At 51.9% G+C, this 57,671-nt stretch carries 40 protein-coding genes (2 of these 40 running past the window's edge); 15 read left to right on the top strand and 25 right to left on the bottom strand.

The genetic code is table 11. The features are described 5' to 3' along the window. A protein-coding gene (locus tag P2W70_RS10765; RefSeq protein WP_276481459.1) for a sugar porter family MFS transporter crosses the window boundary here: on the bottom strand, positions 1-850 show its 5' portion. It extends 494 nt beyond the left edge of the window; 850 of the gene's 1,344 nt are visible here — the first part of the coding sequence; it begins with the start codon at positions 848-850; its stop codon lies beyond the left edge, outside the window. Between the two features lie 101 nt (positions 851-951). Here P2W70_RS10765 and P2W70_RS10760 point away from each other — a divergent pair, with 101 nt between their 5' ends. Then, a complete protein-coding gene (locus tag P2W70_RS10760; RefSeq protein WP_276481458.1) occupies positions 952-1,869 on the top strand; it encodes an AraC family transcriptional regulator in 918 nt (305 codons plus the stop codon). A 76-nt stretch (positions 1,870-1,945) separates the two neighbouring features. Here the strand turns inward: P2W70_RS10760 and P2W70_RS10755 are convergent, their stop codons facing one another. Together P2W70_RS10755 and P2W70_RS10750 are read right to left on the bottom strand one after the other, a co-directional pair. Further along, positions 1,946-3,613, bottom strand: coding sequence for a RagB/SusD family nutrient uptake outer membrane protein (locus P2W70_RS10755; RefSeq protein ID WP_276481457.1), 1,668 nt, complete (start codon positions 3,611-3,613; stop codon positions 1,946-1,948). Positions 3,614-3,631: 18 nt separating this feature from the next. Then, entirely contained in the window at positions 3,632-6,775 is a 3,144-nt protein-coding gene (locus tag P2W70_RS10750; protein ID WP_276481456.1) for a SusC/RagA family TonB-linked outer membrane protein, read from the bottom strand. A gap of 194 nt (positions 6,776-6,969) precedes the next feature. On the opposite strand from P2W70_RS10750, the gene P2W70_RS10745 reads away from it, so the two are divergent. Beyond that, a complete protein-coding gene (locus tag P2W70_RS10745; protein ID WP_276481455.1) occupies positions 6,970-9,171 on the top strand; it encodes an alpha-galactosidase in 2,202 nt (733 codons plus the stop codon). 148 nt (positions 9,172-9,319) lie between these two features. Here P2W70_RS10745 and P2W70_RS10740 read toward each other — a convergent pair whose 3' ends face one another. From P2W70_RS10740 to P2W70_RS10690, 11 genes are all read right to left on the bottom strand, one after another. Beyond that, positions 9,320-9,871 (bottom strand): DUF5018-related domain-containing protein, encoded by a 552-nt coding sequence (locus P2W70_RS10740; RefSeq protein WP_276481454.1) that lies wholly within the window; start codon positions 9,869-9,871, stop codon positions 9,320-9,322. Between the two features lie 43 nt (positions 9,872-9,914). Then, positions 9,915-11,786 (bottom strand): RagB/SusD family nutrient uptake outer membrane protein, encoded by a 1,872-nt coding sequence (locus P2W70_RS10735; protein WP_276481453.1) that lies wholly within the window; start codon positions 11,784-11,786, stop codon positions 9,915-9,917. A gap of 47 nt (positions 11,787-11,833) precedes the next feature. Next, positions 11,834-14,887 (bottom strand): SusC/RagA family TonB-linked outer membrane protein, encoded by a 3,054-nt coding sequence (locus P2W70_RS10730; RefSeq protein WP_276481452.1) that lies wholly within the window; start codon positions 14,885-14,887, stop codon positions 11,834-11,836. A gap of 198 nt (positions 14,888-15,085) precedes the next feature. Next, positions 15,086-15,262 (bottom strand): hypothetical protein, encoded by a 177-nt coding sequence (locus tag P2W70_RS10725; protein ID WP_276481451.1) that lies wholly within the window; start codon positions 15,260-15,262, stop codon positions 15,086-15,088. 9 nt (positions 15,263-15,271) lie between these two features. Continuing rightward, a complete protein-coding gene (locus tag P2W70_RS10720) occupies positions 15,272-16,924 on the bottom strand; it encodes a sodium:solute symporter family protein (RefSeq protein WP_276481450.1) in 1,653 nt (550 codons plus the stop codon). Between the two features lie 11 nt (positions 16,925-16,935). Continuing rightward, complete coding sequence (locus P2W70_RS10715) at positions 16,936-17,832, bottom strand: SMP-30/gluconolactonase/LRE family protein (RefSeq protein ID WP_276481449.1); 897 nt, start codon at positions 17,830-17,832, stop codon at positions 16,936-16,938. A 44-nt stretch (positions 17,833-17,876) separates the two neighbouring features. Beyond that, entirely contained in the window at positions 17,877-18,653 is a 777-nt protein-coding gene (locus P2W70_RS10710; RefSeq protein ID WP_276481448.1) for an SDR family NAD(P)-dependent oxidoreductase, read from the bottom strand. 15 nt (positions 18,654-18,668) lie between these two features. Further along, positions 18,669-19,835, bottom strand: a complete 1,167-nt coding sequence (locus tag P2W70_RS10705) for a mandelate racemase/muconate lactonizing enzyme family protein (RefSeq protein ID WP_276481447.1) — start codon at positions 19,833-19,835, stop codon at positions 18,669-18,671. A 27-nt stretch (positions 19,836-19,862) separates the two neighbouring features. Further along, positions 19,863-22,796: a glycoside hydrolase family 2 TIM barrel-domain containing protein gene (locus tag P2W70_RS10700; RefSeq protein WP_276481446.1), complete on the bottom strand. Its 2,934-nt coding sequence runs from the start codon at positions 22,794-22,796 to the stop codon at positions 19,863-19,865. Next, complete coding sequence (locus tag P2W70_RS10695) at positions 22,793-25,690, bottom strand: glycoside hydrolase family 2 TIM barrel-domain containing protein (RefSeq protein ID WP_276481445.1); 2,898 nt, start codon at positions 25,688-25,690, stop codon at positions 22,793-22,795. The genes P2W70_RS10700 and P2W70_RS10695 overlap by 4 nt, the downstream gene beginning before the upstream one ends. A 10-nt stretch (positions 25,691-25,700) precedes the next feature. Continuing rightward, positions 25,701-26,423 carry an RraA family protein gene (locus tag P2W70_RS10690; RefSeq protein WP_276481444.1) on the bottom strand — a complete coding sequence of 241 codons (723 nt, stop codon included), beginning with the start codon at positions 26,421-26,423 and terminating at the stop codon, positions 25,701-25,703. Positions 26,424-26,718: 295 nt separating this feature from the next. Here P2W70_RS10690 and P2W70_RS10685 point away from each other — a divergent pair, with 295 nt between their 5' ends. Beyond that, positions 26,719-27,582, top strand: a complete 864-nt coding sequence (locus P2W70_RS10685; protein ID WP_276481443.1) for an AraC family transcriptional regulator — start codon at positions 26,719-26,721, stop codon at positions 27,580-27,582. Positions 27,583-27,617: 35 nt separating this feature from the next. Here the strand turns inward: P2W70_RS10685 and P2W70_RS10680 are convergent, their stop codons facing one another. Both P2W70_RS10680 and P2W70_RS10675 read right to left on the bottom strand, forming a co-directional pair. After that, positions 27,618-28,658: an alkaline phosphatase family protein gene (locus P2W70_RS10680; RefSeq protein ID WP_276481442.1), complete on the bottom strand. Its 1,041-nt coding sequence runs from the start codon at positions 28,656-28,658 to the stop codon at positions 27,618-27,620. Between the two features lie 134 nt (positions 28,659-28,792). Continuing rightward, entirely contained in the window at positions 28,793-29,959 is a 1,167-nt protein-coding gene (locus tag P2W70_RS10675) for a TIGR03364 family FAD-dependent oxidoreductase (RefSeq protein WP_276481441.1), read from the bottom strand. A 190-nt stretch (positions 29,960-30,149) separates the two neighbouring features. On the opposite strand from P2W70_RS10675, the gene P2W70_RS10670 reads away from it, so the two are divergent. Next, positions 30,150-31,049, top strand: a complete 900-nt coding sequence (locus tag P2W70_RS10670) for a hypothetical protein (protein WP_276481440.1) — start codon at positions 30,150-30,152, stop codon at positions 31,047-31,049. Positions 31,050-31,104: 55 nt separating this feature from the next. Here the strand turns inward: P2W70_RS10670 and P2W70_RS10665 are convergent, their stop codons facing one another. Next, positions 31,105-34,557, bottom strand: a complete 3,453-nt coding sequence (locus tag P2W70_RS10665) for a CheR family methyltransferase (protein ID WP_276481439.1) — start codon at positions 34,555-34,557, stop codon at positions 31,105-31,107. 15 nt (positions 34,558-34,572) lie between these two features. Continuing rightward, entirely contained in the window at positions 34,573-34,977 is a 405-nt protein-coding gene (locus tag P2W70_RS10660; RefSeq protein ID WP_276481438.1) for a response regulator, read from the bottom strand. A 413-nt stretch (positions 34,978-35,390) separates the two neighbouring features. On the opposite strand from P2W70_RS10660, the gene P2W70_RS10655 reads away from it, so the two are divergent. The 5 genes from P2W70_RS10655 (at position 35,391) to P2W70_RS10635 (ending at position 40,952) form a co-directional block, all read left to right on the top strand. Then, positions 35,391-36,053, top strand: coding sequence for a hypothetical protein (locus P2W70_RS10655; protein ID WP_276481437.1), 663 nt, complete (start codon positions 35,391-35,393; stop codon positions 36,051-36,053). Between the two features lie 113 nt (positions 36,054-36,166). Then, on the top strand, positions 36,167-36,580 hold the full coding sequence (locus tag P2W70_RS10650; protein ID WP_276481436.1) for a DUF2846 domain-containing protein: 414 nt from the start codon (positions 36,167-36,169) through the stop codon (positions 36,578-36,580). Between the two features lie 5 nt (positions 36,581-36,585). Then, entirely contained in the window at positions 36,586-37,272 is a 687-nt protein-coding gene (locus P2W70_RS10645; protein WP_276481435.1) for a hypothetical protein, read from the top strand. Positions 37,273-37,567: 295 nt separating this feature from the next. Then, a complete protein-coding gene (locus P2W70_RS10640) occupies positions 37,568-39,097 on the top strand; it encodes a DUF1254 domain-containing protein (RefSeq protein ID WP_276481434.1) in 1,530 nt (509 codons plus the stop codon). Positions 39,098-39,281: 184 nt separating this feature from the next. Then, complete coding sequence (locus tag P2W70_RS10635; protein ID WP_276481433.1) at positions 39,282-40,952, top strand: molybdopterin-dependent oxidoreductase; 1,671 nt, start codon at positions 39,282-39,284, stop codon at positions 40,950-40,952. 136 nt (positions 40,953-41,088) lie between these two features. Here the strand turns inward: P2W70_RS10635 and P2W70_RS10630 are convergent, their stop codons facing one another. The 3 genes from P2W70_RS10630 to P2W70_RS10620 form a co-directional block, all read right to left on the bottom strand. Next, positions 41,089-41,562 (bottom strand): VOC family protein, encoded by a 474-nt coding sequence (locus P2W70_RS10630; protein WP_276481432.1) that lies wholly within the window; start codon positions 41,560-41,562, stop codon positions 41,089-41,091. Positions 41,563-41,695: 133 nt separating this feature from the next. Further along, positions 41,696-44,071, bottom strand: a complete 2,376-nt coding sequence (locus P2W70_RS10625) for an ABC transporter permease (RefSeq protein WP_276481431.1) — start codon at positions 44,069-44,071, stop codon at positions 41,696-41,698. A 234-nt stretch (positions 44,072-44,305) separates the two neighbouring features. Then, positions 44,306-45,100 (bottom strand): endonuclease/exonuclease/phosphatase family protein, encoded by a 795-nt coding sequence (locus tag P2W70_RS10620; RefSeq protein ID WP_276481430.1) that lies wholly within the window; start codon positions 45,098-45,100, stop codon positions 44,306-44,308. A 102-nt stretch (positions 45,101-45,202) separates the two neighbouring features. On the opposite strand from P2W70_RS10620, the gene P2W70_RS10615 reads away from it, so the two are divergent. Together P2W70_RS10615 and P2W70_RS10610 are read left to right on the top strand one after the other, a co-directional pair. Beyond that, positions 45,203-46,555 carry a S41 family peptidase gene (locus P2W70_RS10615; protein WP_276481429.1) on the top strand — a complete coding sequence of 451 codons (1,353 nt, stop codon included), beginning with the start codon at positions 45,203-45,205 and terminating at the stop codon, positions 46,553-46,555. Positions 46,556-46,621: 66 nt separating this feature from the next. Continuing rightward, positions 46,622-47,992, top strand: a complete 1,371-nt coding sequence (locus P2W70_RS10610) for an alginate export family protein (protein WP_276481428.1) — start codon at positions 46,622-46,624, stop codon at positions 47,990-47,992. Positions 47,993-48,091: 99 nt separating this feature from the next. Here the strand turns inward: P2W70_RS10610 and P2W70_RS10605 are convergent, their stop codons facing one another. From P2W70_RS10605 to P2W70_RS10595, 3 genes are all read right to left on the bottom strand, one after another. Further along, entirely contained in the window at positions 48,092-49,510 is a 1,419-nt protein-coding gene (locus P2W70_RS10605) for a T9SS type A sorting domain-containing protein (RefSeq protein ID WP_276481427.1), read from the bottom strand. A 153-nt stretch (positions 49,511-49,663) separates the two neighbouring features. Beyond that, entirely contained in the window at positions 49,664-51,256 is a 1,593-nt protein-coding gene (locus P2W70_RS10600) for a glycosyl hydrolase family 18 protein (protein ID WP_276481426.1), read from the bottom strand. A gap of 86 nt (positions 51,257-51,342) precedes the next feature. Continuing rightward, the gene (locus tag P2W70_RS10595) at positions 51,343-52,782 is read right to left on the bottom strand and encodes a carbohydrate-binding protein (protein ID WP_276481425.1); all 1,440 of its coding nucleotides are present in this window, start codon (positions 52,780-52,782) and stop codon (positions 51,343-51,345) included. A gap of 224 nt (positions 52,783-53,006) precedes the next feature. Between P2W70_RS10595 and P2W70_RS10590 the strand changes: the two genes are divergently transcribed. Continuing rightward, on the top strand, positions 53,007-53,603 hold the full coding sequence (locus tag P2W70_RS10590) for a pentapeptide repeat-containing protein (RefSeq protein WP_276481424.1): 597 nt from the start codon (positions 53,007-53,009) through the stop codon (positions 53,601-53,603). Between the two features lie 146 nt (positions 53,604-53,749). Here P2W70_RS10590 and P2W70_RS10585 read toward each other — a convergent pair whose 3' ends face one another. Further along, positions 53,750-55,399 carry an arylsulfatase gene (locus P2W70_RS10585; RefSeq protein WP_276481423.1) on the bottom strand — a complete coding sequence of 550 codons (1,650 nt, stop codon included), beginning with the start codon at positions 55,397-55,399 and terminating at the stop codon, positions 53,750-53,752. 207 nt (positions 55,400-55,606) lie between these two features. Between P2W70_RS10585 and P2W70_RS10580 the strand changes: the two genes are divergently transcribed. The 3 genes in view from P2W70_RS10580 to P2W70_RS10570 are tightly spaced (at most 24 nt apart) and all read left to right on the top strand, a layout consistent with a single transcriptional unit that may run on beyond the window. Then, positions 55,607-55,993 (top strand): rhodanese-like domain-containing protein, encoded by a 387-nt coding sequence (locus P2W70_RS10580; protein WP_276481422.1) that lies wholly within the window; start codon positions 55,607-55,609, stop codon positions 55,991-55,993. A gap of 7 nt (positions 55,994-56,000) precedes the next feature. Beyond that, positions 56,001-56,621 (top strand): LysE family translocator, encoded by a 621-nt coding sequence (locus tag P2W70_RS10575; protein WP_276481421.1) that lies wholly within the window; start codon positions 56,001-56,003, stop codon positions 56,619-56,621. 24 nt (positions 56,622-56,645) lie between these two features. Beyond that, positions 56,646-57,671, top strand: the 5' portion of a protein-coding gene (locus P2W70_RS10570) for a phytoene desaturase family protein (RefSeq protein WP_276481420.1). 408 nt of this gene lie beyond the right edge of the window; the window shows 1,026 of its 1,434 coding nt (coding positions 1-1,026); the start codon lies at positions 56,646-56,648; the stop codon falls past the right edge of the window.

The following is a 57,671-nucleotide window of genomic DNA, read 5'->3' as shown; positions in this document are numbered from 1 at the left end:
CGCCCATACTTTTAAAGATCAGCGGCGTATAATTGAACACGGTATTGATGCCGCAAAATTGCTGAAATACCGCCAGGGCAATGCCGGTCAGTACCGCCGGCAGATACAATCGGTTCAACAGTTCCCGGTAGCGTACCTTTTTATCCGACCTGCCTGGTTGCCCGACATCGGTGATCGTAGACTGCGCATACGCCGCGCCCCCGATCTTGCTTAAGATAGCTTTTGCAGCGTCGGTCCTGCCTTTTTTGATCAACCAACGGGGACTTTCCGGCAGCCAGAGCAATCCGCCAAAGAAAAGCGCAGCGGGCGCTACGCCCAGGCCAAACATCCAGCGCCAGGCATCATCCCCCTGGTTGCGAAGACTATAGTTGATAAGGTTCGTAAAAAAAATACCCAGTACGATCGTGAGTTGGTTGATGGCGATCAACCTGCCCCGGTACACCGGAGGCGCCAGTTCGGCAATGTAGAGCGGCGACAACATAGAAGCCATGCCCACTGCCACACCCGCCAGGCCCCTGGCTGCGATGAAAACATCCCGCCCCGGCGCCAATGCCATGGCCAGCGACGAGAGGCCAAACAGGCATGCGGCAGTCAGCAGAGCGGGCTTGCGACCGAAGCGGTTGGAAAGATCCCCGGCGACCAGGCAGCCGAGGATGGCGCCCAATGCCAACACCCCTGTCACAAAGCCTTCCCAATATGCATCGAGTCCAAACTGCTTTTGCAAAAAGGGCAGACCACCGGCGATCACCGCAAAGTCGAATCCAAACAAGTAACCGCCCAGCGCCGCGATAAAGCAGATGCCGGTAATATAGGTCGCATTGAAAGCCGTTCTGGTAGTCCCTGTATGCATGAAAAATTTATTGATGGCTGTGTCAGGCAAATTTCCCGTTAAGGGTTTGTTACTGCAATGTAAATTACCCGGAAAAAGATGGATTTTTATACTTTTGGGCCATGCGCTTCCATATGAACGAAAAGGTCACGAAAAAGAGAGATGGCTTCGACGGGCAGAAGGCCATTGGCATTCCGCGTAATGTATTACAACAAACCTGCTCCAACCACCCCTTCCTGTCGGGCCTCCACATTACCGACATCGGCTATTACCCGAAAGCTAAATTCCATTACCGCAAAAGAGCGCATGGCGCCGATGAGCACATCCTCATCTATTGCGTGCGGGGATCAGGAATGGCGACGGTCAACAAGGTGCCCTGCAAGATCAGCGCCGGTGGCTTTTTCGTGGTGCCGAAGTCAACAGATCATACCTACCAGGCCGACGAGAACGATCCGTGGACTATCTATTGGGTGCATTTCAACGGCTCCAATGCCCCCTCACTGGTCAACTACTTACAGCAGCGACTGAATGGTTATACCGACGTACTGCATTACTCCGAAAAGCGCATCGACCTGTTCGATTCCATTTACCATTGCCTGGAAAGAGGCTACAGTGCCAAGAACATGGTATACGCCAATATGTGCTTCTCCCATTTCCTGGTATCCTTCATGCACCCGGAAAATATCGACCACCAGAATACCCGGTACGAAGAAGATGTGGTCGACAAAGCGATCACCATCATGACCGAAAGCATCCGTTCGGTTTGCAACCTCAGCGATATTGCAGCCCGGCTGAATGTTTCTTCTTCCCACCTCTCCTTTCTCTTCCGCCAAAAGACAGGTTATCCACCCATGGAGTACATGAATCACCTGAAAGTGCAGAAAGCCTGCCAGTACTTGTTACTGACCACCAAACGCATTCACGAGATCGCCGAGGAAATAGGCATAGAAGACGCCTATTATTTCTCGAGGTTCTTCAAACGGCAAATGGGCATGTCGCCCAGGGCCTATCGCGATAAAAAGCGATTGAAGGTGGAATAGCATAACCCGCTTGCTAACGGGCCATACCATAAAAAAAGCTCCCCGGCCGGGCCGGGGAGCATACACAGTATAACGATCAATAACCAGGATTCTGTTTTCCTTTGAGCTGTTTGTTCTGATCGATCACTCCCTGCGGTATCGCAAACAGGTAGTGCTTCGACTTATCGAACTTCCGGTTGCCGCCAGTTGCAGCCACCACTTCATACACCAGTGAGCCATCGTTCTTTTTGGTGATCTTCATGCCGTGCAGCGGCTGGTTGAGGTTGACCTCGGCGGTCTTCCACCGGATAAGGTCCCAGTAACGTTTATCTTCCAGCGCCAGCTCTACCCTTCTTTCGCGACGGATAGCAGTGCGCATCTGGTCTTTCGACAGGCCGGCGGGCAGGTCGTCGATATTACCCCGCTTCCGGATCCGGTTGATCGCCTGGTATACGGAGGCATCGGGCCCGGCCGCTTCGTTCTGCGCTTCTGCATAATTGAGCAGCACTTCAGCAAACCGGAAGAGCGAGTAATTCTGGTAGCTGGTGTAGCCATCCCAGTTGGCAGCACCCAACACGAGCGATTTGTCGTCGAGCCGCTTGCGCATGTAATAACCGGTCTGCGTAGCATCGTCCTTATCGGTAAGGTCGATGTAGTTCGGGCTACCCGTGCGCATATACATCGTATCGTTATAGAACCAGGAAGCGTCGTACACAATGGATTCGTAGAACCTTTGCTCCCTGTTCTTGTAAGGCTGCTGCGGATCGTAACCGGAGGTAGGATCGGTGATCGGTTTTCCATTGTCCATCGCATAGTCATCTACCAGCTCCTGGGTGGGGTTCACACCTCCCCAACTGGTTTCAGCACCGTTCTTGGTAAACGTGGGCCCCACGGTACCGTCGAGCGCCGAACCTTTACCGTAACCCGGTGGTGCATACTCCACATAGAGAATAGATTCTTTACTGCTATTGCCTTTTGCCAGGAAGAAGCCGGCATAGGAAGGATGCAGGTCATATACACTGCCCAGCTCATCGATGATCTTTTTGTTACTGGCGGCTGCATCGGCATATTTTCCGCCAAACAATTCGCACCAGCCTTTGAGCGCCATAGCAGCGCCTTTACCGATCCGGCCCGAAGAAGGCGTTTGCAGCAGGTCTGCATAGATAGCGGCACATTCGTCGGAGATGAACTTAAGGGTCTCCTCCGAGCTGTTGCGCGGCTTGAAAATATCCTCTCCCTGTGTTTGCCGGTCGAGGGGCTCCGTAATAAGGGGCACACCGCCATAATACATCCAGATGAGGTGATAGTAATAAGCACGGAGAAAACGGGCTTCCGCCACGCGGGGTTTCTTATACGTATCGGGCAGATCGGATGCAGCAACCTTGCTGATGAAGATATTGCACTTCCTGATCAGGGCATAGTTCGTGCTCCAATCGAAGGTGCCGATATCACCCAGGGGCGATACGGCCGGCGCCTGCAGGCCCTGCTGGATCACCGTTCTCGAGCTGGGCCAGGCAAAACCGCAAATGGAATTGTCGGACCAGTTCTCCAGTGGATCGTACCAATTGTTGCCATCGGGCAGTGCGCGGTAAATATCGTTCAGGAACAGGTCCGATGCGCCGGGATCGGTCCATACGTTGGCATCTGAAAACAGGTCGCGCGGCTGCACATCCAGCGCCTCGTCTTTCTGGCAGGAAGTCACCGACAGCAGCACCAGCAACGCTGTACAGATCTTAAGGAGTCTTCTATTGTTATTCGCTGACATAGCAATATGAAAGTTGAATTATAAAGTAATATTGAGACCAACCGTGATCACCGATTGTTGCGGGTAATAGTTGCCGTTGGCGGAACTGATCTCCGGATCGAAATCCTTGATATCCTTGCTCCAGGTGGCAATGTTCTGACCGGAGAGGTAGATCCTCGCCTGTTGGATATGCACCACCGACATCCACGACTGGGGCAGGGAGTAACCGATCTCGGCCGATTTGAGGCGGAGGTAATTGCCACTCCTGATCCACCAGGAAGAGGTTTGTGTATTGTTGCTTGTAGGCACCGGCATTACACGGGGATAGCGGGCATTGGGGTTCTCCGGCGTCCAGTAGTCGAGCGTTGCGGCCAGGGCCGAACCTGAATTGAAGAAAGGCCAGGCAGCCTGCCCGTTGATGTAGAAGTTCCGCTTCGCGGCACCCTGGAACAGCAGGTTGAGGTCAAAGCCTTTATAAGATACCGTGGGCGAAAACCCGTAAATGATGATGGGCGTTGCCGGATTACCGATAGGCTTCAGGTCATCGGGCGTGATCTTATTGTCACCGTTCACGTCTTCGTATTTGATATCACCGGGACGAAGCGTACCAAACTGTGCAACGGGATATTCGCTGGCATTGATGGTACCATCGCCATTCTTATCGTCCGTTACCTGGAAAAGCCCCAGGGCATGGTAGCCAAACTGCGTTCCGAGCGCACGGCCCGTGATCCGCCGGTTGGGATTGTTGAGCGTAGCCGCGCCTTCAAATACCTGTTCCAGTTTGTTCTTCGCATAGGTGAAGTTAAAAGAGAGCCCTACATGAAGGTCTTTGTTGACATTGTATTTTGAACCGGCATTGAACTCAAATCCACGATTGCTCATTTTCGCTGCGTTCTCCTGGGCGATGCCGATACCATATTCGGCCGGCACGAGCACCTGGGGAGATACGAGCATGTTGTTGCGCTTCTCGGTGAAATAGTCGGCTTCGATGAAGAACAATCCTTTGAGCACGGACAGCTCAAAACCGATATTCGTTTTCTTAGCTGTTTCCCAGGTGATGTTGACATTGGGCTCCACCGATTCTCTCAGTCCCTGGTTCTGCACGCCACCTAAAATAGCGCTGGCGCCATACAGCGCATAGGCACTAAGGTATTGGAATGCGCCGCCCGAAGGCAAGGCACCGCTTTCGCCATAAGATCCCCTGATCTTCAGGTTATCGATCCACGAGGCGTTGTTCTTGATAAACGATTCTTCCGACAGGCGCCAGCCGGCTGACACGGCGGGGAAGAAATGATAACGTTTGCCGGGCGCAAAAGCATAATGCCCGTCGTACCGGCCGGATGCTTCCAGGAGGTATTTACCATCATATGCATACGTGATACGGCCGATCAGGCCTCTTTGTTTCGCTTCGCTGGAGAAACCTGAGTTTGAAATGTCGGCGGCGTTGGAACTACCGTTGCTCAACTCAGGAATGCTCACCCCGAAGTTTGTACGCGCAGCTCCCATAGAGGTGGCTTTGGAATTGCGTGCTTCGAAGACCAGCGTACCGCCGATATCGCTTTTACCAAACCGGTTGTTGTAGGTAAGGTAACCCTGGTACGTAAAGGCCTGTCTTTGCAGAAAGGACACCGAATAGGTCGGCTTAGCCGGGCCATCTTTTCCCGCTTCGGGGTAAGTATAAGGCGTTGTGCTGGTATTGACCGTATAATAAGGAATGGGGGTAGCCCAGGTCTTGGTGGTACCGCCATCGCCATCGTTGTAGTCATAGCTGAACACGACTTTGGCCGTCAGTCCTTTTACAGGAAGCTCCTGCTCCAGTGACAACTGCGTAAGCAGTACCTGGCCCAATGTGTTGGTGTAACCGCTCTTGAAGATATTACCATAGGCAGAACGGCCGATGTAAGAACCCCACAAGCCGTTGGAGAAAGTGAGCGGCGCAGTAGGGGGCGTGCGGTACAACTGGTCGAAGATGGAACCGGCACTTACCGCAGGGTAGCGCTTGTCTTCTACGCGACCGTTGAGGCTCATCGCAAATTTCGTACTGTTGGTCACCCGGGCCTCGAGGTTGGTGGTCAGGTTATAACGCTTGAAGCTGGTTGTACCCCACATGCCTTGCTGGCTGAGGTAGCCCAGTGCGCCGAAGTATTTGATCTTGTCTGATCCGCCGGAAACCGACAGGTTGTGCCCCGTCATGGAGGCGTCTTTATTGATCAGTTCGTTCAGCACGTCGTGGTTGGGGTACGCATCCGGGTCAGAACCATCGCGGTACTTTTGAATTTGCGCATCGGTGTACACGGGGTTTTGCCCGGCATTCTTATTGGCGGCATTACGCAAGGTCACATATTCATAGGCGTCTACCATATCGGGCAGCCGCGTAGGGTTCTGCAGACCGTAATAGCCACTATAGGTCAATACGGGTTTGCCCGCATTACCTTTTTTCGTGGTCACCAGGATCACTCCATTGGCGCCTGCCACGCCGTAAGGCGCCACGGCAGCCGCATCTTTGAGGATAGAGATGTTGGCAATGCTGGAAGGGTCCAGCTGGCTGAAGCTGCGGGGTACACCATCTACGATCACCAGCGGAGCAGCACTACCTGTAGTACCGATACCCCTGATCAGCAGCGAAGCACCATCAAAGCCCGGCTCACCGCTGTTCTGCCGGAAGATGACACCGGGTACACGGCCGCCAATGGCATTGGTCAGGTTGGCCACCGGGACCGAAGCGATCTGCGAACCCGCGATCGTAGATACAGATGCCGTTACGGAGGTCTTCTTTTGCGTGCCATAGGCCACGACCACCACTTCACCCAGGTCCTGCTGTTTCAGCGTCAGTTGAACCGCAATATTGACGGTAGACGCAGTGAAAGCAAATTCCTTCGGTGCATAATTGGCATGGGTAATGACGAGGATACCAGCTTTAGACGGTACCTCGATGGTAAAGTCGCCGGTTTCGGAGGTAAGGGCGACAACAGTAGAACCCTTGAGAGCGACGGTGGCTGCGGGCAGCCCGTTGCCCTTTTCATCGAGCACTTTTCCGCTCAGGGATGCATTGTTTTGTGAAAAAGCAGATTGCAGTAATAGCAGGAATAAGCAGGAAAGTAACTGCATCTTTCCCCCTCTTCGAAAATGCCGGCAGCCTTCGTTCATCAGGCTACGGTTCGCTACAGTCAGGAGCTTCAACATGGCAGGTGTTTTGATTTACGATTAAGAATCATCCTAAAGGTAGCAGGCCGGTAAGGCGCAGTGAATGGACAGAATCCGTAATAAAATGGACTTTTATATGATTGTATCTTATCCCGGGAGGCGCGCAAAGGCCGGTTGAGCTGCGCAAACCATTGCGCAAATGCACTACCTTTCTATTACTTACTTTTCAGCTCATGAAATATGTAGTAACCCTGTTGCCGGCTTTGATGGCTGCAATGATCACCACCACCTGTGTGTGTCAATTGCCGCCACGCACAATTGTACAGGATGCCACCCAACGTACAGACTGGCTGGTTTCGCCAGTTAAGCAGCAGGCCAACATTCAACCATCAACCGACGGTAAAGAAATATACCTGAACAACGGACTCGTGAAGCGCAGCTTCCGCATCAGTCCCACTGTAGCCTGCTTCGACTACACCAACCTGCGCAACGGGCAACAATTGCTGCGGGCCCTGCAACCCGAGGCCAAACTGATCATCGACGGAATAGAATATAGTATCGGAGGACTCCAGGGCCAGCGGGAGAAAGCTTACCTCACCATGACGGCCATCGATAGCCTGGCGCCGGCCTCCAGTAATTTTGTCTATGAGCGCTACGAGATCAGCAGCCTCGCGCCCCTGCTCGATTGGCACTACCAGGGCTGGATGCGCAACAAGCGACAAGCGAGCGGCAAAACAATTGGCTTCCGTTACCGGGCAGCAGCCGCCGCACTGACCGGCCTCGTCGTCATGGTGTATTATGATCTATACGATGGATTGCCACTGATCAGCAAGCGACTTTCGCTGCATTATGAAGGCAGCCGCCCGCTTAAGCTCGATCGCGTGGTGCATGAAGTGCTGGGCCTGGTTGAAGAAGAAAGCGCCGTGGTGGGCAGCCCACAACAAATGAAGACACCGCAGGGCATCTACCTCGAGACCAATTTCGCGTACAATAACTCGATGCGCTATACACTCAGTGATCAAACGACCCATTGGAAACCCGATAGCAGCTATACCAGCCAGGTCAACTATAATTACCAGACTCCCTGCCTGCTCGAGATCTACCCCGAACGTTCGCCCGGCATCGTATTGCAAAAAGGCGACAGCTTCCAGTCAGTGCGCACCTTCGAACTGCTGCAGGATAGCTACGACCGCCAGCGACGCGGTATGGCCATCCAGCGCCTATACAGCACCATTGCTCCCTGGACGACCGCCAACCCCATCTTCATGCACCTCGTGAGCCGCAACGATGAGCAGGTACGCACCGCCATCGACCAATGCGTAGCCACAGGGTATGAAGCCGTGATCCTGAGCTTTGGCAGCCACATCAACATGGAGGATACCTCCGCCAGTAATATCCGGCATTGGAAAGCATTGTCGGAGTATGCGCACCAGCGCGGCATCAAGATAGGCGGCTACTCGCTGTTCAGTTCAAGACGCATCAGCGATGCCGACGATGTGATCGACCCGAAGACCGGTAAACCGGGCGGCGCCTTCTTTGGCAATGCCCCTTGCTTTGGCAGTCCCCGGGGATTGGCCTACAGCAGCAAGATCAAATACTTCTTTGCGCAAACGGGGTTCGACATCTGGGAGAACGATGGCCCCTACCCCGGCGACGTATGCGCTTCGACCACCCATCCCGGCCACCAGGGCCTGGACGATAGCCAGTGGCGGCAAATGGCCATTCAAAAAGACCTTTACCATTGGCTCAATGCGCGGGGGGTGTACATCAATGCACCCGACTGGTACCTGCTCGACGGCACGCACAAGATCAGCATCGGTTACCGCGAGGTCAACTTTTCGTTGCCACGGGATAACCAGAAAATACTGAACCGGCAAAACATTTATGATGGCACCTGGGATATGAGTCCCTCCATGGGCTGGGGTTTTGTGCCCCTCACCCGCTACCAGGGCGGTGGGCCTGAAGCTATCCTGGAACCGCTGTCGGAACATTTGAAAGACTATGAACAATTGATGATGCAATATTATGGAGCTGGCGTGCAGGCCTGTTATCGTGGCCCGAGGCTGTATGATACGGAGGCCACCCGTGCGGTGGTCGCCCGCGTGATCAGCTGGTACAAACAATACCGGGATATCCTGAACGCTCCGCTCGTGCACCTGCGCCGGGCCGATGGCCGTGATTGGGATGGCTGGCTACACGTAGATCCGTTGCTGAAAACAAATGGCCTGCTGATGCTTTTCAACCCCACCAGCGAACCCATTACCCGCACGATCGAAGTACCCCTGTATTATGCCGGCGCAACAGACCGGGTCGTGGTACGCGAAAAGGGATCGAAAGCGCAGACGCTGGCCGTAAACAGGAACTATAGCATGAAGATGACGGTCACGCTGCCGGCCAATGGCTGGTCATGGTGGACGTTGGAAAAAGTACGATAACCAGAATTCCCCTGCCAACATTATCTTCGCGGCTGGGCCAATAAAAAGAGCCTGTATCCAACGGTCGATACAGGCTCTTGCTTTTACACAGATAACGGTCTAATGAAATAATGGTCGGGTCGGAGGTACGGTCGGTTAAAAAGTTTGGTTAGAATCCCTTCACCGTGCGCAGCACATAATCCTGGTAAGTACCATCCGCAGCGGTTACCCGGTACACCTGGTCCTGGGTAAAGTCTCCGGGTTTACCCAGTTGAGGGGCTTTGCCCTGCGGTGTTAGCTTAGCTACATCCGAGATGGTGACATACACCCATAAATTACTGAGCTGTTCGGTCTGGATCCTTTTTACAAATTCATTGTACAATTGCTGCGTGGTGACCGAACCAGTCGGGCCGGCCTTCATCACCGAGCTTAGGCTGTGTTTGATGGTGGTAGAAAACCCCTTCATCCCATTGACTTCGATGGCAGTGGTGGTCTTCGAGAACACCACTTCGCAGACACGGTCCAGCTGGATCTCCTGTTGGGGTGTCCCTTTCTGGATGGTATCGTTGTACAAAAAGCGATAGGTATAGTTGACCGCTGTCAGCGCTTTGTCGGACGAGTTTTTCAACCCTTCGTAGCCGTTCTTTAGGCAGCCGGTCAGCGACAGGGCAGCAAGGGCCAGCAACAGCTTACCCATATTTCGTTTTATCAGTGTTTTCATTGCTTCAATTGTTTAAACGTATAATATCAAATTCAACCGGTTGTTAATCCCAGCCCGGGTTTTGCGCTACACCGGAACTCAGCCTGAATGCTTCATTGACCGGCAGCAGGTAACGTTTGGGGGTAAAGCGGGCTTCGCCCACTGCATTATTGTCTTCAAAGAACGAGTAAGACTTTCCATCTCTCGATATGCGTATACCACGGAGCGTGCCTTGCAACTCTGGGATCACGTAGCCGGTATTCGCATATTCACCATTGCGCAGGCCACCGGAACTTCTCATACCCCAGCGGAGCAAAGACCAGTAATAGTCGTTGTTCTCGTACACCATCTCCACGTTGCGTTCTCTCTTATAGGCTTTGAACAGCGACGACTCCCAGGTATTGCCGCTCAGTGGTGCAAGGTAATTGCTGACAGCCGCAGCCGTAAAGCCGCCATGTTTGATCATGGTGGGCGTCATATACATTTTGGCATTGGCAAAGTCTCCTTTCATCAGGTAGGCTTCCGACATATTCAAATAGGCTTCCCCCAGCCGTAGTACCGAGAATACGAAATCAAGTTTCTGGTCGGAGGGTGAAGGAAGGCTCACGACGTTATCATAGAAATACTTCACCATCGAATAGCCGGTAGAGGAATTGTAATTCTCGGTGTTGCCGGCCTGGTAGCCGTATTCCTGCACCGAACCTTCATTGATCTTGCTATTGGCGTTACTGACATTACCATCCCTTCTGAAGAAGGCACGGGCCTGGTTGTTGAAGTACAGGCTGCTGTCGTACAAAATAGTAGTATAGAAACGAAGGTCACGTTTCTTCGTATCGCTGAAATACATCTTTTGGTCAACGTTGGCGCCGGTTTGCACATAAGAGGCATCACCCCAGAACTTAATGGCCCCGTCTGCATCCGCGACCAGGTAATCATCTACCAGGTCCTGGGTAGGCCAGCCACCGCCGTCCATGCCCCAGAAATTCATCGTTACGCTGATGGGGAAATTGGCTTTGGCATAAGTAGAAAATTTGCCGGTCGACCAAAGGCCCTGGTATTGCATGGGCACATCGTATAGCGAGGTATTGGTCTTGTTGCGCTCCCGAGTCAGGATGAACTCTGTGCTGGCAATAGCCGTCTCATAACGCCTGAACATATTGTAATAGGGACTCAGTTTGGATCCACCGGCGTCGAGTCCGAGTGCATTACCGGCTGTGATCACTTTATCGTAATAAGCGCTGTTGGGCGTGCCGCCATCGATATAAGCAGCAGCCTGCAACGCCACGCGCATCAACAGGGCCAAAGCCGCTTTATTCGATGCCCTACCCCTTTCTGCCGTCGCAGGCAGGTTGGCTGCTGCGCGGTCAAGGTCGGTAATGATGAAGTCGTAGGTTTCTTTGGCCGAAGCACGGGGTATCTGCAGGTTGTCGTCGAGCGTCAGTTCGCGATCGATGATCTGCAGGCCACCATACATCTTGGTGAATACGAAGTAGTGCGATGCGCGCAGGAAATACAGTTCGTTCATGGAACGCTTCTTGAAATCGGCAGAGAAGGTCTTGCTGTCTTCAATGTTCTTCAGGGCTGTATTGATCCGCCACAACAGCGAATAGCTTAACCATCCGTAATTGCTGTTCTTGGTCATCAGTTCTGCGCGATCATTGGACCAATATGTACTGTTGAGTGTTCCGACCATTACATTCTTCGTCGTTCCTTCGGAGCGGACGGAATAATTATCTGCATAACTGGCCATCCAGTTGCTGCTATTGAATACGTCGGCATATACCTGGTAGATATAGGCTGTTGTGAGGTTTTCGCTGCTCCAGGTCTGGCTGCCTGTGATCTTATCATAAGGTTCCGTATCGAGAATCCTGGTGCAAGACACCGAGCCCAGGATCAGCAGGCCCGACAACATCGCTGCTATTGTATGCTTTTTCATGCGTGTAATGACTGTTTAGTTTGTTCGACGTTATGTACTGTTGGTTATCAGAATCCGATGAGGAACCCGGTTGAAAAGGTGCGCATCATTGGATAGGAATATCCATCGAAATTATTGGCTTCCGGATCGCTGTATTTCACGGTGGGTCCTACGGCAAACAAGTTCAGACCAGAAGCAAAGAAGGTCAGGTTGTTGAGCCAGGGCTGGCTGCGCAGCGGACCTTGCTTCAGGTCGTAGGAAAGCGTGAGCGACTTCAGACGCACATAATAAGAATCACGGGCCCAGAAATCGGCCGAAGCATAGTTGTTGTTGTTGTTGAGGCTCGCATTGCCGGCGCGGGGCATGGAAGCATTGGGGTTCGACGGACTCCAGTTGTCGTTCTGGAATTTGAAGTCCAGGCGACGCTCGCCTTCCGAGCCCATAGCGACATTGGAAAAGTAGGTCTGTCTTTTACCGGTACCCTGTATAGTAGCATTGACGCTTAAACCCTTGTAGCTGGCACCCAGATCGACACCATACACAAATGTTGGGTTCACATTGTGTCCATAACGGCCCTGGTCCTGACCGTCGATCTTACCATCACCATTCACATCTTCGAACCAGAGATCACCGGGACGCAGGTCTCTTGACGTTTCCCGCTTGGGGTTGTTCAAAATCTGCTTAGGGTCGGTATAGAGCTGTGAGCCAATATAGCCGGTACCAACATATCCATAATAGTTACCCTGCTGGCGCAAACGCGGGTTAGCCAGTGTTACGCTGTCTTCATTGGTCTTGAAGGCAAAGGTTTTGTAGTAAGTGAAATTGAAGCCTGCGTTGAAACTTACCCGACCGATATTGGTTTTGTAAGTAAGACTTCCATCAAATCCCTGCAACCTGTCTTCTGCCTCGGTCACCACCTGGGGCAGTGAATAACCCAACGGAGCGGTGTAGCGGTATGAATTGGCTGCACCAAGGTATCCCTTGGTTTTCTCGAAGAACCAATCGACGGCGCCTTCCAGTTTATTACCGAAGAGGCTGAAATCGATACCTACATCATACTTGGTGCGGGTGTACCAGGTCATGTTGATGCTGGGTTGTGCACCGGGTGTTACGGTATTGACCAGGCGGCCGTCCACTACATAGGCATTGGTATTGTAGTTGTACGTGGGCAGGTATGCATAAGCCCAGTGGTCGACGTTGTTGAGGCCCAGCTCGCCGTAAGATGCCCTGATCTTCAGGTAGCTGAGGATACTGTTGTTGTTGATCTTCTGGAAGAACGATTCTTCTGATACGGCCCAGCCGGCCGATACCGAGGGGAAGAAACCCCAGCGTTTTCCTTCTGCAAAGTTGTCGGACCCGTCATAGCGACCCGCAACATCCAGGATATAGCGCTGATCGTAATCGTAGTGCAGGCGGCCAACATAGCCAACCCATCCCTGCTTGCCTTCGCCATTGCTGGCGGTGATCAACTGGGCATCGCCTTTCTGGATTTGTTTAATGGCTGTGGTATAGAAACCACGGGAACCAGCCGACATATTGTTGCCATAATACTGACGGGCATTCTGCACGACAGTAGCTTCGAAGTTGTGCATACTGCCAAACCGGTGCTTATAGTCTACCCGCAGGTTTACGTCAAAATTCTGGTTCATGTAAGAATACCTTCTTACACTGATATTGGTCGGTTGCTCCACGGTGGGGTTACCCAGGTCGTCGTAGTAAGTAGCCGTTTCCACCCAGTCTACCGCATCCTGTGTTTCCATATTGAAGTTGCCGTTGAAGCCAACACTCAGGCCCTTGACCCAGGGTATGTCCCACTTGATCACACCGCCCAATTGGTTGTAGATGGTCTTCAGTTTGATGTAGCCGGGACTCATCAGCGCCAGGGCTGGGTTATCGAACTGGTTAGAGATCTGGCCGCTGTCATTGAAAGGACGCTCGAACGGCGTTCTGTCGCGCAAGCGGGAATAGATGGTGTAGGCGCTGGCGGGCGGGTATTTTTCATTGCGCATGAAACCGTTGACATTGAAATCGACTGTAAGTCCGATCTTATCAAAAGTACTGCTCACATTGGTGCGGTAGGTGTAGCGGTTGTAGGTCAGGGCATCTGACTTGTAAATACCATTTTGGGTCAGCGCATTGAGGCTACCGAAAAAGCGCAGCTTATCTGTGCCGCCCGAGAGGGATAAGGTATGCTCCGACTGGGGCGTATACTTCCTGGTCAATGCATCCTCCCAATTGGAGTACTTGCCGGGATTGTTTCTGATATCGGCCAGTTCTTCTGCCGTTTTAAAAGAATAGACACCCTTACCCAAGGCCTGGTTGAGGTTATTGATCGCGACCGCATAATCGTAGGCATCCATCCGGTCGGGTTGGTAAGAAGGCGTATTGAAAGCAAAGTTGCTCTGGTAGTCGAGGTTGAAGCGGCCAGCCGTACCTTGTTTGGTCACGATCAGGATAACACCATTGGCTGCGTTCATCCCGTACACGGCAGTAGAGGCTGCATCCTTCAGAATGGTCATCGACTTGATGTCGGCCTTGTTCAGGTTCATGAACTGCTGGCTGGTAGAGATGAATCCGTCGATCACGTAAAGCGGTGCGCCATTACCACGAATGGAGATGTTGGCGGCATTTTGTCCGGGCTCTGCCGATCCCTGCTGCACGATCACCCCGGGTATACGTCCCTGCAACGCCGATCCCATGTCCGTAAACGGAAGGTTCTTCACCGCCTGTGCGTTGAAAGAAGTCACCGCGGAGGAATTCTTTTTAACACTGGTGGTACCATAGCCGATCACCACCACATCGTCGAGGCTACTGGTCGTTTTTTGAAGACTTACTGTAATTGGTGCGGCAGCATCTGCCTGCAATTCTTTCCTTTCATAACCCACATAGGAAAAAACCAATACAACAGCTTTGCTGGCGGGAGCAGTGGAAATAGTGAAGGCTCCGCCATCGTCTGTGGTCGTATTGGTCTTTGAGTCTTTCAGGGTAACGGTAACCCCTGCAAGCGGCAAGCCTGTTTTGTCATCTGTCACCTTACCCGATATTGTTTTAGTCTGGGCGACCACTCCCAAACTCCAACAAGCCAGGCAAAGCAGCAGGCATAAGCGAATCAATTTTGGCATAAGTAAAAATTTGTCTACCAAAGGACGTTTAGTAGTCAAATCTTTCCTCACAGTATTTTAACCGGTATTAAAACTTTTCTATCAAGCCCGCTCGTGACGGGGCTTTCGTGCCCACCTGTAATTAGCTGAAAACAACAAGGCGCAAACGGTTGCACTAATTGCTGCAACACGATTGCGCCTTGTTGGTACGTTGATCCTTTACCCGCGTTTACGGCGCGACAGGCCGATCATGAACAGTGCGAACACAATGAAGAGCATGCCACATCCATAATTGACCGGCTGCCGGGAAACCGTGAGCCCATAGCCAAGGAGCAGCAATCCGATCACCAGGAAGAACAAACCGATCACAAAGCCAAGGTCAAACAACTTGTTCATATAATTAGCTTAAAAGAAAAACAGGTTTAAAAAGATGGTTACCGCCAATACCGCCAGCCCTATCCACAACGGATTCTTATACCAACGCCTGGCAGGATCTTTCACTTTGGGCGTAAGACTGTAAACGAGCCCGCGCAGCGCATCCTCTGGTTGCGGTTTCGTACACAGGCTAACGAGCACCGTCACCAGCAAGCAAACCATGAAAGCGATCCAGGCAATCGTAAAAGCCTGGCTGGTACCGGAATAGAAGGTATGCCAATCTGCGATCCATCCGCCTTTCCCTTCCGCCGTGGTAACGCCATGCGTAAACGCAGCCGCCAGGGTGCCGGCCAGCAGCCCCCAGAATGCCCCATGACCGGTCGTACGTTTCCAGAACATGCCCAGGAAGAAAGTGGCGAACAAGGGGGCATTCACAAAACTGAACACCAGCTGCAACAGGTCCATGATGCTGTTGAATCCTTTGGCGACATAAGCCGTGGCGATAGAAGCCAATATACCCACTATCGTCGTGGCCTTACCAACATAGAGATAATGTTTTTCCGGCGCATGCTTCCGGATATGCGCCTGGTAGATATCGAAGGTCCACACCGTATTGAAAGCAGTTACATTACCGGCCATGCCGCTCATGAACGACGCGATGAGCGCGGTGATACCTACACCTAGTATACCATTGGGATAGAGTTTTTGCAACAATACCGGTAGTACCATATTGTAATTGGGACTGCCATCCGCAGCCGCCGGCAGCGCAAACCCATCGTACTGCTGCTGCAGTGCCAGGATCACCAAACCGGGGAGTATCACCACCACCGGCATCATGATCTTTGGTATGGCCGCGATGATCGGTGTACGTTGCGCTTCATTGAGGTTGCGCGAGATCATCGCACGTTGTACCACCAGGAAATCTGTACACCAGTACCCGAATGCCAGTACGAAGCCAAGTCCAAACACCATACTGAAAGCATCTACCCCCATCGGGTTGTTGGCCGGATGATCGAGGCCCTTCCACACGTGCAACTTCGCATCTTCTACATGCCGCACAATTCCCTCCCAGCCCCCGGCCTTGTCCAGACCGATGAAGACCAGCGGTGCCATGCCCAGCACAATAAGAAAGAACTGCAATACCTCGTTATAGACAGCACTGGTCAACCCGCCCAGGAAGGTATAGGCTAATACCACCCCCGCCGCCATCCAGATCGACAGATCGAAATCCCACCCCAGAATGGTCTGCATCAACATCGCCAGCGCATAGAGCGATACCCCCGACGAAAAGACCGTCATGGCCGCAAAGGTCAGCGCATTGAACGTACGCGTCTTTTCATCAAAGCGCAGCCGCAGGTATTCCGGTACACTGCGGGCTTTGCTGCCGTAATAAAAAGGCATCATATAGATGCCGAGAAAGATCATGGCCAAGGCTGCACCCAGCCAATAAAAATGCGTGGTATACAAGCCGTATTTGGCGCCGTTGGCCGCCATTCCCAATACCTCCTGTGCACCCAAGTTGGCACTGATGAACGCCAGCGAAGTGATCCACAGCGGGATATTTCGGTGGCTCATCAGGAAGTCGATACTGGTCTTGATCTTCCGCTTCAGCAACACACCGATACCAATGACAAAAAGAAAATAAATAGCAATGATGAGATAATCGATCCATTCAAGTTTCATCGCAACCGTTATTAAGTAGTAGGATTATTCGGGCAAACAAAAGGATGCATCGGTGCACCACGTGTGCCTACCCAGGCACGAAAGATGGAGCCGCTCAACGGATATTTACGCAGGGCCGCGGCACTAAGTCCCTGACGGGCGGTCGTGATGAACAACTGGTCACCCTCCTCGCCACCGAATGCACAGGCGGTAACATGCGGCGCATCGACCAGCACTTTGCCCAGTAACCCGCCATTGGCGGGATCATAACAATGCACTGCACCAGCGCCCCATACCGCAACCCACAACCGGCCAGCTTCATCGATACACATGCCATCGGGTGTCTCCATCTCCCTGCGAAACGTCACGACGGTACGCCCGTTGGTGATATGCCCCGAAGCCAGGTCAAAATCGTAGGCTTTCACATCATAATCGAAAGAATCGATGTAGTACATCGTGCGGTTGTCCAACGACCAGCAGATACCATTCGATACATGGCGCTTGTCAAGCTTTTTCCACAACGCGACATCAAAGGCATAAAGGGCTCCCTGTTCTCTTTTGGCCGCTTGGTGCATCGTGCCCACCCAGAACCGGCCTGCCGCATCACACTTACCATCATTGCAGCGGTTCTGCGGCCGCGTAGTTTCCAGTAATGTTAATACTGACCGGGCTCCTGTATCGAAATTCAACAGCTCGATGCTGCCTTGCAGGCCTACCACCAACTGGTCGCTGCCGGCCACCGGCACCACGGTGCCTACGCGTTTGCCGACAGGCACTGTCTCCACCCTGCCGCGGGCAGGATCGAGCCGCCCTACCAGCCCGCCTTCGATGTCCACAAACAACAACCGGTTCCAGCCCGGATGCCAGTGCGGCCCCTCCCCCAGTACCAGCTCTGCTCTATACACGAGTTCGCTTGTCCATTCCTGCATACCCGTATCGTTGTTTAAATAAGTTCAGCAAACCCATTTAACGCTCAGGCATCCTGCAGCAGCGCGCTGCGGCCACCATCGATCAGGTAGGTGGTACCTGACGCAAAAGCAGCGTAGCCGCTCGCCAGGAACACGCACCATCCACCAATCTCTTCGGTGGTACCCAGCCTACGCACGGGATGCCGGTCGATCGTTTTCTGCCGTTCGGCTTGTGGATCGGCAAAGCCATCGAACCAGCGCTGGTTGCCGGGGGTATCGATGAATCCCGGTGCCATACCGACCGTTCGGATGGCTGGCCCCCATTCGATCGCCAGGCTGCTTACCAGCCCCGTCAGGGCGGTTTTGGCAACGTTGTAGGGGAAACAACCCGGAATGGTACTGAACGCCTGGTTGGAGCTCATGAGGATGATCACGCCGTTGCTTTTTTCAAGCCAGGGTCGGCACTTCTGGGCCAGCTGCCAGTGCGATGTAAGGTTGAGGTCCATGTTCCCTTGCCAGTCGGCAGCGGTGCTGCTGGTGGCGCCGGTAAACACATTGCGCCCTGCATTCGACACGAGGATATCGATGCCATCGAACACGGCCACCGCGTGCTGCACCAGCCTGTAGAGCTCATCTTCCCGGGTCACATCTGCCTGCAGGTACAATACCTGGCCACCCAACGCTTCCACGCCCTGCAATAATGCAGGCGCTTCGGGATCCATGCCACAGGCAGCGATGCGTGCGCCGGCTTTGGCCAGCTGCAACGCAATGCCCAGGCCAATACCGGAAGAGGCGCCGGTAACCAGCGCCGTCTTCCCACTCAGATCGATCGTAAATGCCATATTGCTCGCATTAGTTTATACATAGAACCCTGCCCTTGGCTGCAAAATACCGGGATGCTTTTCCATCTCCGCTTCAACGAGATCTACGCCGAGCCCCGGGCGGTCACTCAGGTGCAGGTGTCCGTTGTGCACCATCTCTTTGATCGGGTGTGTGATCACCGTATCCCGCCAGGGCACATCGTTGAACATGAATTCCTGCCGGAAGAAATTGGGTACCGAAGCACAAACGTGCGCCGAAGCCAGCGTCGACAAGGGCCCATTCGGATTGTGCGGCGCCAGCAATACATTGTACGCTTCCATCATGGTGGCCATCCGTTTCATTTCCGAAGGCCCGCCGCAACGCGTGATGTCCGGCATGAGGATATCGCAAATATTCTTCTCCAGCAACGGGCGAATATTGTGCCGGGTATAATGCCGCTCACCCACGCAGATGGACACGTTGGAAGGGATACGCTCGCGCATCGCCCGTAAAGTATCTGCACTCTCCGGACCCGCAGGCTCTTCATACCAGGTGATATCAAGGGTCGATAGTCGTTGCGCCATCTTCACCGCCACCCGGTAATTGAGCATGGCATGCGTTTCGATCATGATATCGAAATCGGGGCCCACGGCTTCCCGCACCGCCTTGCTCACGTCGAAAGCCAGGTCCTGTTGCGCAGCGGTCAACGTCAGGTTCGAGGAAAGGTCTTCTCCGTATAGATAATTCGTATGCGCGAAGGGATCGAATTTCAACCCGGTGAAGCCAGCTTCTTTCACCTTCCGGGCCTGTGCCGCGTAGTCGGCAGCATTGTGTCCGCCACCCGTGAACCAATAGTTCGCATAGAGCAGGATATCCTTCCGGAAAGCGCCACCCAGCAGCTCATAACAGGGCGCGCCATATACTTTACCTTTCAGGTCGAGCAGGGCCATATCGATGCCGCTAATCGCACACATACTGGCACCAAAGGGGCCGAGCCAGTTCAGGTCACGGTACAGCTTTGTCCAGATAAAATCCGTCTTCAGCGGATCGAGGCCAATGATGCGCTCGCCCACATGTTTGGCCGCATGGTACACGATGGGGCTGCCGGGCCAGTTCGTTGCTTCCCCCACCCCCGTGTGTCCCGTATCTGTATAGATCTTCAATAAGGTCCAGTTGTATTTCACACCTTCAACCAGCCATACCTTCACATCGGTGATCTTCATCAGTTATACTTTTATACAGTGAAATAATTATTCAAGGATCAATTGTACGGTTCCCTGCATGGTACGTGAACGATTCCTTTTGCCCTGGTAATTCCCCCAGGCCAGGCTCCAGTAATCCCACTTGTCACTCACCAGCAGACTTTGCTGACCGTCCACACCTACGTTCATCCCGGCAGCCTGGCTGCCGTCCGACACCACCCGCAGGCCGCCTTTTTTTCCCAACGCCGTCAGTGTATAGGATAAGATGTTTTCTTTCTTAGCACGGTACCGCTCCGACGCTGGCAATGCCGCTTTCGCCGGATCGATCGCATGCTGCAGGTAATAGTCGCTCATCGATTGCGCCACGGCGTATGCGGGCTTTACACGATATGCTTCTTTCACCATACTGTTGCGCAGCGCCTTACCCTGCAAGGCAGATAAATGATCGGTGGGGTACGTGGTCCAGTAACCGTTGCGCTGCCACGAGACCTGGTTCAGCGAGTTGGCTACGGGAACCTGGATACCGATATCCCAGGTATAGGGCGGGATACTGTCGGCTTCATAGTGTACCGTGATCTTACCGGAAGGGGCCAGCTCATACCGCATACTAACGGGGTATTTGTCCACCAACCCTTTCAAACGGATACGCACCAGCTGTACATTCGAAACATCCACCTGCGCCTCCTGTGGTACATAGGCACCCGAGAATACGCCTTTGGTATCTTTGAAGGCATTGGCCTGTGCCGGATAGTTCACGGCAAGGACCGGTGAACCCGTCAGCAGGGTACTGTTGCCAACGGCAGCCGATGCTATCAAACCAGTTGTCTTATTGACCACGATATCGAACTTACCGCTGCGGAGGCGCAGTTGTCCATCGGCTTCGGTAATCGTCCAGGCTCCTACCGCTGTGGTCGTAACCTGCTTTGCCGCCGGCGCCCAGGTGATTCGCTCTTCATCTACCAGGGCACCCCGTGCATCGTAAAACTGCAGCAGGGCCCACTGCCGCGGATAGTTGCTGGCAGCCAGCGTAATGCTCCCCTCCTGGTGCGGCAGTACCGCAGGCAGGGACAGTCGAATGGTTTTGCCGTTACCACTTACCTTACAGGTAATGTCCGACAACGACAGGTGATCGAAGCGGTTCTTCACAGGGATCTTCAATACACCACCTGCTGCGCCATCGAAACGGGTTTGCAACACCCGGATGGGTGAATAGGCTTTCTTTGTATTCCAGAATTCAGCTTTCTTCCGGCGCCATACATCGATAAAACCCCAGGGGCCATAACCGGTGGCCGTATCGGGCAGGTGAAAGGTTTCATCGATCATACCCCAGATCGCGCCGCCGATATAACCGGGCACATCGAAACGGTACGACCAGACAGAGTCGAGGCTTTTGCCCCAGGCGTCCTTTACGTTGGGATCATAATTGAGCAAGCCCGTATTATAACAAGCCACATGCGCCCATTCATCGCCGATGATGGGATAATCGGCTTTCATGTGTTTTTCATATTTACCCAAGTCGCTTGATCTGCCGTCGTAATTTGGATAATGCGACACGAGGATATCGAAACAGCGCTGCCCTTTGTCGAGTGCGGTGGCCGGGAATGACCAGGATACTGGACGGGAGCTATCGACCGACTTCACGAAATCATATTCTTTCCTGAAATTGCTGCCATAGTAACTTTCATTGCCCACCGACCACATGATGACCGCGGCATGATCGCGGTCACGGTCGATCATTTCGCTGAGCTGACCAAGGTACCGGCCCGTATAGGCAGGATTGTCCTGCGTTTGGGCATCTTTAGCGTAGACTCCTTCGCGCCAGTCGAGCACAAAACAGATCGCTGTTTCTTCCTGCACATAGATACCATACCGGTCGCAGAATTCGAGGAAGTCCTGCGACGGCGGATAGTGAGAAGTACGGATAAAGTTGAGGTTGGCTTCTTTGGCCAGCACCACATCCAGGCTGTCTTGCCGGCGATTGGTGCTGCGGCCCAGCAGCGGGTGCATATCATGGCGGCAGGCGCCACGCAGTTTTACCGGCCGGCCATTGACGAGCAATTGTTGTTGCGCATCGATGGTCACTTTGCGGAAACCGATCATTTTACGGATCACTTCCTGCACCTTTCCTTGCTGCAATAATTTTACTTCCAGGGTATACAGTTGCGGGTCTTCAGCCGTCCAGGGTTGCACCCCATCGATGGTCAGCGCTTCGTGCCACGTACCATCACCGGAAGGCAACAGCGTTTTGCCCGCCACTTTTTTTCCACCGGGCGCCATGAGCGCGTAGACCAAGGAGGCGCCCGCTGCGTGTTCGTTCAATGCCATATTAAGCGCGAGGGTACCGTTGCGCAGATCATCGGTCAGCGAAGCCTGGGCATACACCCGTTGCAAATGGACACGAGGTACTACCAACAATTGCACGTTCCGCAATATGCCCCCAATGGGATGATGGGCATATCCCGATGCATAGGAAATATCATCGGCACGGTCCGTCACCTCCACATGCAGCACGGCGCTTTTACCTGGCTGCACATAGGGCGTGATATCGCAATCCCAGGCGGTGAAACCACCGAAGTGTTCACGTACATACCGGCCATTGACCCATACACGGGCATAACTGTACACGCCATTGAAACGGAGCAACAGTGTTTTGTTGGCGGCACCGTCAGGCACCGCGATGGTATGCCGGTACACAAAAGGTTTATCATTGGTAATGGGATATCCTTGCATGGCGGCTTCGCCTGGTACCTGTATCTGCTGCCAGTTACTGCCTTTCTCCTGGTCGAGCCAGAAGGAGGCACCAGGTTGCCGGTTGATCTCCCAGGTACCGTTCAGGTTGATCATTGCCTGTGCCATACCAACGGTTAGTTGCGGCAAGGGCGCCAGGGGCGTACGGCCATCGGCGAGGAATTGTTGGGCCTGCCCTCGCAGTCCCAGCAGCAATACCAAACCCGCCAACGCCTTTCTCCGGTAGAACATCATTGTATAGTTAAGATTATTTTGCCTTTTAAGGGTTGATTTTTTTTCACCGTGATCCGTCCATCGGTATGCGGACTTCCATAGAAAGGTTCGGAACCATTGTTGGAATAATCGGCGATCAGCCATTGTATCCGCTGATCCTGCAGCCAGGTGCGGGAAGCCTGCTGCCCATTCGACGATACGCGTACTGTATTGCCTTGTTGATCTTGCAGCGAAGCGGTAAGGATCGACCGTTTGGTAGCGCGGAAATCATTGCTGCCAAGTTCATTGGCATCGTCTTTCCAATCGCCTGCCGGCACAATACCCGGTTCTTCGACGCCTGTGGTTGGTCGGGCATTCAGGGTGGCCACGCCTTCGTTGCGCGCAATATCAGTGGCGGGATACAGGCTGAATTCGCCCGCACGCTTCCAGCTCAGCCGGTCAAAGGCACGTGGCAATTGCAACAGCAGTCCGTATTGATAAGGCTGTACATCCTTGCCATCCAGCCACACTTCATACTCAACTTCCAGTTGACCGGCCGTTGTGAAATAATACGTTTGTTTGCCTTTGCCGGTGGTATAGGTCGTTTGCACCTCCAGCCGCAGTCCTTCAGTCGTTTGCCCGATGGCTGTGCTGGTCGCAAACAAGATATAGAGCGGGAAGTTTTGCAACGGGTAGATCTTGTTCTGGTAGGTTTCGCCTGCTACGTTTGGCTTGCCGCCATCTTCGCTGTTCATTGGTACCATACAGAACACGGGTCCCTGCTGCAGTACGACCGTTTCTCCTTTACGCACCTGCGTGATGACACCGGTAGCTTTGCTCACCTGGTATTCGATAGCGCCTTGCTGTATGTGATAGCTGGCGGGCGTTTCTGTATAAGCAACCCGTACTTGTGCAGGCGCAGGTACAGGAGCCGCCTTTGTGCGTTCGTATCGTTCTTCTTCGGCCACAAAGCCGCGCGGATCGGTGAACCGGATCTGCAACGACTGTGCATCCGCACGGGCCGGTATACGCAGGGTTCCTTTTGTACGGGCAGCGATGGCGGCCGTGACGGGACTTTGCACGCCATTCACAGCAGCCATGATGGCCACTTGCTTCATCGACGTGAAGTCGTACCGGTTCTCTACCGTCAGTTCAATATAGCCATCCTTCACAGTGCTCCAGTTGATGCCGAGCACACGTACCGGAGAATAAGCTTTCTTCATTCCCCAGTATTCGGGCTTGGGACGGCGCCAGGCATCGAGTGGCCCCCAGGGGCCATAACCCACGATGCGACCATCGGGAAGATGGAATACATCGTCGATGCCACTCCAGATCGCGCCACCCAGGTTGCCCGGGTGAGCATAGATGGAGTCATAAAATTTTACCAGGGGCGCACCATAAGCACTTCTTACACCGGGGTCCGTGAGCAACTCACGACGATTGTACGTAGTAAGGTGCGCATATTCGCCAAACAGCACCGGCCGTTTCATGGTATCAGTGGCAGCCGGCCCGTTGAGGCCGGGATAATGATAATTGGCGATGTCTGCTTCACTGCCGGCATTGTTGAAACCACCCCAGCATTGATCGTGGAAACTGGTGGGGCGCGTGGGATCGACCGCTTTCACAAGTTGATTCACCTGTGCCCACAAGGGGCTCCAGCGGCTTTCATTACCCAGCGACCACAGGATGACGGATGGATGCTTTTTGCCCGCCAATACGTTGTCTACATTGGCGCGTTGCATAAATGCCAGGAAACGATTGTCGGTATAATTCATTTTGCGCCAGATGGGAGAAGCGCCATGTTGTATCCAGCAAAGCGACGCTTCGCTTTCCACAAACAGGCCCAGCTCATCACAGGCATCGAGGAATTCTTCCGTGGGAGGATAGTGCGAGGTACGTATATAGTTGCAATTGGCGGCGCGGAACAATTCCGCATCCTTCCGGTCAAGCGCAGCATCGATGCTACGGCCGGTGAGCGGATAGATGGAATGGCGGTTGACGCCATGCAACTTCACAGGCTGGTCATTGACGAGCAACTGGTTACCGCGAATGGCCACCTGCCGGAACCCGACACGTTGCTGTAGCTGCTGCACCTGCTGTCCATTGATCAGGAGCGACACCTGCAACCTGTACAGAACAGGCGACTCCGGGTTCCAGGGCTTGACCTGTTTAACAGTCATATCAACCGGGGCTGTCGCATCGCGTATGTTGACCGTACGCGCGGTAGCCGTTTTGCCCGCGGCGTCGATCAATTGGTATCGAACAGCCAGCTTTTGTCCGGCGGCAGCAACACCATCGATGGTGGCCTGCACCGACAGCTTCCCGTTTTTATATCCGGCATCGAAACTGGTTTGTACGGTGAGGTCGGACAGGTTGACTTCCGGCAATACAAACAAACGCACCTTACGCAAGAGACCGCCCACGGTGTGCACGGCATATTGTGAGGTACAAGCGAGCGTATCGCTGATAGTCAGGGATTGCACTTCTACTTCCAGCAGGTTATCTGCCTCGCGAAGCGCGGGGCTAAGGTTTACTTCAAAGGGCACAAAACTCCCTTCATGTTCACCCAATACGCGTCCGTTCAATTTTACCAGCGCATAGGAACTGACACCGTCAAAACGGATGTATACCTGCTTGCCCTTCCAGTCGGACGGTATCGCCAGCTTTTTGCTGTAAACGGCCGTCTCCCCCGCCTCCACGTGAAAGCCTTGCATTTCCCACTCGCCCGGCACTTTGATCTTATTGGCCAGCGCACGGCCTTTGATCGCAAACCGCCATTCCCCGTCCAGCGACAGTACGGGTTGTTGAACCCCTTGTACCTGAGCAGGAACGGGTGATAAGCGGGGCAACGTAAATCCATTCACTACGCGCGACTGGCCAATAGCAGCCAGTCCGGAGATCATAAAACAACCGATAAGAAAGTTTCTCAATAACATTATAGCAATATTACATGATACCATACTTTTCAAATGCGTCTTTGGCGCTCATCCCTTCCAGGATCTTTTGCTGGACCAGTTTTTCGCCCCGGGCCTTTTCGATCGCCAGGGTGAATACCTGCTCTTCCCATTCCTGGGGAACGATGCAGACGCCATCGATATCGCCCAATACAATATCACCGGGATTGACACGAACGCCTTTGATATCGATCGGCACACGGAAATCGATCACTTTACCGCGCGGTGCCTGGTCTTGCGCATAACGCCCATAGGAGAAGGTGGGAAAGTTAATATGGAGAATACCGTTGGTATCCCGCGAATAGCCGTCGACAACGGCGCCAGCTGCACCCAGCTTCATGGCCCGCGTGCTCATGAGTTCGCCCCAGAGGGCGTAGCTGGGTGCGGCGCCGCTACAGATGTACACTTCATTTTTCTTGAGGTCGTCCAGTGCTTCCAGCATCAGTCCAAAAGGTTTACGCAGGATGGGGTTCTGGCTATCGAACCCATCGCTTTCCAGCACATCGGCTTCTACCACCGTCATGGCCCGGCCTACAATAAACATATCGTGACGCAAGGGCTTTACCTGTGGCGGCAGGAACTGGTGCAAAAGCCCCAGCTTATCCATGATATCACCCACGACCGCCGTGTAGAGCTCGGCCTTTACAATACTAAAAAGTTCATCATCCGATTTCCATAGGATACCCCGTTGCGGGGCACTGTCCGTTAATTGCATAAGAAAATATTTATTCAGGAATAGATTTAATCAAAAGAGACAAGGCCAGGAATGGCCCTGTCGTTAAGCATCCAAAATGCTTATGAGAATGCTATTTTAAGAGAACCATCCGCACTGTTCCTGCTTTCAGGCACCAGCACGGTGCTCAGGAATATCGTTGCTGACAGCTCCTTTTGAACCTGCACAAAACTATCCCCGCGCAGGGCGTTGTCCTACAAGCAGGTAGGCCACTATATAAACTTTTCTACCATCAACTGATCAAGTAATATCCCTTTTAGGTTAATTTAGTTATCAAATGAAGGCCCAATACATAGATGTCGGGTTGGCGGGCGCCAAAACCATACAGATTAAAAAGGTAGACCAGCACTACCTCGACACGCCATTTCATTTTCACCAATCCTGCGAGCTGGTACTGATCGAGACGAGCTATGGCAAACGAATTGTTGGGGACCGGGTAGACAATTTTGAAGTGGGAGACCTCGTGTTAATGGGACCCAACCTGCCGCATATCTGGCAGAATGATGACGCCTTTCACCGGGAGAAAACAGGGCTACGCGTTAAGTCTACGGTGGTATATTTTCCGCCCGATTTCCTGCTCAACCTGACCGACGAACAGGCCGTACTCCACCCCGTGCAGGACCTGATCAAACGCGCCGCGCGCGGCATTCACTTTTATGGCAACACCAGCAGAACAGTCGCCGATGTACTGATGTCCATTTCAGAGGAGAGCGGCTTTAAAAAGATCATCCAGTTTCTCCAGGTGATGGAGATCCTTTCCAGTTCCAAAGAATACGATTTCCTGGCCAGCGTCTCTTACCGCAACCTGTATGATGAAAAAGATACAGGACGCATACACAAGGTGTACCAGTTCCTGATCCAAAACTTTCACCGTGATATCGACTTGCAGGAAGTAGCCGACCTGTGCAATATGACCCCCAATGCGTTCTGCCGTTTCTTCAAAAGCCGCACCCAAAAATCGTTTACGCGTTTCCTCAACGAACTGCGCATCGGGCATTCCTGCAAGCTGCTGCAGGACGAAAAATACTCCATTGCTGATGTTTGCTTCGAGTCGGGGTACAACAATATGACCAACTTCAACAAGTTTTTCAAAACGATCCTGAAGACTACGCCTTCGGAATACAGGAAAAAGCTGAAGTAGTTGCCCTCTCGCTGGCTGTATATCTTACGTGCACATTATTTCAGGACAGTAGAGATCGCATTTCCCACCGGGTGAACCGGTTTAAACATGAACCCCAGCAGTCGTGCCACAGTCTGTGCGCACTGGTCCATAAAAAGTTGTCCGGGCGATTGCTGCTCACCGGTCGGCGTCGTATCCGGTCCCATCACCAGCAGGTACGACTCGCCCGCGTGCGCCACCTGCCCGCCATGACTTACCCACTGTTTATCCTCTCCCCGCCCATGGTCGGGATAAATGAGGATCGTAGTCTGATCTTTATAAAAAGAATCCTGTTGCAAATAAGCCCAGAGGTCGGCGATCATCGCATCGGCATAATGGGCGGCATCGAGGAAAAAATCATACTTTCCATCGTGACCAAAAACATCGGTATCCGCTAAGTCGATGTACATAACCCGTGGCTTTTTTGCCAGGAGGTAAGATTTTGCCAGCAGGTAGGTATTGCCATCCAGCCGCTCCCCCCTGCCGAAAAAATCAGGCAGGAAACGCTGCATCGAATTCGCTGCCTGCTGCAGTGCTGTGAGGTTTTCGTCCTTTACATCCTCGCCATAGATATTGACGAGCATTCCGTTCCTGTTCCTGTTTACGATCCGCGCCACTACATCCCACGAGGCAAAGGTGGCTACCTTACCTGCATACCCTTTCTGTTTGTTAACGAACTCCAGAATGTTTTCGTTAGGGTTATCCGGATAGCTGTTGGAATTGATCGCCGGATCGGAATACCCCGTCAACACTTCGGCCCTGCCGGGATAGGAGAACCAAAAGGTATTGCGGAAGTCAACCTTGTTGTCCAACTGGCGGTTTCCGTACAACTGACCTTTCCGCGCGATCGTCTGCCATACGAATGGCATCAGCTTTTCACGCCGCGCTGCGGGCGTCGGCGCCCAGTATTTGGCATACCGCCAGGCAGAATCCTGGCTATTGTATTTCCTGGAGGCTAACAAGAGCGAGTCTGCTCCGGCAAATAGCTCCCGCCAGCGGTAACCATCCATGGAGATCATAATGACGTTCTTCGTGCGTTGTTGAGCGACCGTTGACATACAGAGGCAAAAACAAGCAATCACCTGTAATAAAAAACACTTCCTGGTCTTAAACTTTATCATATTCTATGCTGGTTATTTGATTAGCCACATCTCCTCGTTGCGTGTATCCGCATAGGCAAATTGCCGGTTGATCAAACAGATACCGACAACAGCTTGGTGATATGCTCTTTTGCATACCCCAGCGACCCCGTCATGCCTTTGCCGCCAATGCCGGTAACGATGTGAATATGTTCATCGATGGTTTCGTTGTACACCTCACGGCTGGCACATTGACAATAGAAGCCAAGCCAGGTATTCCGAATCTGCCAATCGTCGAGTTGATAGATCTTTTGGGCTTCCGCGATCATGAACGCATTCAGCGCTGCAGACGTGTCGAAGTCCGCTACGGCATGTTGGGATACAGGTGTATAATGATGGGAATCGCCGATCACCACAGCACCATCCAGTAGTTGCTTGAACAGGATATGCACACCGTGTTGCAGGTGATAAGCCTGCTGGTCTTCCCTTGCCTTAATACCGGCATAAGACGCGCATTCCTGGAAACTCTCGTACCGCCTGATCGTCCAGCCCGTCAAAACAGATCCGGCAATGCGTACAGACGGCTGCGGCACCGTATCCATCATCTGCAGTTTGACGATCTTGAGATCGCTCTGCCTGAACAGGTGCGGGTACAGCAACTGGAACTCGTTGCCCGAGCAAACGAATACCTTATCGGCAGTGAACGTAACGCCGGAAGTCGAGTCGAGGTGAATGCGGCCGTTGCTGCGTACGATCTCTTTAATCGTTGTATGAGGGATATACTGCAAAGACAGTTGCTCACAGCAATAACCGATGAGCCTGGCAACGGCAAGCCGTGGGTCTACCACAATCTCCTCTGGAAAGAAAAGTCCTGCCCGGGCGTAGGCAGGTTTTATACCAGGATACCTGTCGAGGCAATTGCGCTGACTGAGCAGTAGGGAAGCATAGCCATTCCGGTGATTGATGGCAGCCAGTTCCTCGATCAGTTGCACTTCTTCGTCGTTGCTGGCGATGTACACCGTACCTTCCTGTCGCACCGTGATGTCGACCTGTTGTTGTATTTCCTTATAGAGGCGAAGGCTTTCCAATCCATATTGCTGCCATTGGGAATTGAAACCCGAGGGCACCACCTGGCCAAAATTGCGTACTGAGGCGTCGCGGGGAAGATCGTTCTTTTCGATCAGCGCTACTTTATAGCCTGACTTCAAACAATGGTAAGCATGCGAGAGACCCAGGATGCCGCCGCCAACGACAACAATATCGAAATCCATATTTTTCATCTGCTGGTGTATTTATTTCAATAATTTCATCCGCTGATAAAGCCGATTGAACATCTTATGGACCTAAAATTAAAAGCAGCAGCCTCTTCAACACCGGAGTAAACAGTTACATAATTCTTAATAATATAATAACCATATTAATTATTTTAATTAATACAACTGACTTCCTTTTACCATACAATACATTGGCATGAATTCATTTGTAAAAGACATGATCGCGTTGCAGGAAGTATACGATCAATTGCAAACCAGGGGGTATAAGAACAAAGACCTGGCCGCTCACCTGGAAATGTTCCCTTCGGCTTTTTCCACCTTGATCAACAAAGTGGTAAAACCAATCGTAAAACGTAGCAAGGAATCGTCGGTAAACGAGCAATTCCTCACCGATCTTTTTACACAGGTTTCCAATATATCGGAAGTGAAATTGAAACGGCGGCTGTCCGACTACCTCAAAGTACTGGAGGGATTACTGAAACAGGGATCAGATCATCAGCAGGCGCCCCAGTCGAATTTCATAGAAGAACTGATCCGGTCGACGCCCTATGATACGCTGAAGGTACTCGAAGGCATGTATGATTGTTACTACCTGTCTACCTTTGGGTACCGGATCAAAAAAGAACCTTTTTTACTGAAGTTCAATGCGAAAGAGAACAGGTACCAGGTATTCAAGGGGAATGAACGCGGCCCTGCCCGTTATAGTGGCTTCGCCTACGTGTCAAACCCGCAATTGCTAACGATGCAGTTGACTGAAGCAGGTACGATGTTGACCGATCATTTCATGGCCCACTTCATTCTCCCGCCTACTTACTCCACCACGGTCAACTTGCTCAAGGGTATTGCGGTATCCATCTCCAATGCCCTATTGCCTGCTTCGAGAAAGATCATACTGGAGAAGATCAGCGACAAGACGGACCTCACCACCTTCAACGAGCAGCCTACGGTGTTCTTTGAAAAAGAACAGGGCGACGACAACCCGATCGTAGCCTACCTGCGGTCGCATGTGTCGGTACTGGAATACATTCCGATCCCCCACCCCAATTATGACAGAAATGACCTCAAAAAAGAAGAACTGGTTAAAAACATCCAATAGTTACAGGGTAAACTTCCATAACATTTATGAGGCTACGGTGACAGCGGTAAGTGTTTTAATGCTGTTTTAGCGGCATGATCACTTCAAAACTCGTCCCCTCCCCTACCTTCGAAGTTACCGTTATCACGCCATCGTGATTGCCTACAATACGTTTGCACAGGGCCAGCCCAATGCCGTTGCCCTTGTATTGCTGTTCGGTGTGCACTCTTTGAAACAACACAAAGATCTTCTCCGAAAATTCTGCGGAAAATCCAATACCGTTATCGGACACGGTAATACGCGTATACGATTTTTTCCCGCTGAGGTTGAGTTCCTTTACCTGTTCCGAGGTTAAGAGAGCGGAAGCAATCGTAATGCGCGGTCTGGTATCCGTTTTGGAGAACTTAAGTGCGTTGCTGAGCAGGTTATAAAACAGTTGGCGCATCTGCAAGGGCACCGCGTCGATAACCGGCAATGGGTCCAGCGTAAGCGAAGCCTCCTTTTCCTGGATCAACAGGTCGAAATCCGCCAGCACCGTTTGCAGGATCTTGTTCAGGTCCGTGGCCACGAACTCCCGTGTTTTCTCCTGCAAACTGGAATAATTGAGCAGATCCTGGATAAGCCCCATCATACGGCCGGCCGATCCTTCGATCTTACGCAGGTAATCAGAGATCTCCGTATTATGGCCATCGTCTTTGCCCAATAGCAAGCTAATGAACATTCGGATCTTACGCAACGGCTCCTGCAGGTCATGGGATGTAACGTAGGCAAATTGTTCCAACTCCCGGTTGCGGTCCAGCAGTTCGTCATTTACATCCTTCAGGGCTTCCGTTCTTTCTTCCACCATTTTCTCGAGTGCTTCTGCGGCCATACGCTGGTCTTGAATATCCATGCAGGCCATCGTGTACCCAGCGAAAGAATTGTCATGCTCGAAGCGCGGTATCGCGTTACAGGATATCCACCGGTATTTTCCATTGTGTCTCAACCTGAACTCGGCGTTGAAACGCTTACGGGCTTTCAGCGCACTGTTTTGGAGTTCCATGAAGGAACCAAGGTCTTCTGGATGAATATCATCTAACCAGTAGTTGTCCGACTGCGGACTATCCGCTTCCTGGCCGGTAAAGCGCAACCACTCTTTATTATAAAAATTGAATATGCCGCTTTGGCCGCTCATCGCGATCATTACAGGCGCACTGTTGGACAAGGTGCGAAAATGCTGTTCGTTGTACCGGAGTTTTTGCTCCAGGTCTTTGCGGAGGGTAATATCAGCCGTCACGCCGATCATGCTGATGGGTTTGCCTGCATCGTTGTAGATCGCTTTACCTACGGCATAGATCCAATGCCAGGTACCATCGGGCCACTCCACGCGAAATTCTTTGGTGAAGGTGGTATGGGAAGCGGCGGCGAGATCGATCGCTTCTATCACGGATTCCCGGTCAGCCGGTACTATTGCCTCCTGCAAGCGTGCATAGGAAAGGTTAGCCTCGGGCGGTAAACCCAGGTTGGCCTTGCAGGTGTCGGAGGCAGCAAAGACAAGGCCGGGCAGCGACAGTTCCCAGGAACCAATATTACCGGTACTCATCGCAAAATCCAGCCGGGCAATGGTCTCTTCCAGTTTTTTCTCGGCAGCCCTGATCTCCGTTACATCTTCAATCATCAGCAACACCAGCCCTTCAGGATCCTTGTCGCCCAGCATTTTCCGTGCATTCAATTTCATGATCCGTTTACCCAATCCAGGAAAAGGCTGTACGATCTCCAGGTTAACGATCTCTTTTTTATGCGTATGAACTTCTTCCAACAGCCGACGCAATGATGGCTGATTCCAATGACCATCGCCCAACTCATAAAATAGCCTGCCTTCGGAATCACGCGCAACAGTCTCGAATATTTTATAAAATGAGGCATTGGCCGATTTGACCCGCAGCGACCGGTCGAGCACGATCAACGCATTATTGACAGTATTATTGATGGCATCTGCATATTCACGGGCATTGCTCACGTCACGGTTAAGTTGGTTGAGTTCCTTGTTACGAACGGTCAACTCTTCGTTGGTAGAGATCAGTTCTTCCTGCGACGTCTGCAATTCCTCGTTGAGCGCTTTCAATTCTTCATTGGCACTTTGAAATTCTTCGCTGGTAGCTTCCTGTTGCTCACTCAAAGCTCGCAGTTGTTCCCGGCTTTCCATGAGTTCCTGTTCCAACTGGTGAATACGCAGATCGCGGGTATTGTTGATTTCATCATCCGGTCCCAGCGTAGCGGGTTCCGGGGGGGTGACATTGTGGAACAATACCAGGTAAAACCGCTCTTTTGTATTGCTGAGCGGCTGAATCTCGATGTTGATGCGCAACAGCTTGCCTTCATGTTCGAGGGCAATTCCTTCACGTCGTACGAAACTACGTTCAGCCTTGACCTTCTGCAGGCTTTCCTGCAGATCGTAGTACAACCCTTTGCGCACCATTTTGAGGATGTTAAAACTGGCAATGCCAGGCGAGGGCTCGATATAAAACCCGGTATTGCCCCTGAAATCGACAATGTCCAGGTTTTCATTGATGACGACACCAGCGGGAATATATTTGGCCAAAAGAATATCGTCGGCCGCTTTCTGAAAGTCTTTTTTGTCAAAAACATTCGGTCTGTCCTGATTCATATCTCGGTCATTTTGCGCGGGTTTCAAACCTGGGTAAGATAATTTGTTATTGCGCTGCTTGTTGATATAAATATTATAGGTCTTACTGATCGGTTCAAAATGACCCTCTCCGCCCCCGGTCTCCGATTTGCCAAGAAAAAGATAGGCTTTTGGTCGAAGAGCATAGGAAAAAATGGACAGGATCTTTTTCTGTAGCACGGGTTGCATATAGATCAACACGTTGCGGCAACTCACCAGATCAATATGGGCGAAAGGGGGATCAGTCAGCACATTGTGGTGCACGAATACGCACATATCACGGATGAAGGATTTCACCTGCCAGCCACCCGGGTGGCTGTTGAAGAAGCGTTGCAGGCGCTTGTCTGATACGTTGGTAGTGGAACTTACCGGGTAAACGGCCCTGCGTGCCTTGGCAATAGCTGCCTCTGAGAGATCAGTAGCGAAGATCTTAACTCGAGCCAGATCGTACAATTCACTGAAATGCTCGAACAGGCAAATGGCGATCGAATAAGCCTCTTCGCCAGTTGCACACCCACAGACCCAGATGCGAACCGTGTCTGTAGGCGATTTGTTCTCCAGAATCCTGGGAATGATCTCGCTGCAGAGATAGTCGAAATGCGGTTCATCGCGGAAAAAGCTGGTGACATGGATCAGTAATTGACGAAACAATTGGTGGTGCTCCAGTTCGTGTTCCTGCAAATAAGCAAGATATGCATCGGCGCTCTCGATATTGAGCAGGTGCATCCTCCTGATAATACGCCGGGAGAGCGTGGTAGGTTTGTAATGATGGAAGTTGACCCCGGATTTCTGATGCAGAATATCCAGAAACTTGCGGAAAAGGTCGCTACCATCATTGCCGGAAATGCGTATTTCGTCTTTCAAGCGGGGTTTATTATATCAGTTGAGCACAAACTTGTTGAGCACCAGTACAATGTCTTTACATAGGAGATCGAATGAACAATGTTTTGTTATATAGGCAGCCGCTCCGCGTTCCGTCGAGCGCCTGATGTCTTCCGGCCTCGATGAGGTGGAATACATTACCACCGGAATATGCTGGCACTGTGGCATTTGTTTAATTAAATCCAGCAATTGTAAGCCACTGATCCGAGGCATATTGATATCCAGAAAAATAATATCCGGAAGCTCACTTTGGCTGCACGTCATTTTCGCAAGGGCCTCATCGGCACCAAAGGCTTGCACCAACCTGATCTTCGGGTCAATCTTTTGTACCGCTTGTTGAAATATTTCCTGGTCGTCAGGATCGTCATCGATTAGAAAAATAATCCGTTTGCTGCCATGCATAAATGAGGCCTTGGGATGGTTTGGTTGCAAAGGTAGCTTCAGCCCCTCACAAAAATCGTCTTTTTGTGGAATAGCAGAAGATCATGGCACAATGTGCGTTTATTCGATGCTTATTTTGTAGATTAGATTCCACATTAGCGATAGATTCAAGACCATCGGCACGCACACTTGTCTAAAAACAATAATAACTTACTTTAAGCCGCTGTTAACTTTACACGTTTTTTTTACCACCATACTAATCTAGCTATGCAGGTAATTGCGCCAGGGTACACTAATAGCGTTAAATTTCGGGACCCCACGGCCAGGATCAAAAATGTAGCCAGGTGGAGAGCATGGGAGAACATTTCGAAGTTTTTACGTCCTTCAACAATGCTGAAATAATCATTATTTTACATTCAACAAAATGTACCCGCATGACGGTGAAACGAACCATAACCTGCTTTCTCCTGGCAGCCCTGTCAGGCAGCTCCTGCCAATTCGCAGACAAGAAGGATACTCCATCCAGTACTACTGACTCGCTAACCGCTGCACTTACAAGCGACTCCATCACCAATGCAGTAGCGGAAGACCCGGATCTAACAGATACAATACCGGTTGAAAAATACAACGTGCATTCCATCAGTCAGCAAACAGCCGAACTGGTGAGAAACACGCTGACCACCGCGATCTTTAAGAACGAACTTCCCGCCATTGACCCAAGAGAAAGAAAATTCATCTTCGAGGAGATCGACCTGAATGGAGACGGGAAGAAAGAGATCTTTGTTGGATTTGACGGGACCTATTTTTGTGGCACTGGTGGATGCCGTACCTTATTGCTGAGCCATCACGGAAAACTAATCACCAGTTTTTCGGTAACGGAATATCCTGTTATTGTACGCCCCAGTACCACCCAAGGTTGGAAAGACCTGGTGGTCGGCACTGCCTCTGCTCGGCCATCCATGCACCTCATCAAATGGAATGGAAAAAAGTATCCCGGTAATCCCTCTACCCAGCCTCGTTTTACCGGCATTCCCAGCGAACATTCCATCAGGATATTGAGCGACAGCCGCCATCCCCATCCCTGGTTCAGGTTCTAGCATGATTGTATCTAAATAGTACCTGTAATTTCATGTAGTGCCATTCGGCCTTATCTTTGCATACCATTAATCATTAATATCTGGATGTTATGTTTTTGTTTAGAAGAATAAGCGTGCTTATAATACTTGTAACAGGCGTCACGGGTGCTTTCAGTCAGACCACGAGCCCCACCGGTACCGGCGCAAAAGTGTATCTTATCCGGCATACCGGTTACAATGGATCCGCCCTGAACTTCCACTGCTTTATAGATTCTCAGCTCGTTTGCAACCTGAAGAACAAGCGCTACTCCATTCACCAGGTTTCACCGGGTACCCATCTTATCAATGTAAATATTTACAAAAAGGATTTTAAATCTGCGGAAGCCGGTATCAACCTCGAAGTAGAAGACAACAAAGTTTATTATGTGAAGTTATTGCCCGGAAAGGCCTACTCTTTTAAAGGCGCGGATAAATTACTCGTGGTAAGTGAGAGCACGGCAAAGCCGGTATTGGCCAAATGTAAAGAACAAACAGCCTGCTTAAATTAACATCGATGAAACACTTACTGTTCATAGGTATATGCTTGCTCGTGCAGCAGGTAGCTTTCGCACAAAAAGCCACCGTGCTGGAGGTTTTAAAAAAATACCACGTTGACACGGCCTTCCTCGATTCCAATGCGCAACAAAATGCTACCCGGTATTCCTTCGATGTTAAAACGACCCTCGTCACAGACGACAAGAAGAAGGTGTCGATCTCGAAATATGACGCCTCCCAACCCGAAGGCCAGCGCTGGAAGCTTATCAGTGTAGATGGCGGCATGCCCGGCAAAACAGATCTGAATACCTTCAGAAAACAACACAGTCTCAACATTCCAACGCCGCAGGCCGATGACAATACCTATAAGATCGTCAAAGATGAAGGCGGACAGTTGGTGATCACCTACAGCTATGACCCCAATTCCCTGGTAGACGACAATAAATTCCTGGCAGACTGCCCCGTCACCCTCTACATCAATACCGAAACCAGCCGGCTGGAAAGATCAGAAATGATCAGCACGAAACCTTTCAAAATAAAATTGATCAAGGCCGACTACATGAATACCAACTTCACTTACAGCTACCAGGAGCAATTCAAAGAATACCTGCCCCTGAAAGAAGAGGTCACGCTCAACCTTAAATTACTCGGCCGGCTCATCGAGACGACCACCATCAACGAGTACTCCAGTTACACACGGCCTTAATGCATTATTGACGCTGGCATCAACCTGCTGAAAGCCACCCGGAATAAGCACTTCCTCAAATTTCCCTGAAAAGGTTACCAGCCCGATCTGTTCATGCACTTTCTTTATTCGGCTACCTGTTCGGTTATGGACAGACGGCCCGCTTTGTCGCTCGATGAAATCAGGTTACAGTAAAATCCGTCCGGTGGTACAACGGACGTCGTCTGCTACTTGGCGGAATCAGTTCTCCACAAGTGTCTTGGTAAAAACGGCGCTCCTGTAAGCAAACAACATTGTTCTAAAACGCATTTTTACCATGAACAGATTGGGTTCTATTGCCATAGCCTTTTGCCTGCTCGCCAGCTGCGGGCAAAACGATCAAAAGAGTGCAATAACAGCCCCCGCCGGGGATAGCCACGGGGCAGATCATTATAGCCAGTTGGCCAATGTAGCTTTTATTAAAGGTTATCCGGGTAAAGAAGACATCGAAAAACTGAAAGACGAATTATTCTTCCAGCGGGCCGTTCAAAGCTATATCTGGGCCTTGCCAGCCCTAAATATTTATTCAATGAAATTGGCGTCCGAAAAACAATTTGGAGCAGGGTACAACATCATGCCTATCTGGAAAGAACGGCTCAACGCCAAAACGCTGGTCACCACGCCCAACTCAGATGTCATCTATGGCATGGGTTATGTAAACCTGCAACAGGATGGACTGCTGGTCATCGATGTACCGCCGGGCATGCAGGGCATACTGGATGACTTCTTCCAGCGCCCCCTGGTATCGGAAGCAGCTATTGATGGCCGCAAATGGGCGGGTGATATCGGCTTACCCGGACCCGATAAAGGGAAGGGGGCCAAATATCTTTTATTACCACCAGATTACACCGGTACTGTGCCGGCAGGGTATTTTGCCTACCGGTCACGCACGTACAACGTATTTGTTTTCCTGCGTGGTTTCTTCAAAGATCCGAAGCAGCTGGAAGAGCCAGTAAAAGTGATGGAGCAGGTTAAAATATATCCGCTGGGCAAAGAAGCATCCGCCAAACCGATGCAGTTTCCCAATGGATCGAATATACCACTCAACATGCTGTATCCGGAAGACGGAAAAGCGTATGACATGCTGAGCCGGATAATCAGTGAAGAATACGCCGACCCCGTCGATATGGAAATGCGGGGTATGGTGGCGGCGATCGGCATAGAGAAAGGCAAGCCTTTCAACCCGGACGCCCGTGCCCAGGACCTGCTCGACAAAGCGGCCAAAACAGCTTTCAACATCGGACACGCCATTGCCTATGAACCACAGACCATTGTACAAAATGGCAAGTGGTACGATGATCGCCGGTGGCTCAATGTATTTCCGGGCAATCCTACTTTTACGGCCACTGACTTCAATTACATCGATCCACGTACCGGTTTCTTCACCTTTGCCTATTCGGCCAGTCCTGCCATGGCCGTTATGATGGAAAACGTCGGCGCCAAATATCCCGCTGCATTTGTAGACGCCGATGGGGCATTCCTTTCGGGCGACAATAACTACAAATTAAACCTACCTGCCAATATACCGGCTGCGATGTTCTGGTCGGTTACTTTGTACGACCCGGTCACCGGTGTGGGCCTGGATAATGGACAGGCGTTCCCTTCCATCAACACGATGGACAAGCCTGCTGCGAATGCAGATGGCTCTATCGACCTGTATATTGGTAAAGATGATCCGGGCACGGGCAAGAGCTGGCTCAAAACCATTCCTGGCAAAGGCTTCTTTGTGTTACTACGCCTGTATGGGCCTACCAAAACTTTTTTTGACAAGACCTGGAAGCCCAGCGACATCGAGAAAGTAAAATAAGGATCCATTCTTACAACTACGTCGCCAACGACCTGGCTACCGCCAGCGACAAGGGATTGAGCGATTACCCGCAGAATTAGTAACTTACGGGCAAGGACTGTTTATTAGAGCAGGTAATACATCCCCCTGAACAGTGCTAAACCAGGGAGCTCGATCCGTACGCTAATAGAAATGAATGGCGACTATGTTTACAAGTTTTACCCCTTCGGAAAGAAAGGTCCATTATCCAGACGACAGACGTGTTTATATCGGACTCAAACGGCCGATTTGGTATGTTCTCGCAGCACTACTGCTGGTTACTCTGGGTACCGCCTGGGTCCAATACCTCTGCTGGGGCCTACCCCCCGATCCTGCTGCCACCTTATCGCCGGCCGGCAGTACCGCTACGCCCGGATTTCCTGGGTGGGCACGTTTCGCTCATTGGGCCAATTTCTTCTTCCTCGTTATCATTATCAGAAGTGGCCTTTCGATCCTGGCCGATCATCCACGCCTGTACTGGAACAATGGCTGTACGCCACATTCGGAATGGATCAGGTTCACACCCGTCAAAGTTCCCGATGACAAGGTATGGACAGCCAAGGAAGATGCCTGGTACATCAGCCCTGTGCTGGGTCTGCCTGGCTACCGTCATACAGTAGGCATTGCGCGTAGCTGGCATTTCCTGCAAGTGCCGTTCTTTCTGTTGAATGGCGCCATCTTCATCACCTTGCTGTTTATAACCGATCACTGGCAGCGCCTGGTGCCCGCATCCTGGCAAGTGATTCCCGATGCCTGGAACATATTTGTCCATTATGCTACCTTCAATATGCCCATCGAGCCGAATGGATATTATCAATACAATGCGCTGCAGCAACTGGCCTATTTTGCAGTCGTGTTCCTGTTTGCGCCCGTGGCCATGGTAAGCGGTATGGCCATGTCGCCAGCCATCGAAAACAGGTTTCACTGGATACCCAAACTGTTTGGCAATCGTCAGGGCGCCCGTTCCGTGCATTTCCTAGTCATGATCGGGTATGTAATATTTGCCGTTGTGCATGTCGGCATGGTGGCCTTTACCGGCCTTGCCCGCAACATGAACCATATCGTAATGGGTACTGATGACCCCACCGATCGTTCAGGTCTTTGGATCGGCATCGCCATAGTATTGCTGACGATTGCCTTTGGCATAGTAGCACATTGGATCTCCTGGCGGAAGCCCCGTTTGTTGCAAAAGGCGGAAGCCGCTGTCAATGGATCGCTGTGGAAATGGACCATCAATAAATTCAAACCCAAAAGATATTATACCCAAAAAGACATATCCCCCTATTTCTGGCCCAATGGCAAAGTACCCGACTCGGCCGCATGGCGCCAATTGGCTGCAAATGATTTCAAGGATTTCACATTGAAAGTAGGCGGATTGGTGGAGAATCCGGTAGCCCTTTCGTTAGAAGCATTGAAATCTCTTGGCAAAGAACAACAGATCACCATGCATCATTGCATCCAGGGATGGTCGGGCATTGCGGAATGGGGCGGCCTGCCCCTGCAGGCATTGATCGATATCGTAAAGCCGGGCCCGACAGTAACGACCGTAGTCTTTTACTCATTTGGAGAAGGCCTTTATGGCGGCGTTTACTATGATACCCATACCCTCGAAAATTGCAGGAAACCGTCTTCGATCCTGGCCTGGGAAATGAATTACGCACCACTAACCGCTACCTACGGAGCGCCGCTCCGGTTAAGGGTCGAAAATCAGCTGGGTTACAAAATGGTAAAATGGATAGAGCGTATCGAGTTTGTTGAAACACATCAAACCATCGGTAAAGGTTATGGCGGCAAGAACGAGGACGATGAATATTTTGACCTGCTGGCCAATACGTAATTGCTCAGGGCAACATGAGGTCAACCCTGTCGCAATTACATCCTTTAAATAATTAATCGTGCTACTTCAGCTATTTCGGGCGTCGTCTAAGCAGTAAATGGGCCTGCGCTTTCCAAGTACCACATTGACTGGTCGCCTAATCCTTCGGCTCCCACAACTGGATCTTATTTCCCTCTCCATCCAGGATATGCACAAATTTGCCGTAATCGTATGATTCGATAGCATCCACGATCGTCACCCCTTCTTTCTTCAATTCCTCCACCAGAGCTTCCAGGTTCTCTACGCGGTAGTTGATCATGAAATCCTTGCCAGAAGGCTCAAAGTATTTGGTCGACTCCGGAAACGGCGTCCATTGCGTCTGCCCCTTCTTCGTACTGTCTTCGCCTTCATACCACTCGAAGGTGGCACCATACGGGTTCGTGTTCAGTCCAAGGTGTTTTTGATACCATTCCATCGAAGCTTTTGGGTCCTTGCTTTTGAAGAAGATGCCGCCGATGCCGGTTACTCTTTTCATCGTAGTGGGTTTTGTGTTGGTGATGATAGTCTTGAATGCGAAACCACCGAAAAATGATCCCGCAATGATCAGGGTAATAAAGATCGGTTTTTTCATGCAGACCCAAATTATGGTTTTGGATCGGAACTATTCGTTATTAAGTTGTTATGGTATTTTCACGGGCAGATGGTACATCACAAAAAAAGCGCCTCCTGGAGGCGCTCACAGCAACATCCATTACAGCTATTCTTTATTCGGAACGCAAACTCTTCACGGGGTTCATCAACGCCGCTTTGATCGCCTGGAAGCTCACCGTCAGGATCGTGATCAGCAGCGCCGCCACTCCCGTAGCCCCAAAGATCCACCATGGCAACGACGTCCGGTATTCATAGTTCTGCAACCAATCCTGCATCAGGTAGCCCGCCACCGGCATCGCGATCACCAGCGAAAGCAACACCAGCACGACAAACTCTTTCGACAACAACCGCCATACCTGGAATACCGAAGCCCCCAATACCTTCCTGACACCTATCTCCTTCGTGCGTTTTTCCGCTACGAATGAAGCCAGGCCAAACAAACCCAGGCAGGATATAAAGATCGCCAGCACTGCAAAACACGAAGCCAGCTTACCAATACGCACTTCATCACCAAACTTCTCCTGGAAACGTTCATCCACAAAATTCGGTTGAAACGGAACCCCTGGATCATATTGCTTGAATACCTGCGTTATCCGTGTCATGGCATCGCTCACCCCCATCGAAGGGCTCAGCCGCACATTCAATACCGACAGCCCCTTGCCCAACCGGAAGAAGGTAGGTTTTACAGGCGAAAAAGGTGATTCCCGGATGATGTTCTTTACCACCCCTACAATCTGGTATTGCCGCCCCCCAGTCTTCACCAACGCCCCTATTGGCTGCCGGTACCCGGTCAGCGCTACCGCCGCCTCATTCAAAATTATGGCGACTGAATCACTCACATACGCCCGCGAAAAATCCCTGCCCTGCACCAACTCCCAGCCGATCGTCTTACCAAAATCGTAGGTCACATTATTGCTCATCACCAGCGGTGTATTGCCAGGCTTTTTACCTTCCCAGGAGAAATCGGTCGTGCCTCCATCCTGCCCCGTAATGGTGCAGGAAGCACCCGACATATCAGCCACCGCCCCCGAAGCCAGCAGATCGGTCCGTAGCGGCCCCAGGTTACGCCGAAGATCGGTCGTATTGATGCTTACCTCAAACAAGCCACCACGATCATACCCAACCGGCCGGTTACGTGCATGTTCCAGCTGGCGGAACACCACCACCGTACCGATGATCAATAACACAGATACAGCAAACTGAAAAGTGACCAGCACCTTCCGTGGCAAAGCCGCCAGGGGGCCCGCTTTGAATACCCCCTTCAAAACCTTCACCGGACGGAACGACGACAGGTAAAAGGCCGGATAACTACCTGCCACCAGCCCCGTGATCACAGCAAAGGCCAGCAGTAGTGCCCAGAAGAGAGGTTGTTGCCATAATATGCGTAAGGGTTTCCCGGATACTTCATTGAAGAAAGGCAAAGACACCTGCACCAGGATCACCGACAGCAGCATCGCCACCAAGACCACCATAAAAGACTCGCTCAGAAATTGCCCGATCAATTGACGCCGGCCCGAACCGATCGCTTTGCGGATGCCCACTTCCCGCGCCCGCTTTTCCGAACGCGCGGTACTCAGGTTCATAAAGTTGATGCAGGCCAGCAGCAACACAAACACACCGATCATGCCGAAGAGCCACACAAACCGTATTGCCCCGCCGTCGTTGACCCCATTACTAAAGGAAGAATACAGATGCCATTTATCCATCGGATGCAGGAAGTAGGCAGGCTTATAGGCTGGCGGATCATCCCGCTTCATCCGCATATCGCGGATCTTGGCCGATACAGCATCGACATCTACGCCCGGCTTCAACTGTGCAAAGACCTGGAAACTGTTCTCGTCCCAATCCGGCGCAGCCTTCCTGGCGTAAGTATCATTTGCCAGGTACAGCGCCCAGGGCGCCAGCATCTGCACCCCGGCAAACTGCGTATTGGCAGGAAAATCTTCGTAGACCCCTGCCACCTTCACCGGCAGTTGGTTATTGAGACTAACGACCTTCCCCACAGCCTCAACACGTCCAAATATACTCTCCGCCGAAGATCGTGACAGCAATACGGAATTCATATCCCGTAAGGCATGCCGGCTACCTGCCAGCATAGTCAGGGAGAACATATCGGCAAATGCTGGCTCCACGTAAAACCCCTTCTTGTTAAACCGGTCCTCACCATTGGCGACCACCATCTCCTGCATTTGCGACACGACACTCACCGCCTCGAAGTCGGGGTATTTGTTGCGCAACTCGTCGGCCACCAATATCGGCGACACATCATAAGGAATCTTTTCACCCTTCGAGAATTCGACAAACTGCCAAACCTTGGCCAGTCGGTCATGATTGGGGAATGACTTGTTGAAGGAGAGTTCATCAAAGATCCAGAGGCCGATCAGGATGGCGACCGTCATGCCGGCGGCCAGGCCACTGATATTGATAATAGAAGAAGAACGGTTCTTGAAGAGGTTGCGCAGGGCAACCTTAAAGTAGTTACGAAGCATGGGCGATAGTGTTTTGGCTAGTTTACCGAAACCATAAAAATGCCAAACTCCACCCCCTTCTGCCTCAATCCCTTATAGCAGGATAAGAAAACAGGACTGTCCGCTTTCGATACGACCACTGTCCGCCCGCAATCCAGTCCTGGCCGAGCTCCACTCGTCTGCAGCCCTGCCCTTCCTGCTTTTCCTCTGTCGTAGCCCTGGAAATACCGGCATTGCGTCGATGCCTGCCTGGTATCATCGCACCTTCAACTTCGCAACTACCGGCAAATGGTCCGACGCATAGGGCTCATCGATCACTGCGTGCGAAAGGACCGTAAACGCTGTCGCCGGTTTGAAACCGATAAAGTCGATCGTTTTGTTGGGATTTACCTGCGGGATAGTAAAACCACAATTCTGCACACAGGTGCGGGTAAACTGCTGGTCAAAGGTATTGATCACCAGACCACCAGCCGTAGCATTGAGGTCGCCGGCAATCACGACGGGATTAGTTTCTGCCTTAAGCAATTCATGGATGGCATTCACCTGCAACACTCTGTTGGTATCGCTGCGTTGTGCATCGAGGTGGGTGCAGGCTATAACGATCTTTTTGCCATTCCGTTCAATAAAGGCCGTGGCGAGTACACGGGGTTCTCCTCCGGTTCCTGCCAGGGTGGGCAGCTTATGCGTTGTACCACCCTGCAATGGCAGGCGCGACAGGATCGCCACCCCATAGTCGCCCCCGTCATGATCGATGGCCTTGGCAAAATAGAAGTTCATTTTGGTTTTCTCCGCCAGCACAACTGCCTCATTCATCTTCGAGCGGCCGGTATTCACGTCCACTTCCTGCAGGGCCACAATATCTGGTTGGTGTTTATTGATCACTGCCGCGATGGCATCGATATCGATCAGTCCCGGTTTGGAAGGTGGGTTGGCATGGTGGATATTATAACTCATCACGATGAGTTCGTCTTTCGAACCACCAGCACCAGGTTTAGCAACACTACAGGCAATAACCAGTACGATCATCAGCGAGGCAGACAGCATACGCATAGCGGCAAATAGATTTGAGGCACAATAATACAGATTGTTTTCCTTGAATGGTCCATCATGTATACGCTTAATAAACAGAAAATATTTGTAGCTTGTACCAGCATGAAACATCTTGTCCGATCGCTGTTGTTGATCACTTTTATGCTGGTGACTACACCCCGGCTCCGCGCGCAGGAGCCTGCCTACGATCCTGCACGTCGTTATCCGGTGGAGGAACTCGTCAGCGACCTGCGGTATTTCCAGCACCAGTTCGACAGCCTCCACCCCGCCACCGATCGTTATACGCATCGTCTCGTACTCGATCGCACCTTCGACCGGCTTGCCCGCAGCATCCGTGAACCCATGACGAGCGAGGCCTTCCTCAGTCGGCTTTCGCTCATCAATCCGAAGATCGCCGATGGGCACACCCAGCTGTTGCCGGATACAGCCACCCTATCCTATAATCGTCAAACCGGCCGGTTCTTTCCTTTTACCGTGACCAGCGTCGGTGGCCGGTTGTATGTATTGCAGAATGGCTCCACCGATACTATCATCCATGCCGGCGATGAGCTTCTGACCATCAATGGTGATCCCGCCGCCCGCGTACTAAAACAATTGATCAATCGCCAGATACGCGACGGCTACAATGAAACCTATCCCCGGTGGATCGTCAACAAATATTTTTCAGCTTACTATAGTTATTGCTACGGCCAACCGACAACGTTCAACCTCAGGTTCACCAACGCAAAAGGCAAGCCAGATTCCTGTCTGGTCAATGCCTTGTCACGCGATAGCATCCATCAGCTCCATATTGATCGTTACCAGGCCACCGTAACACGACAAGGTATCGTAGTAGCCGAATCACCCCAACCGTCTACTGCCATTCTTGCCATTACGACTTTCGACTCGGCTGCCTTGCAGGCCATACACCAGCGGGACGTAAATACCATGATCGATTCTATTTTTACCTTACTGCAACAAGCGGGGAAGCAACAACTGATACTCGACCTGCGCAACAACCAGGGCGGTGATTTTGAACCCGGCAGGCATTTATTGCGCTATCTCATCGACCGGCCGGTCAGCTACCTGCCAGGAAGCGCAGAACACCGCAACCTGCAGCCCACGCCCAACCGGTTTACCGGCCAGCTGTTCGTACTGATCAATGGCGGCAGCTTTTCCAATACGGCCATTGTTTGCAGCTACCTGCAGCAAATCAACCGGGCCGTTTTCATCGGTGAAGAAACCGGTGGAAACCCGGTGGAGATCAGCGGCAATGCCACAGGCATCGTATTACCCCACACCCAACTGCAAGCCTATATTTCCACCACCAATTACCGGATCACTGATCAGCGGCAACAAGGTCAGGGTTTATCACCCACCTATCCGGTAGCGGCTACGATCAAACAACTCATAAACGGAGAGGATGCCGTGATGCAAGCCGCCTTGAAACTGGCGCAACAGCCCACCAGCCGATAGATTGTACAACTCTACCCTGTATATGGCAATTGCCCCCGATAACCGACTGGCCTAGCTTTGTAGGCTATGAAACTTGTGCTGTACCTGCTGATCTGCTGCTGCTCACTCACTGCCCTGGGCCAATCCACTCCCGCCTTCAGGCCCCTGCGCTATGAGGAAGACTATTCCCAATGGCACAGCGATACCAACACCACCTGGTACGAGCGCATGAAATACAGCTCATTGAGCAAAAAGGGCGGCAGTTACATCAGCTTTGGTGGAGAAGCCCGGTTTCAATACTTCAGGTATACGAATGAGAATTGGGGGGAAGAACCCCGCGATAAAGACGGCTATGTACTCGCCCGCTATCTCTTCCATACCGACCTCCATGCCGGCCGCTCTCTGCGAGCTTTTGTACAACTGCAAAGCAGTCTCGTCAACGGGAAACCCTCGACCAGTCCTGTAGAAGAAAACCCATTGGAAGTACACCAGGCTTTTGTGGATGTAAAATTACTGGAACATAAAAAATCGACCCTTACCTTGAGAGTCGGCCGTCAGGAGTTGCTCTATGGCATCCAACGCATACTGGCCGTACGCGATGGTCCCAATAACCGCCAGTCTTTTGACGCAGCCCGCGCCATCTATACCACTGGCAAGTATCGCCTGGACCTGTTATACGGTCACTATGTGGCAGCTAAAAAAGGCATCTTCAACGATGGTTTCAATGATCATGCTAAGGTCTATGGCGTCTACTTCACGCGCAATAAGCTACCCCTGTTGCAAAACATTGATCTATACTATTTAGGTTCCTGGCGCGACCGGGCTGTTTTCGACGATGGCGCCGGCAAAGAGAACAGGCATTCCTTTGGTGTACATAGCTGGGCACAATATGGAGGCTGGCGCTATGATGTAGAAGGGCTTTACCAAACAGGGCGTTGGAACGATGCCCCCATTGCTGCCTGGACGGCCTCGTTGTATACCAGCTACCAGTTCAAACAAGCACGTCTTAAACCGGAGCTGGGGCTCAAGACCGAATTGATCAGTGGAGACAAACAATATGATGATGGAAAACTGAATACCTTCAATCCGCTCTATCCCCGGGGTGCCTACTTCGGACAGGCAGCCATCATTGGCCCCGTCAACCTCTTCGACATACATCCTTCCGTAACATTGTCACTCAGCCGCCTGCTCGCCTGGAATATCGACTACGATCTCTTCTGGCGATACAGCCGTCACGATGGGATCTATGGTCCCAATGTTGCCCTCCTCTATTCGGGCAAAGACACCGACAGCAAGCATATCGGCAATCAATTGGCCACCGAATTTGTATACGCGCCCAATCCTTTCCTGTATTTCCGGGCAGAGTTTACCTGGTTCAACAGCGGCGCCTACCTCAAGGAAGTAGGTCCCGGCAAAGACATTTTATTCACCGGCCTCACCGCACAAATCAAGTTCTAGCATCCACAAAAAAGCAGCAGGTAGTCCTGCTACCAGACCGGCGTCAACAAACGCGCATGCCTGGTCAGCAGACCGCCCACCGCTCTTAACCCCTAAACATTATTTTACAAATCTCTTCGTGACCGATTTGCCACCACTCGTCAACACCAGCATATAAGTGCCTTTGGAGAGGGCCGATACATCGATCCGGTTGGCAGTTACCTTACCCTGCAACACCTGCCTGCCGCCAATATCGAAGACACGGATCATCGAACCGCTGAGATCTTCACCGGTTGACAGGTTCAATACATTACCCACGGGATTGGGATAGATATCGAATCCTTTTCGGGTAGTAGCAGCCTCTTCGATAATTTGGGTAGCTACCGTCGCAGGTGTTTCCGACAATACGGTCACGGTATTGGCTACGATGAGTGACGACGCCACATCATTCCAGCCATCGTTCACCAGGCAATCGTCATCGGCCGTTTTCACCAGCGAAGTGCCACCAAAATTATCGTTCTGGTAGAGTGTTACTTTGTAACCGCTGCGCACCCGCACCGACGAAATATCATCGTTCAGAATGCCCTTGGCCTGCAACTGTGCCAGCGTATAACTGCCCGGCAGCAAGGGGATAGCATAACCACCATACGAACAATTCTTGTACACGGTAACCGCACCGTCGGGATAGGTAAACGGAAAATCGATGCGTGCCTGGTTGAACTGCGTTTCGTAACTGGCCGGCCAACCGAAGGCTGTTGTGGCCAGCGGCTTCAGGTTTACCCCGGCAGCGCCACTCCAGAAATGCACAAACTCGCCCCAGTTCATACCCCGGCTGTATTGGCTGCCGCTTTTTGGGAAATATTGTGCCAGCAGCGTGAAATACCGGTTCAGCGTTTGTGTACCTCCATAGGCACTGTAGATGGGATAGAACCAGTCGCGAAACCAATAGGTATTGGCCCGCGGAAAGCTGGACGTACCGTTGATCATCAGGTTGTACCAGCGCGTTACATCGCTGGTGCGGCCCAACCCGCGATACACATCATAGATAAAGATCTCTGCCCACTTGCTATCGCCCCAGATGCCAAAGGCAGGCGAGTTCTTGACGCCCTTGCTGGCCCCTTCCACGATATGCGCTACTTCATGGGTGACGATATCAAGGTCGTTCCCGGCACCGCTGGTCCAGGGGCCTGGACCAACATCGATCACATTGCGGTTGTCGTGACTGGCATCGAAATACGTAGACGGATGTCCGCCGCTGTACTTATTGGTGTGAAAGATGGCAAACAGGTGTGGATCGGTGCCGAAGCTGCCATACACCGATTTGGTATAGCGCCACACATCACCTGCAAACGCATTAGGCCAGGTTACGCTATTGCTCACATCGTTGTCGTAATACACAGCCACATCGTTGTCATAGAATTTACGGTTGAGCAGTTGGTTGTGTTCGAACCAATGTTCCTGCCAGGTGGCAGGAGGAGTTTGGGCCATGACCAGGCCCGCCAGCATCAAACAGGACAATAAGAGGAATGATCGCTTCATGATGATATGGTTTAATTAAAAAATGAACAGGTTCGTTGCCGGCGGGCCTGTCGACCTCCAGAAGCACTTTGAGCACGCCTGGCTCCACTTTCATTCGTACCAATGTCTTCAGCCCTACGTTGCCTTTGTGCCTCTTTGACTTATTGCCTCCTCTTATTCTTTCACAAACTGCTTCGTGACGGATCTATCCTTGCCAATAAACACCAATGTGTACACACCCGGCGCCAGCTTCGAGATGTCTAACTGATAAGTGGCCGCCCTGGCAGCAATCACCTGACGACCCGCGAGGTCCATGACCCGGATGATACCGCCTGCCAGGTCTTCGCCTGCCAGGATATTCAAGCGGTGTTTAGCCGGATTGGGATACAACACCCAATTGCCCGTGCGTTGCAACCGCTCTGCTTGCCGCGTTGCTGGTGCCTCGGTGGTGGTGGTCACCTGCCGGGCGCCGGATGGCCTGGTAATCTTTATCCAGTTCAGGTTCCAGCCACCCGCCTGCGCATACACCCCTACATTGTAGGTGCCGGCATTGACGGTTACATTGTGCGTAATGGTGGTCCAGTTTTGCCAGCCACCGGTGGATGGAACAGCCAAAGCCCCCAGTTGAATACTACCCGCATTGAGGTCGAGCGACAGGGTGCCGCCGCCACTCAAACTCGCTACCCGGTATTCTACTTTATACGAACCAGTCACCGGGAAATTGATGTTGTAAAAAGCCATCCAATCAGTAGCATCGATATAGCCTACATTCTGTCCGCCACCCGCATCTGTACAGGTTTCCACCTGTACGCCCGACATGGAATTGTAACTCTCTGCTTGTATCGTGATCGAGCTTCCACCGCTACCCGTACGTTGTAATACCACTTCATGGATCGCCGACAGCAGGGAATTACCGCCAGTGGCATCCTGCGACAGCTCCCAGATCATGATACCATTACCCTGATCGAAGGCCAGGTTGGTTTTGCTCTTGATGGTAGGGATACCATTGTAACCCACCCCACTGAAAATATCTGCATTGGGACTGGCGCCGCGCGCCACCAGGGCTGCAAACGACTCCCAGGTGGGCCGGCCATAAAAGGGCACTCCCAATACCACTTTCGAAGCGGGTAATCCCCGCCCCTTCCAGTAATTGATACTTTGCTGCGCATAACTGTACGTAGAGTGGTCGTAACTGTTCGCATCATAAGCCATCAGGTTGAGGAAGTCGACCATATTGAATACGCTGCTCAGGATACTGCCTCCATTGATGGCAACTACAGCGGCAGTGAGTAGTTTACCACGATTGTGCATTTCTGTAGATAACTGCTGCATCAACGTCGCATAGTTGTTGGCAGAAGCACCTGCATCGGGGTATTCCCAGTCGATGTCGATGCCATCGAGGTTGTACTGGTTCACGAAATTGATCATATTCGTCACAAAGGCATTGCGGTAACCGGCGTTGGCTGCCAGGCTTTCAAAAGCGCCGTCGTTGCCATTGTTCCACCCCCCAACGGCTATCAACACCTTCTTGCCATTGTTGTGCGCCAGGGTAACCAGGCTTTGCAACTTGGACGGATTTTCGATGGCCTGTAAGCCTCCCGTACTCGTGGGCAGCAGGAACGCATAATTGATGTGCGTGAGCTTACTGTACTGAATGGAGTTGACACTGCCCGCCCAGGACGGCATATACCCCACCACCCTGAACTGGGCCGAGGATACGTTAACGATGATCAAAGCGAGAAAGAAAAGCAAAGTTGATTTTTTCATGATCGATTTATTTTTGTTAGTGAAAAGACAGCCAGGTCGCACGGCGAGGCGTGCAACGAAGGGTTGATACAGGCTTTGCAATTCACTTACTTGGTAAACCGGCGCGTGATGGTCTTGCCATCTTTCGTATAGAGCAATGTATAAGTACCAGGTACCAGCCGGGACACATCGACCCGGTTGGTGATGATAGACGTTTGTAGTACAGGCCGACCCATGATGTCATAGATCCGCAACAGGCCACCAGTCAGGTTTTGCCCGGTATTGATCCGTAGCTCATTGACCACGGGATTCGGGAATACCTCAAATGCCCGGCTGGCGATGAGCGATCGGCGGATTTCAGCCGTAGGTGTTTCAGAAGCGATGCGTGCACTGCCCTGTTTGGTGATGCGGAGCCAGTTGAGGTTCCAACCACCAGTTTGCGCAAACACCCCGACATTGTAGGTACCGGCATTCACATTGACAATATGCGACACAGTTGTCCAGTTTTGCCAGCCGCCGGTAGCAGGTACCGTACGGCTACCGAGTTGAATGGCGCCGGCATTGAGGTCCAGTGACAGGGTGCCACCATTCAGGCTGGCTACACGATATTCGACCAGGTACTGGCCACTGGTGGGGAAATTGATGCTGTTGTAAGCCATCCAGTCACCGGCATCGATGTATCCAACATTTTGTCCGCCTCCTGCATCGGTACAGGCCTCCGTTTGTACGCCCAGCATATTGCTGTAGTTCTCCGCCTGGATGGTGACACTGGACGGGCCACTTGTTTGCTGGTATACCCGTACATAGTCTATCGTCATCGTGGCAGGCATGGCGCCATTGTTGACCGTAGAGCCGGGCCAGTTGCCGCCGATCGCCATGTTAAGAATGAGGAAGAAATTGTTGTGAAACTCATTGGTCCCGTTGACCCCGTTGAGGATACTGGCCTCGTGGAATTGTACGCCGTCTACAAACCACTTGATGGAAGAAGCCGTCCATTCGATGGAATAGGTATGGAAGGCGGTGACACCAACGGCCGTATTACCACCATACTGCGCGTAATTGTTATTATTATCAGCCCAGTGGATGGTACCATAGGTACGTGCCTCTGTGTTGACGTGCTCCATGATATCGATCTCGCCACAGCCCGGCCAGCCTGCGGTACCGATGTTATCACCCAGCATCCAGAAGGCAGGCCATACACCCTGGAAAGCAGGCATGGCGATACGTGCTTCGATGCGGCCATACTTCCAGGACTTGCGGCCCTGGGTTTTGAGGCGGGCCGAGGTATAGTTACGGCCACCAAAACTTTCATTGAAGGCCGTGATCACCAGCTGCCCGTTTTGTACCGTAGCATTCTGCGTACGATAGTATTGCAATTCATTGTTACCCCAACCATTGGTACCGGTACCGGTTTCGAAGACCCAATCGGGCCCAATACCATTGGTAAACTCATCCTGCCAGACCAGCTGCCAGCTTTGTGCTCGTGAAGTTGTGGGGAGAAGGGAAATGGAAAGCAATAAAAAGAAGGCGTGTTGAATTCTTTTCATAAGCAAGGTTTGTCGTTAAGGAATAGCAAAGTCGATACAAGATAAGGGTTTTGAATATTGGTATCCGTTAGTGTCTATTTTGTAATATCCATTTCAGCACTTTTTTTATACACATCGTAAAACTACTAGCCGTGTAAACGTTTAAGTAAACGACCGCGCCGACCGATCGCATTAATTTTCGACAAGCACTCATCGCTGGAAAACTAATTTCTGTAATTTCGCGCATGGCCCAGGCAGCAGACGAACCTCTATTACACGAACACAAAGAATTCAAGAACGTAGACTTCAGCGGGAAGACCTTGCGCGATCGTGAGTTTTTCAAGTGTACATTTATCAACTGCAATTTCTCCAAGAGCGACCTTAGTAAAAACGAATTCAGCAACTGCCAATTCGAAGCCTGCAATTTCACCATGGCTAAGATCGTCGACACGGGTTTTGGCGAAGTGGTCTTCAACAACTGCAAGCTCATGGGACTGGATTTCAGTTCGGCCAGCCGCTTTATGTTCAGCTTTGCATTCAATGGCAGCCAGTTGGACTATGCCATCTTCCAAAGCACCAAACTGAAGAAAACGGCATTTGATCGCTGCTCGCTGAAAGACGCCGACTTCACCGATGCAGACCTGTCGCAAGCCGTATTGAAGGAATGTGATCTGCAGAATGCGCAGTTTTCTGGTACCAACCTGGAAAAAGCAGATCTCCGTACCGCACACCATTATAATATCGACCCGGACCGAAATAAATTGAAGAAGACAAAGTTTGCCAACAGCAATCTGGCCGGATTGTTGCTCAAATACAACCTCGATATCGACTTCGAACAATAGCGTACTAATCCATCACACATACAATGGCCCGCCCCTGTAGAACAGGATGAGCGGGCCATTTTTATTGGTAGTTGTCATTGGGCCTTCTGATGCTGGCAGCCGCCTTCACTGGCAACCGGCTACGAATCATCCGCTAGCAGTCAATCTTACCGTTTGGGCAACACATGGTTCTCTTTCGCCCATTGCAGCCACTGTTCCTGCATGGCTTTCGTCCGGGCTGGCTCTTGTCCAGAAAGATCCTTCAACTCCATGGCATCGGCGTGCAGGTTGTATAAGCGCCAGATGCTGTCGTTGGATGGGGCAACCAGTTTCCAGTCGCCCTGGCGGATGTACTTCGCGTTAAAATGTTCATTGTACAATACACGGGGTCTCGCCTTTTGATTACGCAAGGCCGGCACCAGGCTTTGGCCCTGTTGCGGGTTGATTGCATGCCCTTTGTAGGTGGTAGGATATTGCGCACCAGCCAGTTCGGTCAGTGTCGCCATAAAATCCATTACATGACCCACGTATGAAGTCGTACCGCCCTTTGGCGCTTTGATACCTTTCGGCCAGAAGGCCACCATGGGTGTATTGATGCCGCCTTCATACGATTCTGCTTTCCAGAAACGATAGGGCGTATTCACCACATTCGACCAGCGTTCGCCAATAGAAGTAAAAGTGGTTTGCGGACCGGGCATCACTTCTTTGTTGACCGGGTAGACGACGGTTTCGCCGGTGCGCGTCTGGCCCGGACGGTCAAAACCGGGACCGTAGCGCATAGCGTTTTCTGCACTCGCACCATTATCACTCAGGAAGAAGATCAGCGTATTCTCCAACTGGCCAGTGACCCGCAACGTTTCGATGATGCGACCAATGCCCTGATCCATCCGGTCTATCATGGCGGCATGTACCGCCATGGCGTGCGCATCCCAGGCTTTGTCGGGATTGTTTTCCCAGCTCAGGTCGTTTTTGATACGGGGCGATAGCGGCGCCTGTTCAGGCCGGATCAACCCCAGCTTCACCATCCGGTTGTAGCGTGCCTGCCGGATGCTGTCCCAACCCACTGTATAGATGTCTTTGTATTTCGCAATATCTTCCGGCAAGGCCTGCAAGGGCCAGTGTGGAGCATTGTGTGCCAGGTACAATAGAAAAGGTTGCTGTCCTTTAGCAAATTCTTTGATGTAAGCTACCGCCGTGTCGTTAAGCGCATCGGTATGGTAATAATTGGCTGGCACCTGCTCCACCGGTTTCGTTCCATTGACGAGACTGAAAGGATCGAAAAAATCGATCACGCCCCAGATGGTGCCAAAGTGTTTTTCAAAACCGCGGTTTACCGGGTACTGATCCAGCGGCGAAAAGGCGGGATGCACTGCCTGGTGATTGAGCCATTTCATTTGCTCAGGGGCTGTTGGCTGCTCGATGGTATTCGATACATGCCATTTACCCGCCATGGCGGTGCGGAAGCCCGACTGGCGCAATACTTCGGCGATGGTCACGGTATGTTCCGTAATGCGCCCGTTGTACCCGGGTCGTTGGCGGTCGGTGGTCATTTCCCCGATACCGGCGTTGTGCTGGTATTGACCTGTCAGCAGCGAAGCGCGCGTAGGACAACAGCGTGAAGTATTGTAAAAATTAGTGAAGCGCAGGCCATTCGCGGCCAACCAGTCGATATTGGGCGTATTGATCTCACCGCCATAGCAGCCGAGGTCGGAGTAGCCCAGGTCATCGGCCAGGATAATGATCACATTGGGTCGCTTGTCTTTTTTGCGTTGTTGTGCAGGTAAAGCCAGTGCCGCCAGCATAACTGCACTGAGCATGGATAATCGTTTCATGGTTGGTCCAGACGGGCAATACTACCGGTATTGCCAACGGTTATAGAAATTTGCGGAGAGCCGTGTGTATTATTATAGCCAGGCTGCCCCGGTCTATAAGTTAACTGCTTCCTCCAGGTGCCCAACGTCACAATACCTTATCTTTGAAGCCGAGAGCCAAAATAATTAATCCATTCCAAAAGAGCGCGTTCCATGAAGCAATTATTCAAGGCATTTATCCTGTTGTTTGTGTCCGGCACCGCGGTGGCACAAAACAAAAGCGAAGCGGATCCTGCTGCCTTTGAAAAAGGCCTGCAGGCAAAAGATGTTCAACTCGTCGATGTACGCCGTCCTGAAGAATTCAAGGAAGGTCATATCAAAGGCGCCGTACTCGCCAACTGGCAGGACGATAAACATTTCCAGTCGCAGGTAGCCAAGCTCGACAAGAGCAAACCCGTATACCTCTATTGTCTGGCCGGTGTGCGCGGCAATAAAGCAGCCAGCTGGCTGGTCAAGAATGGATTTTCCCATGTGGTGAACCTCGAAGGGGGGATCACGGCATGGAAAGAGGCCGGTAAACCAATCGAAGCGGGGCATTGATCGGCATATGGTGGCATTCGTCAATTTCCTGCTGGCCTTCACGTTCAGCTTTACCGGCTCCCTCGCTCCTGGCACTGTCAACCTGAGTTCCGTACAACTGGGACTCAACAACAAGGCTTATCTCGCCTGGCGCTTTGCGCTGGCAGCGGCCCTTATGGAGTACATATATTCGTACCTGGCGGTGACCTTTGAAAAGATCATCACGTCATCGCCGGTGATCGTACAAAACTTTCACCTCATTGCAGCCGTCGTGATGCTAACACTGGGTATCCTCAACATCCGCGCAGCCGGCAAACCCACCAACCTGTCGGTTAAACTGGAAAACAGTGGCTTCCGGCGGGGGCTGATGCTGGGATTGCTCAATCCGCTGGCCATGCCTTACTGGATCGGCATGATCGCCTACCTCAAAAGCCAGCATTGGATCGACCTTTCCACACCACTGCAATTACAGGGATTTCTGCTCGGGGTTTCTGCCGGGGTATTTACGTTATTGGTGCTCGTAGCCTATCTTGCAGGTAGGGTAATGACATTATTCCGGGAAAATCAGGGCATCCGGAAGTTTCCCGGCTACCTGATGCTGGCACTGGGCATTTACGCCCTGATCCGCTACCTGGTATCGCTATTGTAACCTGGCAACTGATCATAAGCACCCATGGAAAAGCGCGACTACGATGCTATTGTTGTTGGATCGGGACCCAATGGTCTCGCAGCCGCTATTACGCTGCAGCAGCAAGGGTTATCGGTACTCATACTGGAATCGAAAGATACGATCGGCGGCGGCACCCGTACGCAGGAACTCACCTTGCCCGGCTTTCACCACGATGTTTGTTCCGCCATCCTGCCCATCGCAGCTGCTTCTCCTTATTTCTCCACCCTTCCCCTGCAACAATTTGGACTTACCTACAACTACCCGACCATCGATGCGGCGCATCCCTTCGACGATGGTAGTGCCGCGATCTTAAAAGGTTCAGTGGAAGAAACAGCCAGCTTGCTCGGGGAGGATGAAAAAACCTGGCTGCAGTTTATGGGTCCCATCGTGCGCGATTTCCCGGCATTGGCACCAGACCTGCTGGGACCGCTGCGATTTCCCCGCAATCCCTTAAAACTCGCAGCCTTCGGACTCAAAGCATTGCCCTCGGCCGCCACGATCGCCCTTCGCTTCCGGACAGAAAAAGCGAAAGGCCTTTGGGCCGGCATGACGGCGCATTCTATACAACCACTGACGAACCTTACTACGTCTGCCATCGGATTGGTATTGTGCGCTTCGGGACACCTGTACGGTTGGCCTGTGCCGAAAGGCGGCGCCATCAGTGTAACGAAAGCACTGGCTGCGTATTTTGAATCAATGGGCGGCACGATCCAAACGGGATTCCATGTCAGCAACCTGCAACAACTGCCCTCAGCACACGCGGTATTGTTTGATATTACACCCCGGCAATTATTATCGATTGCGGCCGACAAGTTCTCAGCCTTTTATACATGGCAACTACAACGCTTCCGCTATGGCATGGGCGTATTCAAGGTAGACTGGGCGCTCGATGGGGCCATTCCCTTTACAGCGCCTGAATGCCGGCAGGCAGGCACGGTACACCTGGGCTCTACTTTTAAAGAAATTGCGGCCAGCGAAGCCTTTACTGCCAAAGGCGGTCATCCGCAACGGCCTTATGTATTATTGGCA

The sequence above is a fragment of the Paraflavitalea pollutisoli genome (assembly GCF_029360705.1).
In the GTDB taxonomy this organism is placed as follows: domain Bacteria; phylum Bacteroidota; class Bacteroidia; order Chitinophagales; family Chitinophagaceae; genus Paraflavitalea; species Paraflavitalea pollutisoli.
Note: the sequence above shows the minus strand (reverse complement) of the source record. Positions and strands in the feature narration are given on the sequence as shown.

Coding starts and splice junctions, on each gene's coding strand:
- P2W70_RS10705 (WP_276481447.1), bottom strand. CDS start 19,835: ATGAAGATCACCGATGTGAAGGTATGGCTGGTTGAAGGTGTGAAATAC.
- P2W70_RS10715 (WP_276481449.1), bottom strand. CDS start 17,832: ATGCAGGAATGGACAAGCGAACTCGTGTATAGAGCAGAGCTGGTACTG.
- P2W70_RS10680 (WP_276481442.1), bottom strand. CDS start 28,658: ATGTCAACGGTCGCTCAACAACGCACGAAGAACGTCATTATGATCTCC.
- P2W70_RS10630 (WP_276481432.1), bottom strand. CDS start 41,562: ATGAAAAAACCGATCTTTATTACCCTGATCATTGCGGGATCATTTTTC.
- P2W70_RS10690 (WP_276481444.1), bottom strand. CDS start 26,423: ATGCAATTAACGGACAGTGCCCCGCAACGGGGTATCCTATGGAAATCG.
- P2W70_RS10600 (WP_276481426.1), bottom strand. CDS start 51,256: ATGAAAAAATCAACTTTGCTTTTCTTTCTCGCTTTGATCATCGTTAAC.
- P2W70_RS10685 (WP_276481443.1), top strand. CDS start 26,719: ATGAAGGCCCAATACATAGATGTCGGGTTGGCGGGCGCCAAAACCATA.
- P2W70_RS10620 (WP_276481430.1), bottom strand. CDS start 45,100: ATGCGTATGCTGTCTGCCTCGCTGATGATCGTACTGGTTATTGCCTGT.
- P2W70_RS10585 (WP_276481423.1), bottom strand. CDS start 55,399: ATGCTCAGTGCAGTTATGCTGGCGGCACTGGCTTTACCTGCACAACAA.
- P2W70_RS10655 (WP_276481437.1), top strand. CDS start 35,391: ATGACGGTGAAACGAACCATAACCTGCTTTCTCCTGGCAGCCCTGTCA.
- P2W70_RS10625 (WP_276481431.1), bottom strand. CDS start 44,071: ATGCTTCGTAACTACTTTAAGGTTGCCCTGCGCAACCTCTTCAAGAAC.
- P2W70_RS10640 (WP_276481434.1), top strand. CDS start 37,568: ATGAACAGATTGGGTTCTATTGCCATAGCCTTTTGCCTGCTCGCCAGC.
- P2W70_RS10720 (WP_276481450.1), bottom strand. CDS start 16,924: ATGAAACTTGAATGGATCGATTATCTCATCATTGCTATTTATTTTCTT.
- P2W70_RS10615 (WP_276481429.1), top strand. CDS start 45,203: ATGAAACATCTTGTCCGATCGCTGTTGTTGATCACTTTTATGCTGGTG.
- P2W70_RS10740 (WP_276481454.1), bottom strand. CDS start 9,871: ATGAAAACACTGATAAAACGAAATATGGGTAAGCTGTTGCTGGCCCTT.
- P2W70_RS10725 (WP_276481451.1), bottom strand. CDS start 15,262: ATGAACAAGTTGTTTGACCTTGGCTTTGTGATCGGTTTGTTCTTCCTG.
- P2W70_RS10580 (WP_276481422.1), top strand. CDS start 55,607: ATGAAGCAATTATTCAAGGCATTTATCCTGTTGTTTGTGTCCGGCACC.
- P2W70_RS10660 (WP_276481438.1), bottom strand. CDS start 34,977: ATGCATGGCAGCAAACGGATTATTTTTCTAATCGATGACGATCCTGAC.
- P2W70_RS10695 (WP_276481445.1), bottom strand. CDS start 25,690: ATGTTATTGAGAAACTTTCTTATCGGTTGTTTTATGATCTCCGGACTG.
- P2W70_RS10575 (WP_276481421.1), top strand. CDS start 56,001: ATGGTGGCATTCGTCAATTTCCTGCTGGCCTTCACGTTCAGCTTTACC.
- P2W70_RS10635 (WP_276481433.1), top strand. CDS start 39,282: ATGTTTACAAGTTTTACCCCTTCGGAAAGAAAGGTCCATTATCCAGAC.
- P2W70_RS10735 (WP_276481453.1), bottom strand. CDS start 11,786: ATGAAAAAGCATACAATAGCAGCGATGTTGTCGGGCCTGCTGATCCTG.
- P2W70_RS10595 (WP_276481425.1), bottom strand. CDS start 52,782: ATGAAAAGAATTCAACACGCCTTCTTTTTATTGCTTTCCATTTCCCTT.
- P2W70_RS10645 (WP_276481435.1), top strand. CDS start 36,586: ATGAAACACTTACTGTTCATAGGTATATGCTTGCTCGTGCAGCAGGTA.
- P2W70_RS10755 (WP_276481457.1), bottom strand. CDS start 3,613: ATGTCAGCGAATAACAATAGAAGACTCCTTAAGATCTGTACAGCGTTG.
- P2W70_RS10675 (WP_276481441.1), bottom strand. CDS start 29,959: ATGAAAAATATGGATTTCGATATTGTTGTCGTTGGCGGCGGCATCCTG.
- P2W70_RS10750 (WP_276481456.1), bottom strand. CDS start 6,775: ATGTTGAAGCTCCTGACTGTAGCGAACCGTAGCCTGATGAACGAAGGC.
- P2W70_RS10670 (WP_276481440.1), top strand. CDS start 30,150: ATGAATTCATTTGTAAAAGACATGATCGCGTTGCAGGAAGTATACGAT.
- P2W70_RS10590 (WP_276481424.1), top strand. CDS start 53,007: ATGGCCCAGGCAGCAGACGAACCTCTATTACACGAACACAAAGAATTC.
- P2W70_RS10700 (WP_276481446.1), bottom strand. CDS start 22,796: ATGATGTTCTACCGGAGAAAGGCGTTGGCGGGTTTGGTATTGCTGCTG.
- P2W70_RS10730 (WP_276481452.1), bottom strand. CDS start 14,887: ATGCCAAAATTGATTCGCTTATGCCTGCTGCTTTGCCTGGCTTGTTGG.
- P2W70_RS10710 (WP_276481448.1), bottom strand. CDS start 18,653: ATGGCATTTACGATCGATCTGAGTGGGAAGACGGCGCTGGTTACCGGC.
- P2W70_RS10610 (WP_276481428.1), top strand. CDS start 46,622: ATGAAACTTGTGCTGTACCTGCTGATCTGCTGCTGCTCACTCACTGCC.
- P2W70_RS10745 (WP_276481455.1), top strand. CDS start 6,970: ATGAAATATGTAGTAACCCTGTTGCCGGCTTTGATGGCTGCAATGATC.
- P2W70_RS10605 (WP_276481427.1), bottom strand. CDS start 49,510: ATGAAGCGATCATTCCTCTTATTGTCCTGTTTGATGCTGGCGGGCCTG.
- P2W70_RS10760 (WP_276481458.1), top strand. CDS start 952: ATGCGCTTCCATATGAACGAAAAGGTCACGAAAAAGAGAGATGGCTTC.